The following is a 55,670-nucleotide window of genomic DNA, read 5'->3' as shown; positions in this document are numbered from 1 at the left end:
GTGACCACCCAGGTGCTGGATGTGTCCGACCGGCACGCCATGCAAGACTGGGCGGCGCGTTGCGCTGCCGAGCACGGCCAGGTCAACCTGATCTTCAACAACGCCGGAGTGGCGCTGTCGAGCACCGTCGAAGGCGTGGACTACAGCGATCTGGAATGGATCATCGGCATCAACTTCTGGGGCGTGGTGTACGGGACCAAGGCCTTCCTGCCGTATCTCAAGGCCAGCGGCGACGGCCATGTGGTCAACACGTCCAGCGTGTTCGGGCTGTTTGCCCAGCCCGGCATGAGCGGCTACAACGCCAGCAAATTCGCGGTGCGCGGCTTTACCGAAGCCCTGCGCCAGGAGTTGGACCTGCAACGTTGCGGCGTCTCGGCCAGTTGTGTCCACCCCGGCGGCATCCGCACCGATATCTGCCGTAGCAGCCGCATCGACGCCAACATGACCGGCTTTTTGATCCACAGCGAACAGCAGGCCCGCGCCGATTTCGAAAAGCTGTTCATCACCGACGCCGACCAGGCCGCCAAAGTGATCCTGCAGGGCGTGCGCAAGAATAAACGCCGCGTGCTCATCGGCCGCGATGCGTATGTTCTCGACCTGCTCACCCGCTGCCTGCCGGCGGCCTATCAAGCGCTGGTGGTGTTCGCCAGCAAGCGCATGGCCCCCAAACGCCCAACGCCGCTGTTTGACAGCAACGACGAGAGCCGTCTCTGAACAGGAGCAAGCCCCATGCTACCGATCCGTCGCGATATCCGCTTTGCCTTGCCGGCCGAACGCATCAAGGACTGGCACGAACAAGGTCCGTTCATCACGCATTTTTTCAATGCGTTGTCGCTGCTGTTTCCCCAGGGCGAGCTGTTTTTCATGGACAGCGTGCGCCACTACCGCCAACGCATCGATGACCCGGCGCTGAAACAGGAGATCCAGGGTTTTATCGGCCAGGAGGCCATGCACAGCCGCGAACACCTCGCCTATAACGACTTACTGCAAGCCGCAGGCCTGCCGGCACATCGCCTGGACCGGCGCCTGAAATTCTTCCTCGACCTGCAGAAAAAACACCTGCCGCCGGCGTTCAACCTGGCGGTGACCATCGCCCTGGAGCATTACACCGCGATGCTCGCGGAAATCCTCCTGAGCGACCCTTCGCGCTTCGGCGATTCACTCAAGGGTTACCAGCAGATGTGGTACTGGCATGCCCTCGAAGAAACCGAGCACAAGGCGGTGGCGTTTGACGTGTGGAGCCGCGTGATCAAGCCGGGCCCCCTGCGCTACCTGCTGCGCACCGGGAGCATGCTGACCACGACGCTGCTCTTCTGGCTGGTGGTGTTCGACTTCCACCTGCGCCTGCTGATTGCCGACCGCAAGGCCGGCGGGCATGTGCAAGGGTTCTGGCGCATGCTCAAGTTTTTGTATGGACCCAAGGGCGTGTTCCCGCGGATGCTGCGGCCGTGGCTGCACTACTTCAAGCCAGGCTTTCATCCGTGGGACCACGACAACCGTGCGCGCCTGGCGAGGATCGAGGGCTTGGTCGAAGAGATCGAACAGACCCAGCGCGAATACCGATCGGCCCAGGCCTAGACCCGCCGCGCACGCAACCTGGTACAGCGCCACGGCCATCGTGATCGCCGTGGGTGCTCGGGTCGGCGTCGAGGCGCACGCCGCCGACGCCGAATAACACACAGCGCGCCCTCGCGGCCGGCGCGCAGCCCCTCGAAGACAGGGCCGGGAACACACCGGCCAACGCCACACATGACCAGGCGCGGCACGAAAAGCCGTTGCGGTCGCCCAGTTGATTTTTCAGGTTTCTCAGCACGCTCATGTGCGCGCTTGCGCTTTAGCCACGGAACTTTCTGATAAGAAGCAGCCCCTAAGCCTGTTTCAAGATGTAATATCTGCGACTTTTTCAGGGTTCCCGGATCGCGCAGCAAGGGAAACACGCTGAAATCGCCAGCAGCAAGGAGCTTGGCTTGAGATGCAACACAAACGGTCTAATACTATGCACCCACTGATGTTTAACGCACTGCTGTGGTTATGTGGGGTTGCCTTGCTCTACCTGGCCAAGGCGGTTATGGAGCTGTTTTTAGGGCCGATCAGCGAAACCTGGATCGACCTGACGCTGGTGCTGACCGCATACCTGTTACTTTTCGTCCTCGACCCCATACGCACCCGGATAAACCGCCGCATGCGCAAACGCGCCCGGCGTAGACAGGCTTGCCAAGACACCGGCGCAGATGCCTGACTTTTTTTCGAGGAACCCACCTGTGTCCCAACCCGGCGATACCCATCAACTCGCGCTGGACCGATTTCTGCAGGCACACCCGGATGTCCTCACCCAACTGGACACTCTGAACCCGCTGGCCGCCCAGGCCAAAGGCGAAACCCTTGCGCAATACCGCGCCGAACGCCTGCATGAGGCGTTCGAAGCCGAAGCCGAGCGCCTGGGGCTATTTGCCTGGGAGCTGACCCTCAAGCTGACGGCCGAATCCGCCCAGGCATTCGAAGCGCAACGCCTCGAAGTGCATAAGGAAGTGGCGCAGATGGCGGGGATGAGTTGGGACGAATACTGCGAGTTGCATGGCGTGAGCGGCTGACGCGGCACGCCCCATGCTGGTTTTATCGCCTCACACCATCGCCAGCGGATGCTTGCGCTTGGGCGCTCCGAACACCCGGTCGATGGCGTCGAGGTCGTGTTCGTCCAGCACCAGTTGCGCGGCGGCGGCGTTGAGCCGCACATGCTCTAGCGTGACGGCCTTGGGGATGGCGATCATCCCGTCCTGACGCACTACCCAGGCCAGCGCGACCTGCGCGGGCGTCGCCTGATGCCGATGGGCGATCTGCTTGAGGGTCGGGCTGGACAGTAATTCGCCGCCTTGCGCGATCGGACAGTAAGCCATCAACGGCAAGTGATGTTGTTGCCACCACGGCAGCAGGTCGAATTCGATGCCGCGCTCCTGGATGTTGTAGAGCACCTGGTTGGTCGCGCAGGCCGGTGACGCAAGTTCCTGCAGGTCGGCCACATCGAAGTTGGAAACACCCCAGCGGCCGATCTTGCCGGCTTCGCGCAAGCGCTCGAACGCCTCGACGGTTTCTGCCAGCGGGTACTGACCGCGCCAGTGCAGCAGGTACAGGTCAATGTAATCGGTGCCCAGGCGCTGGAGGCTGGCATCGCACGCGCGCGGTACGCCCCGGCGGCTGGCGTTGCGGGGGTAGACCTTGCTCACCAGGAACACCTGCTCGCGCTTGCCGCGAATGGCCTCGCCGACCACGCTTTCGGCGCCGCCTTCGCCGTACATTTCGGCGGTGTCGATCAAGGTCATGCCCTCGTCGATACCGCACTGCAACGCCGCGACTTCGGCGCGGCGCCGGTCCGGGTCTTCGCCCATGCGCCAGGTACCCTGGCCGATGACAGGGACCGGAACACCGGCCAGATCGATGGTTCGCATGACAACCTCCTGATGCGTTCGCGGGTTAACAGTGTGGCATTCACCGGACAAAAGGGTTCAATCGAAGTATGGTTGCCTTTTGCCAAATCGCCGGAAGGGCCTGCAATGCTGTTTGTCGTGATGCTCGGGGGCAAGCACCCACGGGCCAGGATCGAAGTCCATGACGTGGTATTCGCCGTGGCGGATACGCTGGAAGCCACCTACCCACAGTTACGCGATGCCTGGTTTGGCAGCCCCAAGGGCGTGCATATCGATTCGTGGATGGCGGTCGATGGCGTCGACGGTTGGAAAGTCGAACTCAGCCACCTGGCGCCCCAGGCCGGCGCGCAGCGCCTGTACTTCATCAACCTGGGCGGCTATGAGACCAACCGCTTTGGCGAGGCGCATCACTACCTGCTGGTGGTTGCCCGCGACAAAAAGGAAGCGACGGGCAAAGGCAAGCAACAGCTGCTGCGTCACTGGTCACAGGCCCACACCGACGGCGTGCTGGACATCGACGACTGCCTGCCCATCGATCTGGCCGACGGCCGTTACCTTCACCTCGTCCAAGCCCCGCACCGGCCGGTGCTCCAGCAGAACGACTACATTGTGCTGGCGTGAACCGGCTTTACCCGCTCCGCCGACGCTCAACCGCCGGCACCGGATGAACCGCTGCCGGAACTCAATTTACCCTATGGGCACATAGACGATGCCTTGCATGATCGGCTCCACGCTCCCGGTCAACACCACGCCGCCCTGCCCGTCCCACTGCACGGTGACTGTGCCGCCGTCGCATTGCACCTCGACGCGGTCGTCGAGCAAGCCGCGGCGAATCCCATTCACCACCGCGCCGCAGCAGCACGAGCCGGACCCGAGCGGCACGCCGCCGCCGCGCTCCCAGATCCGCAGGCGAATATGCCCACGATCGATGACCTGGACAAAATGCACATTGGTCCTGGCGGGGAACAGCACGTGGGTTTCCAGGGCCGGGCCCAGGGTTGCCACGTCGACAGCGCCGAGGTCCGCGACAAAGAAGGTGCAATGGGGGTTGCCCATGCTGCACGCCGCCGGGTCGCCTTCGAGGGGCAAGTACAGTGTGTCCATCGACTCGGCCAGCGGCACCGCGGCCCAGCCCAGCGATGGCGCGCCCATATTCACCGACACCCGCCGCCCCGACTCACGCACACATGTCAGCAAACCGCGGTCGGTACGCAGCACGATGGAATCGGTGCCGGCTTCATGCATCAGCCGCTCGGCCACACCGCGCGTAGCGCTGCCGCAGGTTTGCAGGGGCGTGCCATTGGGGTTCCAGAATTTGATCCGTGCGGCAGCGTCTGCGCAATCGAGCACCACCGCCAACTGATTGAAGCCGATGCCGGTGTGGCGATTGCCGAGACGGCGAGCGACCTGCGCGCTGATCGGATCATCCAGACCACGGCGATCGATGATGAGGAAGTCGTCGCCGTGGGCGTGCATCTTCACGAAAGGCAGCGTCATGGCGTGTGCTGTGGGCGGTGACAAATCAGAGCACGCTCCCCATGGCTTTCATCAACACGGGGTCACGCCCGTAGATATCGGGCGCATACACCAACTCGCCCTGGCGATCCACTTCCACGGTCCAGTACCCGAGCAACACCGGCACCGGCGTCGCCAGGCGGAATTCATGGGTCACGCCGGTGGCCAGCAATTCATCGGTGCGAACGCGCTCCGCCGGGCTCACCAGCAGGTCGCGCAGCAGCAACGGTTGTTCGACCCGCACGCAACCCGAGCTGAACGCACGCGGGCCTTTGGTGAACAGCGGTTGGCTGGGCGTGTCGTGCAGGTACACCGAGTACGGGTTGGGGAAACGCAGCACGATCTTGCCCAGCGGGTTGCGCGGGCCGGCTTCCTGGCGCAGCAGGATGTTGCCGGGGCGGGCCCAGTCGATGTGTTCGGGGGCCAGCGGGCGCCCTTCGGGATCGAGCACTTGCAGGTTCTGCTGGCGCAGGTATTCGGGGTTGAGGCGGATGGCCGGGAGTTTGTCCTCGCGCATGATGGTGGGCGGCACGGTCCAGGTCGGGTTGAGGGTCAACCGGTTGATGCGTGATTTGAGCAGCGGTGTCTGGCGTTCGGCGCGGCCGACCTGCAAGCGGGTTTGCCACACCGGGATGCCACTCTGATAGACACTCAATTGCGCCGCGGCGACGTTGACCACCACGCCTTCGGGCTCCAGGTCCTGGCTCAGCCAGCGGAAGCGCTCCAGGTTGATGCGCAACTGTTCGCGGCGCACCGCCGGGCTGATGTTGAGTTCGGCCACGGTGCCGGCGCCGATCACGCCGTCGGATTGCAATGAGTGACCGACCTGGAAGGCCTTGACCGCCTTGACCAGTTCGTCGCGGTACAGCTTGCCGTTGTCCTTGGGTTCGCTGGCGAGATAACCACCACGGTAGAGGCGCCGCGCCAGTTCCGGCACGCGCGGGTCTTCCATGCCGGGGCGCAACAGCGGCCCGCCGGCGACCGCGTCCCAATGCGGTAATGGCTGCTTACGCAGCGTGGAATAGACGTTGCGCAGGCTGCGATATAAATCCGCGCTGGGCCGGGCCTGGTCGAAGGCTTGCGCCATGTCGTGCAGCCCGGTGGCGGCGAAGGCCAGCACCTCGGTATCCAGGTCGCGGGTGGGCGGCTGGAAATGCCACAGCGGTTCGAAGCGCGATTGCTGCAGGCGTCCGTAATGCAAATCCTGCAGGGCTTGCAGGTACTGTTCGCTGCTGCCGATATCGCTGCACAGCACGTTGTCCGTGGCGTTCGCCGGGGGCAGGCTATAGTGGGTGGGGTCCAGGCCGTCGTCGGCCAGCATCAGCAACTGCGCTTGCAGTGCCTGGCGGCGTTCGGCGACCCACAGCGGCACATCGCCCTGCTGCCGATAGAATGCCTGCAGACGCGCCAATGTCGCCGCGTCGATGCGCGACGCAAGGCTGGGGCACACGCTGGGCAACTGCGCGAGGGCCTGTTGGACCGGGCTGGCTGGAATCACCGGTAACGTGCCCATCGGTACTTCGTCGGCTGTAGCGACCAGCGGTGCAACGAGCAAGCAAATGCTCAAGTAACATGCGTGTTTTTTGAACAATAGCTTTGCTCCAATCCACAGTGGGGGGATGTACTGTAGATGCTGACTTTTATGTGCCGCCTCGGCCTGATGACCTTGACCGTGGCTACGCTGAGCACCGTTGTGCTCGCCGCCGACGGCAACCCTGTTTCCTTGTATAGCAGCCTGGCGCGCTCGGCTCCAGAACTCAATCCTACTGTACTCAAAAGCGCGCTGAACGCGGTGCAGTGCGCGGTCAATAATGGTGAAGAGCGTTCCGAGCGCCTGGCCGTGATTGACTATTCCCAGCCTTCGACCGCTCGTCGGCTATGGATTTTCGATTTACGCAAAAAGACCCTGGTGCTGCGCGACCTGGTGGCCCACGGTGCGAAGTCCGGGGAAAACTTCGCCACCCAGTTCTCCAATCGTGAAGGCAGCCACCAGTCCAGCCTGGGCCTGTTCCGTACCCAGGAAAGTTACCTGGGCACCCATGGCTATTCGTTACGCATGGACGGCCTGGAGCCGGGCTTCAATGATCAGGCGCGCGACCGTGCCCTGGTGATTCACGCCGCCGACTACGTCAACCCATTGTGGAGCAAGCGCGAAGGCCGTATCGGCCGCAGCCAGGGCTGCCCGGCAGTGCGCCCGCAGGTGGCGCGCCAGGTGGTGGACAAACTCAAGGATGGGCAGTTCATGTTCTCGTGGTACCCGGACCAGCGCTGGCTGAAGTCTTCGACCTACCTCAACTGCAAACCCCAACAGGTGGCGAGTAGTCGTACAATCCGTGGCGGTTAGCCTGTCCCCACCGATAAAGAGAGCGTCGCATGCTTCTACATAAGTCCACCTGGATCGAGATCGGGCAGTTTCTGGAGCGCAGCCGCACGGTGGTGATCCCGATCGGCTCGAATGAGCAACACGGCCCCACCGGCCTGCTGGGCACCGACTGGATGTGCCCGGAAATCATCGCCCACCAAGCGCAGCTACACGCAGACATCCTGATCGGCCCGACCTTCAATATCGGCATGGCCCAGCACCACCTGGGCTTTCCCGGCACCATTTCGCTGCGCCCTTCCACCTTTATTGCCGCGATTGGCGACTGGGTGCGTTCGCTGGCCGGGCATGGTTTCGAAAAGATCCTGTTTCTCAATGGCCATGGCGGCAACATCGCCACGATCGAAGCGGCGTTTTCCGAGCTGTATGCCGCCGCCAGCTTCGCCCGCCAACCGGCCGGGTTTGCGCTGAAACTGGTGAACTGGTGGGATCTGGAAGGCGTCAACGAGCTGGCTCACCGGCAGTTCCCGGTCGGCCACGGCAGCCATGCCACGCCGTCGGAAATTGCCGTGACGCAATGGGCTTATCCGGAGTCGATCAAGTCTGCCGATTATTCGCCGCAGATCGCCAACACCGGGCCGATCCGTGAAGCGTTGGACTTCCGTGCGCGCTTCCCCGACGGGCGCATGGGCTCGGACCCGGCCCTGGCGACCGTGGAGAAAGGCGCTGAGTTGGTGGCGTTGGCGGCTCAAGGGTTGGTCAAGGTTGTCGACAGCTTCAGCCACGAAGCAACCCCTTGAGCCAACCCTCGCGCCCACCGAGTTATGGGTGGCCTGCGGTTACTTGCACTCTTGCGCCGTCAATTCCAGGCGCGACGGCGTGATGGTCGACGCGAGCGGCTTGCGCTCATACAGGAACACCTTGGTGCCGTCCTGGCTCTTGTAGGCCTCCAGTACATCATCGGCGGCAACCTTGCTGGTCAACACCACCTTGGCGTGGCGCGAATTCTGCGTCACGGTCGAGGTGAGGTTGTGTTTTTCAAGCTTGGGCAACACGCATTGCATATAACCTTCGGGGGTCTTGGCGGTATGCAGGGTCAATGTCGGAGCATTCGGAGCGGAAACACAACCGGCCAGTAACAAAGAAGCGACAGCCAGGGCCGGGGCAAAAAAAGAGCGCATAGAAATCCTGAATATATAAAAGGAAAAGTTCACATCAACCCGCTCGGACTAATGCCTTGAGCGACGCATCAAATTGTTTCAAGGCATCGAGCTGTACATCGCGCTGCTGCTCGATCTGCGCGGCAATCTCCGGGGCCGCCTTGTCATGCGTCCACACCGACGGCACTTGCTTATGCACCGAGCCTTCGGCCTTGGCGATGTACTGCAGGTCCGCGTCATAGAAGCGCGCGATAAAATGCGCCTCGACCAGGTCGTTACGCGGGGTCAACAGTTGGTTATGGGTGTCGAGCATCACCACCACATCGGGGTGAGCCTGCACGAGCGCATCCAGCGTGTCGTAAACGGTCACCGACAAAAACGTGCCTTGCAACGAATTCATCAACCAGTCAATCGCCAACTCAGGGTCGGAACTGTTGACGAACGCTGCACGGATGCGCCCATCAAGGGCATCTCTGGCGCCATTCAAGGCTGTGGCGTGGTAGCGTTCAAGGTAGCTGAGGTTGTCGACCGTATTTTCGCTGTACAGCACCCCCACTGACTGCTCGTGCCGCAGCGAGTCTACGCTACCGCCGAGTGACAGCAAATGGCCTGTACGCAGTTCATCGGCGATTACCGGGTTGATCATGACCACAGTGCTCATCATCAGGGTCATTAAAGCCAGTTGAATAAACGTCCTCATCGCGCGATTTCCTTGAACTGCGTCTCGATGGGGAGATTTTCCGCCTTTGTGGAAAAAACAGAACTTGCAATCTTTGATGCTGACTATTATCTGAATCAATAGTGCTTACATAAAATCTATAAGGACCACGCTATGAAACCCCACCAGAAAACCTTCGACCGCATCCGCGAAGCCGTATTGCCGGATTTTCGCGATCGGGTCGCCGATTACCTGGTTGTCTATGAAGACGTGCTGCTGGACGAGGCCGCCGACCCGGACCAGGCCTACGCCATCGCCCAGCAATTGCTCGGTTACCTGCGCGGTTTGAACACCACCCGCGTGCTGGGCATGGCGGACTGGGAAGAGCTGGACCGACGCGTCGCGCAGGAATGGCCTAAAGCGCGGGCCTTGGCAGATTGACCCATTCCTGCACCGATGGCCGCTGCCATTGGCGCTGTGCATAGCTCACCAAGTCGGCCGGCACAGGGTCGCCGTTGAGGATCAGGCGGTTGAGCATCACCGCCAGGTCCACATCGGCAATTGACCACTCCCCGAACAAGTACGCCGGATTCCCCGCCAACAGCACCTGCGCCGCACTGATCAAGCGATGGGCGGCAGCTTCGGCCAATGGCGACAACGGCGGCATCTTCTGCCCATAGAACACCACCAACGTCGAACGCTCCTGGCGAATCGGCAGCAAATCGCTGCGCAACCACGCCTGGACCTGCCGCGCCCGCGCCCGCTGCTTCGGATCGGCCGGGTACACCGCCGTTCCGGGGTAGGCCTCGTCGAGGTATTCGCTGATCGCCGAGGACTCCGACAGGGAGAAATCACCGTCCACCAGCGTCGGCACGCGTTGGGTCATGGACAGTTGGGCAAAGCCCGCCGTCTGGTGTTGCGCGGCGTCGAGGTCGAGGGGCACGGTGTCGAACGCCAGGCCTTTTTCGCGCAGGGTGACGAACACCGACATCGCGTAGGGGCTGGTGAACAGCGAATCAACGTAGAGGCGCAGCGCAGCTTGGTTCATGGTGGATCTCCTTGAGTGAAACCCCACGCTACGAGATCGGCGGCGATAAAGACAATGCGCAGTTTTTATGGGGGCATTCCCCGGCGGAATAGCGCCTCAACCGGCAAACCCGCCCTGCTCCAGAAACGCCCGTTCCGCCTCCGTGGTCGTCCTGGCCAGCACCTCATTGCGGTGGGGAAAGCGCCCGAAACGTTCGATGATCCGCGCGTGTTCCTTGGCCCAACGGTAAGTGTTGGCATCCAGTTGCTGGTTGAGGACCAGGGAGCGTTGCTGGTCTTGCGCGTCTTCGGAATGTTCAAACGGCAGATAGCAAAACGCACGCAATGCCGGTTCGACCAATTGATCCAGCCCAGCATCCACCATGCGCCGCGCATACAGGCGCGCCAACGGGTCCGTGGCAAACATATGCGCCGTGCCGCGAAACGCGTTGCGCGGGTACTGATCGAGCAGGATCAGCAAGGCCAGCGCACCTTGCGCCGAGTCCAGCCAGCCCTCCAGCTCACGCCGCGCCGCTTGCAAATGGGTGGTGTGGAAGGTGTCGCGAAACGCCGCGTCGAACGCGGCGTCCTTGGCGAACCAACGCTTGGGGCCGGCCTGCGTCCAGAAATCGACGACGGTGTGCGGGGTGTCGTTGTGTGGCTTGCTCATGATCAGCCTCTCCCGATGCCAGGCGCGAACCTGTTCGCTCTCGATGACTTCGCGCAGCGGCGCGCGAATACGTTATAGGATAACATTCGTTTTCCATCCTGCCCTTGTGATCCACGCCCATGACCGACGCTGCTCCCCTGCGCCAACGCCTGCTTTCCATCGACGCCCTGCGCGGCCTGGTGATCCTGTTCATGCTGCTGGACCACGTGCGCGAAACCTTCCTGCTGCACCGTCAGGTCAGCGACCCGATGAGCCTCGACAGCACCGAGCCCGCGCTGTTTATCAGCCGTACCCTCGCCCACCTGTGTGCGCCGGTGTTTGTGTTGCTCACCGGGCTGTCCGCCTGGTTGTACGGGCAAAAATACCAGGGCCGTGGCGATGTGTCGGCCTTTCTGTTCAAGCGCGGGCTGTTCTTGATCGTGCTGGAGTTCAGCCTGGTCACCTTCGCCTGGACCTTCCAACTGCCGCCCAGCGTCATCTACCTGCAGGTGATCTGGGCGATTGGCCTGAGCATGATCGCCCTCGCCGCGCTGCTGTGGTTGCCGCGCCCGCTGCTGATCAGCTTGGCACTGGTGATCATGGCCGGGCATAACCTGCTGGACGCGCTGCACTTCGCTCCAGGGACAGCGCTGCAGACTGTGTGGGCGCTCCTGCATGAGCGTAGTTGGATCGAGGTGTCCGATCACCTGCGATTGCGCATCACGTACCCGGTGTTGCCATGGATCGGTGTGATCGCGCTGGGTTACGGCCTGGGCCCATGGTTTGCCACGGCCATGGCGCCGGCCCTGCGCCAGCGTTACCTGTTGCGGGCGGGATTTGGTGCGTTACTGGGGTTCGTGTTGTTGCGGGCGGCCAATGGCTATGGCGAGCAGCCGTGGCACGCGTATGACAGCGGCGTGCTGACGTTGATGAGCTTTTTCAATGTCACCAAGTATCCGCCGTCGCTGCTGTTCCTCGCGTTGACGCTGGGCATCGGCCTGTTATTGCTGCTGGCGCTTGAACGCGTGGGGCAGCGGCGCTGGATCGGCGTGCTCGCGGTATTCGGCGCAGCCCCGATGTTCTTTTATCTGTTGCACCTGTATGTGCTGAAGATGCTCTACGTCGCGTGCGTGGCGCTGTTGGGCCTCAACCATGGCGCCTACTTCGGCTTCGACGGTGTTGGCGCGGTATGGCTGGTCGCGCTGCTCTTGCCGATGGCGCTGTATTGGCCGGTGCGCTGGTTTGCCGGGCTGAAGGCGCGGCGGCGGGATGTGGCGTGGCTTAAATACCTGTGACCGGTCACTGCGCCTGCGGTGAAAGGGCGCAAGCGCCCTCCCACCTTGTCAGGCCGTGTTACGCCAGTTCGGCGCGCAGTTGCCGCGCCGCCGCGACCATATGAATCAGGGCCGCTTCCGTCTCCGGCCAGCCGCGCGTTTTCAAGCCGCAGTCGGGGTTCACCCACAAGCGTTCTGCCGGAATGCGTTTGGCGGCCTTGCGCAGCAGGTTGGCCATTTCCGAGGCGTCCGGCACCCGTGGCGAGTGGATGTCATAGACGCCCGGGCCGATGTCGTTCGGGTAGGCGAAAGCTTCGAACGCGTCCAGCAGTTCCATGTCCGAGCGCGAGGTTTCGATGGTGATCACGTCGGCATCCATCGCCGCGATGGACTCGATCACATCGTTGAACTCGCTGTAGCACATGTGCGTATGGATCTGGGTTTCGTCACGCACGCCGCAGGCGCACAGGCGGAACACTTCGGTGGCCCAGTCCAGGTAGTGCTGCCACTGCGCCTGGCGCAACGGCAAGCCTTCACGGAACGCGGCTTCATCGATCTGCACGATCTGGATGCCGGCGGCTTCCAGGTCGACCACTTCGTCACGGATCGCCAGGGCGAGTTGACGCGCCTGCACTTCACGGCTCACGTCTTCACGCGGGAAGGACCACATCAGCATGGTCACCGGGCCGGTCAGCATGCCTTTCATCACCTTGCGGGTGAGGCCTTGGGCGTAGCGGATCCACGCCACGGTCATCGCCTGCGGGCGGCTCAGGTCGCCGAAAATCACCGCCGGTTTCACACAGCGTGAACCGTAGCTCTGCACCCAGCCGAAGCGGGTGAAGGCGTAGCCGTCCAATTGCTCGGCGAAGTACTCGACCATGTCATTACGCTCGGCTTCACCATGCACCAACACGTCCAGGCCGAGGTTTTCCTGCACCTCAACGGCGTGACGAATCTCGCTGTGCATCGCCTCGACGTATTCGGCTTCGCTCAACTTGCCTTGTTTGTAGGACTGACGCGCCAGGCGGATCGACGCGGTTTGTGGGAACGAACCGATGGTGGTGGTCGGGAACAGCGGCAACTTGAGACCGGCGCGTTGTGTCTCGATGCGCTGGGCAAACGGCGACTGGCGCTGGCTGTCCTGAGCGGTGATCGCCGCCACGCGGGCTTGCACCGCCGGTTTATGAATGCGCGGCGACGCGGCACGGGCCGCCTGTACGGCGCGGCTTTCGGCGAGCGCGGCGAGCACGTTCGGCGCGTCGGGCTGGTCGACGGCCTGGGCCAGCACGGCCACTTCGGCGCACTTCTGGACGGCGAACGCCAGCCAGCTTTTCAACTCGTTATCGAGCTGGTCTTCACGGCCCAGGTCGACCGGGCTGTGCAACAACGAGCAGGACGGCGCCACCCACAGGCGATCGCCCAATTTTTCATGGGCGTGCCGCAAGGTGGCCAGGGCATTGTCCAGGTCGCAACGCCAGACGTTACGCCCGTTGACGACCCCAAGGGACAACACCTTATAGGCCGGCAGGCGGTCGAGAATGGTCGGGTACTGCTCCGGTGCGCGCACCAGGTCGATGTGCAGGCCATCCACCGGCAGGTTGGCGGCCAGGCCGAGGTTTTCTTCCAGGCCACCGAAGTAAGTCGCGACCAGCTTTTTCAGCGGGTCACGCTGGATCAGGTTGTAGGCACGCTCGAAGGCGTTTTTCCAGGCTTGCGGCAGGTCGAGTACCAGAATCGGCTCGTCGATCTGCACCCACTCCACGCCCAGGTCAGCCAAGCGCTGGAAGATCTGGCCGTACAGGGGCAGCAGGCGGTCGAGCAGCTCGAGTTTGTCGAAATCGCCGCCCTTGGCCTTGCCCAGCCACAGGTAGGTCAGCGGGCCGATCACCACAGGTTTGACGGTGTGCCCCAGGTCAAGCGCCTCCTTGACCTCGTCGAAGAGCTGGTCCCAGCCGAGGTGGAAGTGCTGGTCGACGCTGAACTCAGGCACCAGGTAGTGGTAGTTGGTGTCGAACCATTTGGTCATTTCCTGGGCGTGCGCCCCGCCGCAGCAATTGTCACTGACGCCACGCGCCATGCCGAACAGGGTCTGCAAGGTGGCTTTGCCATCGGCCGGGCGGAAACGCTCAGGGATCACACCGAACATCAGCGAATGGGTGAGTACCTGGTCGTACCAGGCAAAATCACCGACGGGCAACAGCTCGATGCCAGCCTGTTTTTGCAGGGCCCAATGTGCCTTGCGTAAATCGCGGCCGACAGCGTGCAGGCCGGCTTCGTCGAGTTCGCCCTTCCAAAACGCTTCCTGCGCTTTTTTCAGTTCACGATCGCGTCCAATGCGCGGAAATCCGAGGGAATGAGCGACTGCCATGACTTACAACTCCACTGTAGGTAGTAATGGCAGCCATTGTCGGCAGATGACGATAGTGAGACAAACTCATTTTATTCCTGATGATCACAAGATCTACTCATGTTAATACCGCGCTCACGGCGCCTGAACACCTGACCCTTGTAGGAGCGAGCTTGCCCGCGAAGAACCCAAGTGCGCCGCGTACCGTCAGGCAGCCCGCATGATCGTTGGCGTTCTTCGCGAGCAAACTCGCTCCTACAGGCTGTTACATCAATGGAATCGAATAGCTCACGAACAGCCGATTCTGATCCTGGTCCCGCGCGACCTCACTGCGCGACATACCGTTGCGCCAGCCGAACCCGACGTTCTTGAAGGTGCCGCTCTGCACCACATAATCCAACGAGATATCCCGTTCCCACTCGCTGGCGTTGTTCCCGCTGGCGGTGAGGATATGGTCGCCTTTCAAATACATCATCGACGCCTTCAAGCCCGGCACGCCCAACGCTGCGAAGTCATAGGCGTACTGCGCAAAGGCCGTGCGTTCGCCGGCCTGGATAAAGGTTTGCACCGTCCGGTCGGTGTAGAGGTACAGGCTGGAGCCGCCCTCCCCTTTGTTCACCAGGCCGCCCTGGTTGAGTTGGGCAAAGTTGCTGTCATCGGACACTTGCTGGTAACCGGCGGTAATCGCGTGAGACCCCAGGGAGTAGATGAAGGCCGCACTCCAGGTGTTGTTGTCGATTTCACCGCTGCCGTTTTTGGTATAGCCGCTGAACTTGTAGCCTTCGGCGCGCCCGGCGGCGCTGCTGTTTTTGCCGTCGGAGGTGGTCTTGAAGTAACGCAGGTCGGTTTTCAACGAACCGTAGTCGCCCAGCGGCAATACATGAATCAAGCCGGCAAAGTGTTGTTGGTAATAGTCTTCGAGGTTGGCGTAGTAGTACTGGACCATCAGGTCTTTGGTCAGTTGGTAGTCGGCACCGGCGTAGGTGAATTTATTGCTTTCCTGGGTGCCGCCCGCCGCCGCCAGGCCGCTGCGGTCGCTGGAGCCGCGCCCGGTAGTGTGTTGAAGCTGACCGCCGATCAGGGTCAGGTTGTCGATGTCTTTGCTGGTGACCTGCCCGCCTTCGAACGATTGCGGCAACAGGCGGCCATCGTTGCTCACCAGGATCGGCAGGTTCGGGCGCAGGTAGCCGTAGCGCGCTTCTGTCTTGGCGAAGCGTGCCTTGGCGGTGGCGCCGCCGCGAGCCCAGTTGTCCACGGCCTTGCCGTCGTCGGTAGGGATCATCGAGCTGCCCACATGGCGCCCAGCGCTGCTGTCGAGGGTCATGCCAAGCATGCCGACCGCGTCCAGGCCAAAGCCAACGGTGCCGTCGGTGAAGCCCGATTGGTAATTGAGTATGAACGCCTGGCCCCACTCTTCAGTCTTCGACGGTGCGGCGCTGCCGTCACGGTTGTCGTTGTTGAAGTAGAAGTTGCGCATGCTCAAGTTGGCTTTGCTGTCGCTCAAGAAATCGGCCGACGCCAGGGGGCTCAGGGCGATGCCCAGGCTGCCGGTCAATAGGCTTAATACATTCAAAGTAGCTTTCATCAGGACGAACTCCGGCGCGGAATCCAAGTTCCGGGCGCTAAAAATGGACAGCAGGAAGCACACGGCCACACGTGAGTTGGCCGTTGCGTTAACTAACGTTCAATTACTTGGTTGGGTGAAGTGAACCTCCGTAAAACCTCAGTCAATCAATCCATGAGCGTCATAAAACGGATATGGCCCCGGGTAGTCCCCGAATACGCCGTTGTGGCTGACCAACCCTTGTTGCGCATCCCAGCGATGCAACAAGTAACCCGCCGGTTCCAGGTTGAAATGCGCCGGCGCGGCGTCTTGCAGGTCCAGCACGATCTGATGGGACGTGCCAGGGCATACACAGCTCAAACTGCCGCCGAAACGCCGCTGCATCGACCGGTGCAAATGCCCGCACAGCAAGCGTTCCACCTGCGGGTGGCGCGCCACGACGGTTTCGAGGGCGGCGGCATTGATAAAGCGCTCGCGGTCCATATGGCCGATGCCGCTGATAAACGGCGGGTGATGCAGGATCAGCACGGTCGGCGCTTGCGGACGCAGTGCCAACTGCTGGTCGAGCCACTGCAACTGGCTGTCCAGCAGTTGGCCGCCATGGCCGCCGGGAATGGTGGAATCGAGGCCGATCAGGCGCAGGGGGTGGGCGTCGACCACCCAATCCAACGGGCCCGCCGCCGAACTCGGCAAGTAGGTGTGATCGCGGAACGCATCCAGCAATGGCCCGCGCGTGTCATGGTTGCCGGGCACCAGGTAGCAAGGCATGTGCAGGCGCGCCAGTTCAGGGTGCAGCACGGCGTATTCATCGGCGCGGCCGAAGTCCACCAGGTCGCCGCTGATCACCACGATATCGGGGCGCGGGTGACTGGCGTTCAGATGGTCGACGGCACGGCGCAGCGCGCCCAAGGTGTCGACCACGCCGTAAGTCAGGCGCTGGCCGGCTTTAAGGTGCAGATCGCTGATCTGTGCAACAAGAAACGGACGGTTCACAAGGCAACTCTCACGCATTCAGGGTGAACAACATGTGCGGCGCGATGGCCAAGGCAATCGGCGCGCCGACGGCGTACAGCTGGTTGTCGCTGCTGTCGACCAGCAACGGTTGCGGGCCGCCGACATCCACCAGCAGGCGGCTTTGCGCGCCCTGGAAAAACTGCGCCAGCAGATGGCCGTGCAGATGCCCTTCGTGTTCCATCACCCGCAAGTGTTCGGGGCGGCAGTACACGGTGCCGGGCAACTGCGCTGCATGCCACGGCAATTCGCCGCCGCAGACTTTCAAACCATGGGGCGACGACTCAATGACCTGGAATGCATTCAGGTTGCCGACAAAGCCTGCGACGAAGGCGTTGGCCGGCTTCTGGTAGATGTCCCGCGGGCTGGCCAGTTGCGCGACGCGGCCGTGTTCCATCACCAGGATGCGATCCCCCAGGGCCATGGCTTCGCCCTGATCGTGGGTGACAAACACCGAGGTGATACCGAGGCCACGCAACAGTTGATTCAACTCACTGCGCAGGCGCTCACGCAATTGCGCATCGAGGGCGGCCAGGGGTTCGTCCAGCAACAGCACCTTGGGGCGCGGCGCCAACGCACGGGCCAAGGCCACGCGCTGGCGTTGCCCACCCGACAGTTCATGAATGCTGCGCTTGCCGTGGTGTTGCAAACCGACCAGTTCCAGCAGTTCCTCGCAGCGCTTGTTGCGCTCCGCTGGCGACACGCCGCGAATCTTCAGGCCATAGACGATATTCCCGGCCACATCCAGGTTGGGAAACAGCGCATAGTTCTGGAACACCATGCCCACATCGCGACGCTCGATGGGCAGGCGCGTGACCTCCTGGTCGCCAAAGAACACCTGGCCCACATCCGGGCGTTCCAGGCCGGCGATCAAGCGCAACGTCGTGGTTTTGCCACAACCGGACGGGCCGAGGATGGCCAGGGTTTCGCCGCCTTCGACGGTCAGGTCCAAGTCATGCACGGCGACGGTGCCGTCGGCGAACGCCTTGCGGCAACCTTGCAGGCGGATAGTGATAGCGGTCATCGACGCTCTCCACGGGACAAACGGGCACTGATGGCCTGCAACGCAATCAGCAGCGGCACGATCATCAGCAAAAAGATAAGGGTGTAGGCGCTGGCGATTTCCAGGCGCGCCGAGGCGTAGCTGTCGGCCAGGCCCACCGGCAGGGTCTTGGTCATGGGCGTATGCAGCATCCAGGTCAGGTTGAATTCACCCAGCGACAAGGTGACCACCATCAGTACACCGGCGAGAATGCCTGCCCGGCAGTTGGGCACCACCACGCTGAAAAAGCGCTTGATGGGACCTGCCCCCAGGCTCGCCGCCGCTTCCTCCAGCACCGGCAGTTGCTGGCGTTGCATCACCGCCATCACCGGGCGCACCAGGAACGGCAAGGTGAACAGCACATGGCCGACCAAAATGAACAGCCAACTGCTGCGAAACGCGCCGAACTGGCCGTAGGTCAAGAGTAAGGCCAACGCGCTGGCCAGCCCCGGCATCGCCACCGGCAGCACCATCAGTTCCTCGAAGGCGCGACTGAAGCGATTGTTCATGCACACCAGGGCGTAGGCCGCCGGCACGCCGATCACGCAGACGCACACCGCGCAGGCCAGGGCCAGTTGCAGCGACAACCACACCGTCGGCGAATAGGCCTGCCAGACCTGAATCAACCAATCGAAGGTCAGGCCACTGGACAGGCCCACAAAGAAATTGCGCGTGAGCCCGGCCAGCAACGACATCAACACCGGCACCAACATGAAGGCGCACACCAGCAGGGTAAACAGCAGTTGCATCACGAACAGCGATGAGCGCTTCACAGGACAGTCCCCGCGTTTTTCACCCAGCGCCGGGTGAGCAGCAACACTGCCCAGGTCAGCGCGCCCAACACCACGGAAAGCGCCGCGGCGACGGCAAAGTTGGCGTAGTTGGTGAACACGTTGTAGATCGCCACCGGGGTCACGTTCAGCCGCGTGCCCAAGGTGAACGCCGTACCGAAGGCGCCCATGGACGTGGCAAAGCAGATCGCCCCGCAGGACGCCAACGCCGGTGCCAGGCCCGGCACGATCACATCGCACACCACGCGCCAATGCCCTGCGCCCAACGAGTGCGCGGCTTCTTCCAGGCTGCGGTCGAGGCTTTCGCAGGCGGCCATCACCGTGAGGATCACCCGCGGGATCGAGAAGTACAGATAGCCGATAAACAACCCGGCCAGCGAGTAAGCGAAGATCCAGCGCTCACCGGCCAACTGCAGGCCCAGGGACGCCAGCAGACCCTGGCGCCCGGCCAACAGGATCACCAAAAAGCCCACCACGACACCCGGGAATGCCAACGGAAACGTCAGCAACGCAACCAGCGCCGAACGCCCGAAAAACTGCTGGCGCGCCAGGAATACACCGCTGATGCCGCCGATCAGTAACGCCACGAGTGTGACGAACACCGCAAGCGCACAGGTTTGCGCCAGGCTGCCTAGATACTGCGCGCTGCTGAGGACCTGCCAGTAACCGCTGCCGTTGCTGTCGCGGCTCTCGGCGCCGAGCACCATCAGGTGCGCCAGCGGCAACAGCCAGAACGCGAGCAGCACCGCAAAGGCCGGGGCCAGGGCCCAGGCGGTATGTCTTGCCGATGCGGCCACTTACTTGACCTCGTTCAGGTAACGAGCGGCAAAGGCTTCCTGCACGGCGGCCATTTTCTGGTAGTCCACCACGCCGGCGCGGGCGTAATCGCTGTCGGGCAGGAACTGCGCGGCGACTTCGGCCGGCATCTGCACCGGGCGTATCGGGCGCAGGTAAGCCTTCGCCCACAGCGCCTGGCCGGCATCGGACAGCACGAAATCCAGCACTTTTTCGCCATTGGCGCGGTGCGGTGCGTTGGCCACCAGGCTCATCACGTAGGGCACGCTGATGCTGCCTTCCTGGGGAATCACGAACGCGACGTTGGCGTTGTCTTTGTAGCGTGCGCGGTAGGCGTTGAAGTCGTAGTCCACCAGGATCGGCAACTCACCGGACAACACCCGCGCATAGGCGGTTTGCTTGGGCACGATGGGGGCGTTTTTCGCCAGTTTCTGGAAGTAGTCGATGGCCGGGGCGAAGTTGTCCAGGTCGCCGCCCAGGGCGCGGTTGATTGCCACCGCCGACACGTAGCCGACAAAAGCGCTGGACGGGTCGAGGTAGCCGACCATGCCTTTGTATTCAGGCTTGAGCAGGTCGGCCCAGCTTTGCGGCACCGGCAAGCCACCCAGCGCATCGACGTTGACCATGATGCCCAAGGTGCCGGAGTGGATCGCGAACCAGTGGCCGGTCGGGTCTTTCAAGCCGGCGGGAATCTGCTCCCAGCCTTTGGGTTTGTAGCCATCGACCACCTCGGCCTTTTGCGCCTGCAGGCCGAAGGTCACGCCGTAATACACCACGTCGGCCACCGGAGCGGCTTTCTCCGCCACCAACTGCGCCAGGGACTGGCCGGAGTTCTTGTTGTCCAGCGGCACCTGCACGCCAGTGCTGGCGGCGATGGCCTTGAGCTGGGTGCCCCAGTCGGCCCAGTCCGGCGGGCAGTTGTAACAAATCGCCGTGTCGGCGGCCTGGGCCAGGCTGGCCATGCCGCACAGCAGCACGGCGGCCAGGGTTTTACTGAATACGCGCATCAAGGGTCTCCTCATGGGGTTGAGTGCTTTCACCCGGCCGGATATGGCAAGGCAGGCAATGGGAAATCGGGGCGTTGCCGGCGATCTGCGCCAGCAACTGGTCAATCACGGTGCTGGCAAGCAAGGCGATGGGCTGCACCACGCTGCACAGCGTCGGGTGCATCTGGGTGCCGAGGGCGATGCCGTCGAAACCCATCACTGACAGTTGCTCGGGTACGTTCCAGGCGTTGCGGCGCAGCTCGGCGATCAGGCTGATCGCCAGGAAGTCGTTGGAACACACCAGCGCGGTCGGGGCATCAGGGCCGTTGAGAAACGGAGCGATGGCGGCGAATTCGGCCTGGGTATGGGCCGGCATTTCGATCACTGGCCGGGGTTGGAGGCCACGTTCTTTCATCCCATCGCAATAACCGGCGTAACGCAGACGTGCGCGGTCGGACTGCAACGCGGGGCCGGCGACCATGCTGATGCGCCGGTGCCCCGCTTCGAGCAAATAGCGCGTTGCCTGGGCCATACCGGCGCGGTTGTCGACGGACACGGCGCTGTAGTCGGGGTTGCTGGGTTGGTGGTAGGCGAGCACGAACGGCGTCTGCTCGGTAGCCAGGCTGTGCAGCACGCTGTTGCTTTCGGCATCCGTCACCGTCAGCACCAGACCGTCGACGCGCTGGCGCAGCAACTCTTCCACCACAATGCTTTCGCGCTCGCTGCTGTAGTCGGTGGTTGCCAGCAACAGGCTGTAGCCGCGCAAACGGGCCGCTCGCTCCATGGCCTGCAATTGCTCGGCGAAGACCGGGTTGAGCAGATTGGGCACCACCACGCCGATCAGGTTGGTGGTTTGCAGGCGCAGTTGGCGGCCGAGCAAGTTGGGCCGAAAACCCAGTTCACGGGCAGCGGCGAACACCTGTTCGCGGGTCGCCGGGCGTACCTGGTCGGGAGAGGCAAAGGTGCGGGCAGCGGTCGCACGGGAGACCCCGGCCAGCCGTGCAACGTCTTTCAAATCAGTCATGGTCACTCGCTTGAGATCGATCTCATTGGCGAGGACATTAGCGGCGCAATGTGGCAGGAACGTGGTGGACAGATGACAGTTTGATGTCAGCGCCCCTGGACACACCGCGATCCGAATGTGGGAGGGGGCTTGCCCCCGATGGCGGTGGATCAGCTGGCCTATCGGGCGTCTGACACAACGCTATCGGGGGCAAGCCCCCTCCCACATTGGGTCGATGCATGCCGTTGGAGAGTCATATTCCGGGGCTATGCTTGGAAACCCGACGCGCAAAATCCGCCCGCTAACCTTTCGATCTGCTCCAAGTGCGGGCACAATGCGTGTCCTTTTTTGGCAGGCACCGCCGCAGGCTCTCAAAAATGATCAAAACGCCGTACTACCTCATCGATAAACAGAAACTTCTGGTCAACATGCAGAAGATTGCTTACGTGCGCGAACAGTCCGGCGCCAAAGCGTTGCTGGCGCTCAAGTGCTTTGCCACCTGGTCGGTGTTTGACCTGATGCAGCAATACATGGACGGCACCACGTCGTCGTCGCTGTATGAATTGAAGCTCGGTCGCCAGAAATTCCAAGGCGAGGCGCACGCCTACAGCGTGGCCTGGGCCGACGATGAAATCGAAGAGATGCTGGAAAACTGCGACAAGATCATCTTCAACTCCATCAGCCAACTGCAGCGTTTTGCCGAACGTAGCGAAGGCAAGACCCGCGGCCTGCGCGTCAACCCGCAGGTGAGCAGTTCGGATTACCTGCTGGCCGACCCGGCGCGTCCGTTCAGCCGCCTTGGCGAATGGGACCCGGTGAAGATCGAAGGCGTGATCGAGCAGATCTCCGGTTTCATGTTCCACAACAACTGCGAAAACGACGACTTCAGCCTGTTCGACAAGATGCTCGGCACCATCGAAGAACGCTTCGGCGCGCTGCTGCACAAGGTCGAGTGGGTCAGCCTCGGCGGCGGCATCCATTTCACCGGTGAAGACTATGCCGTGGACGCATTCTGTGCGCGCTTGAAGGCGTTCTCCGAGAAGTACGGCGTGCAGGTGTACCTGGAACCCGGCGAAGCGGCGATCACCAACAGCGCCTCGCTGGAAGTCACCGTGCTCGACACGCTGTACAACGGCAAACACCTGGCCGTGGTCGACAGTTCCATCGAAGCCCACCTGCTGGACCTGCTGATCTACCGCCTCAATGCCAAGCTGGCGCCGAGCACGGGTGAACACACCTACATGGTGTGCGGCAAATCCTGCCTGGCCGGGGACATTTTCGGCGAGTATCAATTTGATCGTCCGTTGGCCATCGGCGATCGGCTGTCGTTCATCGACACCGCGGGCTACACCATGGTCAAGAAAAACTGGTTCAACGGCCTGAAAATGCCGTCCATCGTAGTGAAACAACTCGACGGTACAGTCGAGGTGGTTCGTGAATTTGGTTACGACGACTACCTGTCCAGCCTTTCGTAAGCTGGCGGATAAAGGAGAGATAAAGCAATTGAAAAAGAACGTTCTTATCATTGGTGCAGGAGGTGTCGCCAAGGTGGTGGCCCACAAGTGTGCGCAGCACAACGACGAACTCGGTCGTATTGCTATTGCGTCGCGCAACATCTCCAAATGCCAGGCCATCATCGACAGCGTCAAGGCCAAGGGTAGCCTCAAAGTACCCGCCGACATCCAAGCCTTCGCGCTGAACGCCCTGGACGTGGAAGCGACCAAGGCCCTGATCCGCGAGACACAATCGCAGATCGTCATCAACGTCGGCTCCGCCTTCCTCAACATGTCGGTGCTGCGTGCCTGCATCGATACCGGCGTGGCTTACCTCGACACCGCCATCCACGAAGAGCCGGGCAAGATCTGCGAGACCCCGCCGTGGTACGGCAACTACGAATGGAACCACCTGGAAGAGTGCAAACAGAAGAACATCACCGCCATCCTTGGCGTGGGCTTCGACCCGGGTGTCGTCAACGCGTATGCCGCGCTGGCGCAGCAACAGCATTTCGACCGCATTGATTCGATCGACATTCTCGACGTCAATGCCGGCTCCCATGGCAAATACTTCGCCACCAATTTCGACCCGGAAATCAACTTCCGCGAATTCACCGGACAGGTGTGGAGCTGGCAGAACAGCCAGTGGACCAGCAACACCATGTTCGAAGTCAAACGTACCGACGACCTACCTGTGGTCGGTTCGCAGAACCTGTACCTGACCGGCCACGATGAAGTTCACTCGCTGTCGAAAAACCTCGACGTGCCCAACGTGCGTTTCTGGATGAGCTTCGGCGAGCATTACATCAACGTGTTCACCGTGCTGAACAGCCTCGGCCTGCTCTCCGAAAAGCCGGTCACCACCGCCGAAGGCCTGCAAGTGGTGCCGTTGAAAGTGGTCAAGGCCGTGCTGCCCGACCCGTCTTCGCTCGCCCCCGGCTACACCGGCAAGACCTGCATCGGCGACCTGGTCAAAGGCACCAAGGACGGCCAGCCGCGCGAGGTGTTCATCTACAACGTGGCCGATCATGAAGAAGCCTACGCCGAGACCGACAGCCAGGGCATCTCCTACACCGCCGGCGTGCCGCCGGTCGCCGCTGCGCTGCTGGTAGCGCGTGGTGAGTGGGATGTGAAGCGCATGGCCAACGTCGAGGAACTGCCGGCTGAGCCGTTCCTGAAAGCGCTGGACGTGATGGGCCTGCCGACTCGGATCAAAGACGAGCACGGCGATCGGGCCTGGGATGCGATAGCCTGACAGGCGATCGCTGACCGAACCAAAATGCGGGAGGGGGCTTGCCCCCGATAGCGGTAGATCAGCCACAGCTGTATTGACTGACACACTGTAATCGGGGGCAAGCCCCCTCCCACATTTGGATTCGTGATGCTTCCTGCACACACGGGAGCGGCCTCAAAACACCGACCACCCAATCCGCTCACTCAACAATTCCAACGCCTTGATCCCCGCCAGCGAATTCCCCGCCGCGTTCAACTCCGGCGACCACACGCACACCGTGAACTGCCCCGGCACCACCGCGACAATACCGCCGCCGACCCCGCTCTTGCCCGGCAAACCCACGCGATAGGCGAAGTTCCCCGCCTCGTCATATAGCCCGCTGGTGGCCATGATCGAGTTGACCTGCTTGGTCTGGCGCGCAGTCAGGATCTGCTCGCCGCTGTGGGCACTCACCCCCTCGTTGGCCAGGAAACTGAACGCCCTGGCCAGGTCCAGGCAGCTCATCTGCAACGCGCAGTAGTTGAAGTAGCTGTGGAGCACCGCGTCGACGTCGTTATGGAAGTTGCCGAACGATTTCATCAGGTAGGCCATGGCCGCGTTGCGCGCGCCGTGTTGTGCTTCCGATTCGGCGACGACGCTATTGACCAGGATCTGCGGGTTGCCCGACAGGCGCCGCACAAAGTCGCGCATCGACAGAATCGGCACGGCAAAGCGTGACTGGTTGATATCGCAGATCACCAGCGCGCCGGCATTGATAAAGGGGTTGCGCGGGCGGCCGCGTTCGAATTCCAGCTGCACCAGGGAGTTGAACGGTTGCCCCGAGGGCTCGTGGCCGAGGCGCTCCCAGATGGTTTCGCCGCCGTGGTCGATGGCTTGCACCAGGCTGAACACCTTGGAAATACTCTGCACCGAGAACAGGGTATCGGCATCTCCGGCGCAGTAGGCTGCGCCGTCGTTGCCGTACACGGCGATCCCCAGTTGATCGGCGGGCACGTCGGCCAGCGCGGGAATGTAGTCGGCGACGTTGCCGAGGCCGATCAGTGGACGAACTTCGTCGAGAATCGACTCCAACAGCGCCTGCATGTCTTGTCCTGTCATCGTTCTTTGAATCAGTGGTAAGCGGGGCGCGGAGGATACTTCAATGCGCTCGGCAGTCCCACTGGCGGGAGGCGGTGCATGGCTTAGAAATACGTTACATCCGACACCTGCTCATCCAGCACATCCCGCGCCAGCGCCCACGCCTGGTCATTGGACGCCACCATCAGCAGCGGATAACCCCAGGCATTGCCAAACGTCGTGGCGAACGGCTTGAGTGCCCGGCGCTTGGCCGCGCAGGGCTCCACCTGGATCATGCCTTTGACATACGCACGCAGGGCCTGCCGGTGTGTCTTCATCCAGTGCGAGGCGTGCTCGCGCTCTTCGTAGGAGTGCGCGTGATTCAGTTCGTCCAAGGCTTTTTCATACAGCAACACAAAAGATTGCTGACGTGCCAGCAGGCCTTCGAACATCACGAAGCTGTCCTGCGACCCGCCTTCATTCGGCGCATCAAAAACGATCTTCACCACGGGAAATGCTGAACTGTCGAGTCGCATGGCAGAGTTCCTTAATGAGAGAGAGTCTCACTATAAAGCTGACGAAGCTGGACGGCATTGCACAGAATAGCCAGAATGTTTCGCAATTCAGCCAAGCTGCGAGCTCACCATGAAACGCCATCGCCTGGACCTGCATGATCCGTTGTTAGCCAAGGATGCCGATCTGGTCCCGCGTGCGGTGGTGGCCGTGAGCGCGACCAGTACGTCCGAGCGTTGGGAGCACGTTCAGCACACCCACCGCAAAGGCCAGTTGATGTACACGCTGCGCGGGGTGATTCATTGCGAAATCGAGGCCGGCATCTGGATTGTGCCGCGCCAGTGTGCGCTGTGGATTCCCGGCGGCATGCCCCACGCCGCGCGTGGCGCCGGCGAAGCGGAGGTGTATTGCCTGCTGATCGACCCGGAGGCTGCCGGCGCCCTGCCCTCGCAATGCTGCACCCTGTCGGTATCCGGCCTGTTGCATGAGTTGATCAGCAAGGCGGTGAGCTTCCCGCAGTTGTACGACGTGAACAGTGCGCAGGGGCGTTTGATCGACACGCTTTTGGACGAACTGGCCCAGGCGCCCATCGAAGGCCTGCACCTGCCGATGCCCCAGGACCCGAGGCTGCGTCGCCTGGCCGACAGCCTGCTGGCCAACCCCGGCGACAAGGCCACGCTCGGCCAATGGGCGGCGCGCATCGGCATGAGCGAGCGCAGCATGACGCGCTTGTTGCTGGAGGAGTCAGGCCTGAGCTTCGGCCGCTGGCGTCGGCAGTTGCATGTGATCCTGTCGTTGCAACGACTGGCCAGGGGCGAAAGTGTGCAGCGGGTCGCCCTGGACTTGGGCTATGAAAATGCCAGCGGTTTTATCACCATGTTCCGCAAGGCCGTGGGCCAGCCGCCAGCGCGTTACCTGGCGGGTCGCGTCGGGGTGTCGACGTCAACCGAGGCCCCGGCGGCCATCGCATTGCACTCGCTCCAGGCGCCCGATCAGCGCTGAACCGGAATGCGGATATCACCGTCCCGGCACTGGGTTTTCACACTCTTGGGGCAGCCGGCAAAACGCAGTTCCTTGCTCAGACACACGCGCACTTCGGACAGCACCTTGCCCTTGCAGATCACCGCCACGCCATGGTTGCCCATGGCCGGGTTACTCTCGCGAAAGAGCGCCTCGATCTCCCGTGCCTCCAGGTAACCCGGCACGTTGAACGGCTGCAATTGCTGCGGGATCTGCACCGTGGCCAAGGCCGCATCGGTGGCTTGCAGGTAGCGCGTGGCTTCCAGGCCGCTGCAGGTGCCATGTTTGGACCATTCATGCTTGAGCAATGCCTGCGTCGGGAATATCAACGCGCCTTTGGCCAGCTCATCCGCCGACAGCCGCGACTGCGTATCGCACGACGCCGGCCAGCCACCCCGTGCGTATTGCGGCCATAGCCCATGCAATACAAACCCGTAGCCTTTGCCGCTGCATTGCTCGTTGTTCGGGTGCGCCAGGCAGAACGTCGGCGACCACGACAGCGACAGCACATAAAAATCAAAGTCCCCCGCCGGCCGTTGCTCGCGTGGCGCCGCCTGCGTCGCCATGCTTGCCAGTACCCACCCCACGGCCAGCCAGGCTGCCTTGTATTTCATCCGTCTGTTCCTTGAAAAAAATAAGCCCGCATTGTGAGTGCAGGCCAGGGTCCGGCGAAAGTGGTGAATGCAACGCCGGCGCCAGGAAAACTACTCAGGATGATAGGGATTGCGTTGCAGCACCTTGTCCAGAATCCGGTCGGTCTTCAATGCCTCGATCGCCAGCGAGGGGTGCTCGGCTTCGCCGCGAATATGGGCGTTCATGCCCAGCACATGGTGCCACTGGATATGCGTGTGGCAAGGCACCTCCAGCACTTCATCGACCGCCCCTTCAAGCCGCAACGGCTGGTCGTCGAACACCGCAAACGTGATCCGCCCCAGGGTGCCGATCAGCTCGACGCGATCTTCACGGCGGTCCGCGACAAAGTTCCAGCAGCCCATGCCCAGCGCGCCGGAGCTGAAAGTCCAGCAGGCGGTCACCGCGTCTTCCGCCGCATACTGTCCGGCCTGTCGCGCGCTAAACCCGGTAACCTCGACAATGTCGCCGGCCAGGTACTGGAACAGATCAAAGCCGTGGCTGGCCAGGTCGGCAAAGTAGCCGCCGCCGGCAATGGCCGGGTCGGTGCGCCAATTGGCGGCACTGGTGTCTTCGATGGCTGGCGGCTTGCACAGGGACCAGGTCAGGTGACGCAGTTGGCCGATGCGTCCATCGCGCAACCAGTCGCGCACTTGCTGGAAGCGCGGCAGCGAGCGGCGATAGTAGGACACAAACAAATGCAGCCCGGCACGTTCGAAAGTGCGCTGCATCAATGCGCCCTGCTCGGCATTCAGCGCCATGGGTTTTTCGACACAACAGTGCTTGCCGGCGGCCGCGACCATCAGGCTGTATTCGAGGTGGCTGTCGGGCGGTGTAGCGATGTACACCGCGTCCACCTCAGGGTCGTTGATCAGTGCCTGGGCGTCGGTATAGAAACGACCAATGCCGTGGCGTGCCGCATAATCGCGCACAGCCTCTTCGCGGCGCCCCATCACGGCCACCAGGGCCGAACCTGGCGCTTTGTAGAAAGCAGGTCCACTCTTTAACTCAGTGACGCTGCCACAGCCGATCATGCCCCAACGTACCGTCTTCATCTGCTCCCCTCGTGCGTTGTCGTCAATCGACCAGTATCTATATCCTCACGCAGATACGCCACCACCATCCAGCATGACATTTGCATTACACTTTTATGACAGACATCTCGCTGCGGGGCACAGACGATGAAAATACGCGCAACGGTGATTTGCGAACACGAGGGGCATATCCTCTTCGTGCGCAAAGCCAGATCGAAATGGGCGTTGCCGGGCGGTAAGGTCGAACGCGATGAGCGCCCGGTCGGCGCCGCCGAACGGGAGCTGGAAGAAGAAACCGGGTTGAACGTCGACGGACTTCTGTACCTGCAGGAATTGAAAGCGCGCGACACGCTGCACCATGTGTTCGAGGCGTCGGTGGTGAACATCGCGCAAGCACGGCCGTGCAACGAAATCATCGATTGCCGCTGGCACGCCTACAGTGCGATGGACGAGCTGGACACTACCGATACCACCCGGCACATCGTCAAATCCTTTCTGCGACGCCTGTAGTTCCGCGCTCTGTCCGGCGACCTGTGCAGATTCTGCGTCAGGGCGCTTCACTCGAATGTGCTCAGGCAGGTTATCGACTTGCTCGCCACCGAAATCGGTAATCTCATCCAGCGAGTTGGATGGAACAGTGTGATGCTCGAGTTTGTCGAGAACATCGACGAGTTGCTGTACCAAGCCAAGCACAATGGTCGGATGCGCGCGGAGCTTGTTGATGCCGACAACAAATCCCAGGCAAAAAAAATCCCAAGTAGCTGATGGAAACTTGGGATTTAAAAAATGCATAAACCGTGGGAGGTGAACGCCCGGCTATAGTACCGATTGCCTAATTCCGTAACAAGATGGTTTTAATCCTTTCGTCGGAATAAAACAATCGTAAGTCCTTCAATAACCACACATTTATCAAGGTAGCGAGGTATATAAGTGCCACTTTTTGGTGCAAATACCATCGCGACTTTTAAGTACTATTTCCCTTTATAAAGAAGGGTTATCAATCGATTTCGGCGTCAGACTTTTCGATGACTGTCCGCTCAACTGTTTGCACGTATCGCTAAGTTCAATCCTGTTTGCCGACGCGGCACTGGCCACGCGCTCCACTTGCCTGCAGAGAGCCAGGTACTCGACGGTCTGTTCACGCTGGCGGTCGACTTTGGCATTGAGTTGTACGAAATAGATCCCCAGCAACACCGCAACGCACAACACCGCGACTGCGAAGTAGCGCAAGCTGTCGGGCGACCGGGGCTCCGGAGGGGTCATCATTTTAATGCGCCCTGCTCTTCCGGCAGCGAACGTCGGCGATCAGGAACAGCGCGGCGACATCATCCGACGTCGCCCCGGGAAAAAGCGTTTGCATACCAACCTCCTCAATGACGGGGGCAATTGTATGCAAATAGAAACACTGAGATTGTCGTGGATTTGTAAACCGCGCTGCTCGACCAGCAAGAAGCGCCTTATTTGCGCGCCACTTTGTAGCGCACGCAATCCTGATAGAAACTCTGGCGAATCGCCTCGGGCTTGAGCCGTGAACGGCTGTCATAGGTCTGCTCGGTGATGCCCATGGCCATCATCCGCATCCATGACTTGTTGAACTTGATGGTCTGGATCTTCTGCCGCGCGGCATACAGTGAAACGCCCGACAGCTTGAGTTCCTGTGCCCTGGCGGCCGTACCCGCGCCCCAACTGCACATGTACTTGTCGCCCTCGCGCAACTCCCGCGCCTGTACGGCAGCCGCGCCGCCGGCCAGGGAACAGGCGATCAGCATGATTCCTACATTGCGCATTTGCTTCCTCACCTAACCAGCTGAAAATAAAAGCGATTCTGGCGAGAATTTTGTTACAAAGGGGCCACTAAATTGCCTTATCGCACGGATTGAAGGATCGCCACAACGCGGGCTCAACTCGCCGGCCGATATCTGGAAACCGGGCGGCAAGACAAGTGGTTTTATTTGCGCGAACAATGACGGGCGGTCTCGCAATCGGTCGGATCGACTTTTTGGGTAGCCCTTTCAATTGCTTTTTCGCGGGATTTTCCCTGGGCGTGTCAGCCCCTTCTGATTTTTCCAGCCGTTCGTCCAGCGTCTTTTTTCCGCGGCAGACTCCGACGTCTTACCCTTTGCCGAGACGTCACGGATGACTAACGCTTCCCACATTGCCTTTATCACACCTGAGCTGGATGGCGTGCATCAACGCCGGGCCGAGTATCCCCAGCAGGTCAACGCCGGGTATGGCGCACTGGATTCGCTGAGGCTGACCGATGCCGCACTGGACGGGCTCCTGCCGTTCGAATGGACGCGGTGCTACCACCCCCGTGCGGTGGATGTGGACTGCGGATTGGGGGTTGGCTGGAGCCACTCGCTGGCGCATCGGCTGACGCTGACAGACGCCTCGGCGGTGTGGATCGACCATGAGCACCGATCGACCGCCCTGCCCTTGCCGACCGAGGCGCGACCGACAACCGGCAATCGCCAGGCCGACGCCGCGATCTACCTGGGCGCGCGGTCGGATGAGCTGGTGCTGTGCCAGGCATCGCGCTTCTACCACTTCTGCCACGGTGTGCTGACCGCGATCAGCGATGCCTACGGCAACCGGCTGCGAATTGTCCGCGATGTGTTGGGGCACATTGAACGCCTGGATAACAGTGTCGGTCGCTCGCTGTTTTTCCGTTATGAGCGCGGCCACTTGGTGGCCCTCGATTACCAGGTTCAGCGGCCCGCGGGCGGTGCGGCAGGGGATTGGATGACCGAACAGACCGTGGTTTCCTACACCTATGACGACATTGGAAGACTGGTTTCGGCGACCAATGCCGTAGGGGAAAGCGAGACCTATCGGTACGACGAGCAACACTTGATCCTTGAACGCCAGTTAGCCGGCGGCGCGCGCTTCTTTTGGGCTTGGGAACGAGCTGGCAAGGCGGCGCGATGTGTCCGGCATTGGGCGAGTTTCTTGCAGATGGACACGCGGTATGCCTGGGGGGACGACGGTAGCGTGACCCTTCACAACGCCGATGGGAGCCAGGAAACCTATGTTCATGCCCCGCAGGCACGGCGGGTGCAGCGGGTGGGTCCGGATGGCGCCAAGCATTTCAGATCCTATGACGACAAAGGCCGTCTCACAGTCGAGCAAGACCCCCTCGGCGCGGTAACGGCGTATCAGTACGACGACGCTGGATGCTTGGTCGCGTTTTTTCCGGGGGAAGATGAGCCAACGTCCTACGAGTATGACAATGGACTCTTAAGAGTTGTACGTCGTGGCCAGGCAGTTTGGAACTACGCACATAACGACCAAGGCAATGTCATTCGTCAGACCGACCCCGATGGCAACGTTACCGACTATAGCTACAACCAGTATGGCCAACTGATCGGGGTTTGGTTTCCCGACCATAGCTGCCTGCGGCGGTGGTGGAATGAGCGTGGGCAGTTGCTTGAAGAACACTGGCCAAACGGCAGTGTGAAGCGCTATCGCTATGACGATCTCGGTCGGAGGGTGGCGCAGGAGGACAAGCATGGGGTGGCGACCCAGTACCAGTGGGACGGTGTCGGACGATTGGTTCGTGTGGTCATGCCCGGCGGTGGCACGCGCGAATACAGCTACAACTCCTACGGAAGAATCACCGCCGAACGCGATGAACTGGGGCACGTCACTCGCTACGAATACACCGACGGTCTGCCCCTGATCAGCCGCCGCATCAATGCGGACGGTAGCCAGGTCAACTACCGCTACGACCACATGCGATTGTTGCTCGCCGAGATCGAAAACGAAGTCGGCGAAATCTACCGCTTCGACTATCACCCCAACGGCCGGCTCCAGCAGGAAATCGACTTCGACGGCCGACGCACCGCCTATGCCTACGACCTCAACGGTCAGCTGCTGGAAAAAACCGCACACGGCACCGACGGCAGTCAGCTCGTCACCCGTTACCGGCGAGACCACGCCGGCCGGTTGGTCAGGAAAACCCTGCCCGATGGCGGCATTGTTGAATATACCTACGACCGCCAGGGCAACCTCCTCAGCGTCGACGACGGCTACCGCCCGCTTACCTACGAATACGACCCGCAAAACCGCCTGATCGCCGAACACCAGGGCTGGGGCACACTCCGTTATGGCTACGACGCCTGCGGCCGACTCAAATACCTGCGCCTGCCGGACAACAACCAGCTAGGGTTCAACCATGACAAGGGCGGCCACCTTGCGACCGTTGAACTCAATGGCGCGCTGTTGACGTCTCACCTGTTCGACGCCGGCCGAGAACACCAACGCGCCCAAGGCAAACTGCTCAGCAGTTACCAATACGATGAGCATGCACGCCTGTTCAACCATGGCATCTGCGATATCGAAGGCACTCGCTACCGCCGCCAGTACAGCTACGACAAAGCCGGCAACCTCAGGTACTTGCTCGACACCCGCAAAGGCGAGCACCGCTACCACTACGACACGCTAAACCGTCTGGTCCGCGCTGATCATTCCCAGGCCGCACAAGAACGCTTCGCCTACACACCGGCGGGTAGCCGTCTGACGCTCCAGGATGACCGCCACTACGACTACGACGCCTTTGGCAATCTCATCCGCGAACGGCGTGGCCAGGCCCACTCTGTCGTTACCGAATACCGCTACGACTGCCAGCAGCGTCTGATCGGCCTCACCCGCCCCAACGGCCAAACAGTCCACTACCGCTACGATCCGTTTGGTCGCCGCATCAGCAAAACCGTCGCCGGCACGACCACCGAGTTTTTCTGGCAAGGCGACAGACTGATCGCCGAGCACCACGCGCAACGGCATCGCAGCTACGTCTACGAACCCGACAGTGTCCGCCCACTGGCCCTGCTGGAAGGCTTCGGCCCACAGCACACCACGCCTTTCCACTACCAACTGGATCACCTTGGCACCGCGCAGGAACTCACCACGCCCGACGGCGAAATCGTGTGGTCCGCGCACTACCGCGCCGATGGCCGGATCACGCGATTGGACGTCGAAAAAATCGAAAACCCGCTGCGCGCCCAAGGTCAATACTTCGATCGGGAAAGCGGGCTGCACTACCATCGCCACCGCTACTACGATCCGGATAACGGTCGCTGCCTGACGGGTGGGCAGGATCAACGCCTATCGGTAAGCGCCCAACCCCACGGGGCGGGTCTGCAGGCGGGTGAACGCTCGCGGCGCGATCAGGCGATCAACTCCACGCCACCACCAACAACCCGGCGCCCAACAACAGGCACAACGGCGAATAAAAATACGTATCCCACCGTGCAAACCGCGAACCACCGACCTTTTTGAAAAAACCCACCAGCTCCGAATCGCCGATTGCCCTGGCAAACATGATCACGGCAATCGCGCTGATGCCCCATTGCAATGCGCCATGGGACACCGGCGAAAAATACAGCCCGGCCCGCAGGCAAACGAGCAAGGCAATTGCCACCAGGCCCATCGCCACCAGCAAGGTGCCCAATGCCGAAGGCTTGAACGCCAGGCGGGGGCCGCTGGCGAATTCGCCGGGAAGTTGAGGAATGGCGGCGAGGCTGCCGAGCTTGCCACCGGCGGCCCAGTACAAATGCACCATGCTGACAAAGGTGAAAATACCGACGATCCATCGTGCGACGATAAAGCTCATGGCGGCCTCTCCCGGAATTTGTGCGAAGTAGGATAGTCCCCCTGAGATTCTTTGCAGGCATTTCGTCGGCGGCCGATGGTAAAGTGCCACCCCATGAAAATCACCCGTGCCGACCGCTCGCTCATTGCCTGGATGCTCTACTGCAGCGTCCTGTTCAATGTGTTCGCGTGCAGCATTGGTCATGGGCAGATGGTGGGCATGCAGCTCAACGGCATCGGCGGGCAGTTCTGTACCGTCGACCCACGCACCCAGGCGCCCAAGCCGTCCACCCCCGCCGATGAAAGCCTGCCGACGCTGTCCAAGGCGTTTGGTTGCCCGCTGTGCTCGACCGGCGGCATGGGCCCGGCGCTGAACTCCAGCCTCAACGTCGCGGTGTTGCCGCAACCCCACGCACCGCCGCCGGCTATCGTACTGGCGGCTGACATTCCTGCCCGCTTCACCTGGCCCACGGCCCACCCACGGGCGCCTCCCGCCCTCGCCTGATCCTCGCGCTTTCTGATCTGCACTGACACCGTTTCCGTAAGGAAGTACGGGCGACTGTGCGTTGTTTTCAAGCAGGTTTTTCAGGATTCAAGCATGAAACATTTACCTCTGTTGGCAGGCCTGTTCGGCTGTCTGCCAGTCTGTGCCTGGGCGCTCGAACTGGCCCCGACCACCATCGATGGCGAACCCTCCCACGAACCCGGCCTGGCCCTGGACCAGTCCAGCGGCGTGGCGTCGCGGCTGGGGTTGAGCGTGCGCGAAACGCCCGCCTCGGTAGCGATCGCCAACCGCAATGACATCGAGCGCCATGGCGCCAAGACGTTCCGGGATGCAGCCAATACCTTGCCCGGTGTCAACGCCAGCGCACCGCCGGGGTTTGGGGGTTTTGTCTCGTATCGTGGGTTTACCAGCAGCCAGATCACCCAGATGTTCAACGGCATCAACGTCGCCACCGGCCTGGCCCGGCCGGTGGATGCGTGGATCTATGATCGGGTGGAACTGGTCGGCGGCCCCTCGTCCTTGATCAACGGCGCTGGCTCCGTGGGCGGTTCGCTGAACTACGTGACCAAGCTGGCCACCCGCGAAGAACAGGCCGCCGAAGGCCAACTGACCTACGGCAGCTACGACACCGCCGGCATGGCATTCGGCCTGAACCACGCGCTGACCGACCCCAGCGCCGACGTGCAGCATTACGCACGCCTGGACGTCAGCCGCAACACCAACCACAGCTACATCGACCGCGACCAGCGCGACGCCTGGAGCGTAGCGTTTTCCCTGCTCAGCGACCTTACCCCCAACCTGTCCCATACCCTGGCCCTGGAATACCAGGACGAACATGAAGACAGCCCGTACTGGGGCACGCCGGTGCTGAACCCCAAGGCCGGCGAGCTGAAGATCGATAAACACAACCGTTTCAACAATTACAACGTCGCCGACGGTCGTTACGAACAGCGCACGCTCTGGGCGCGTTCGATCATCGACTACCGGATCAACGACAGCACCACGCTGAAAAACACCCTGTATCACCTGGACAGCCAGCGCGATTACCGCAACCTCGAGACCTACCAGTACAACGCCGACAACAGCGCGGTGAACCGCTCGACCGCGTACCAGGTGCGTCATCAGGGTGAGCAGAATGGCAACCAGTTCGAGCTGCGCCACGACGACCGCATCTTCGGTCTCGCCACCACCTGGTCCGGCGGCTTCGAATACAAGGTCAACAGCACGACCAACAGCCCGCTGAGAGCCGCAGGCAACAGCACGGTCGATCCTGACCATTACGACCCGGGGTACTTTTACGACATCCCTGGCACCCGACCGGGCTTTATCAGCGACAAGACCAACGAGGTCACCACCAAAGCACTGTTCGTGGAAAATCGCCTGGGCCTGACCGATAAACTGACATTGCTGACGGGCCTGCGCTACGACGCCATCGACCTGGATGTCACCAACCACGGCGCGATAACCGCCAGCAGTCCACGGCACTTCACGCGCAGTTGGGAGCCGGTGACCGGGCGCGCGGGCCTGACCTACCAGTTCATCCCGACGGCCAACGTGTACGTGCAATACAGCACGGCCGCCGAACAGCCGAGTACCACCACCCAGGTATTCGACGTATCGACCGGCAAACAGTGGGAGGTGGGCAGTAAATTCGATTACCTGGACGGTCGCGGTTCGGCCACCGTCGCGGCTTACAAAATCGAGCGCAAGGACTTTGCCGTCACCGACCCGCTGGACCCCACCAACAGCATCCCGGTAGGCGCACAGTCGTCCAAGGGCATTGAGTTGGCCAGTTCGTTGCGCATCACGCCGCGGCTACTCGCCGAAGGCAACTTCGCCTGGGTGGACGCCGAGTACGACGAGTTCAACGAAAAAATCGCCAGCGGCGCGGTGGTCTCACGCAAGGGCAATACGCCGACCAATGTGCCCAAGCGCGTCGGCAACCTGTGGCTGACCTATGATTTTTCCGAGGATTGGCAAGGCGGCGTGGATGCGCGGTATGTGGCCCAGGTGTATGCGGATAACGCCAACACTCAGACAGTGCCGGCCTACCCCCTGTTCGGCACATTCCTGCGCTACAAGGTGGACGCCCACACCTCGGTGACCGGCCGCGTGCGCAACCTGACCAACGAGGTGTATGCCGAGTTTGCCCATGTGTCGCCAGCGTATTACCTGGGGTCGCCGCGCACGTTTGAAGTGGCGGTGCAAACCCGCTTCTGAGCCTGGAATGCTAGCCAATGTGAAAGCGGGCACACGCTGACAAGCCCGCTTGCACATTCTTGCCCCGCGTTCTGCCGCAGGATGGGACGCTATTTCAGGCTGGCTTCAACCTTCTGCGCCACATCCTCCGTCAACCAGGCCTTCCACACATCAGGATGCGCCTTGAGAAACGCCAGCGCGACGTCGCGTGGCGCGGTGTGATTCTCGCTCATGCTCGCCAAGGCTTTGTTCAGCGGCTCGATCGGGAACTCGACTTTCTCGAAGAACCCGACAATCTGCGGATGTTCTTTCTGGAACGGCGTGGACACGCCGATACTCAACTTGGACGCCAAAGACCGTGTCGGCTTCGGATCGGGATTGTCCGCATCCGTCAGCGTCTTCCACGCCTCGGCATCGAACGCCGGCTCTTCCAGCTGGATCAATTTGTAGCGCCCCATCAAGGGCGTCGGCGACCAGTAATAGAACAGCACTGGCTTACCGCGACGAATCGAGGAAGTTATCTCGGCATCCAACGCCGCCCCCGAGCCACTGCGAAAGTTCACATAGCTGTCGTCCAGGCCGTAGGCCTTGAGTTTCTGCTTGTTGACCACTTCCGAGGTCCAGCCAATGGGGCTGTTGAGAAAGCGCCCTTTGCCTGGGGATTCGGGGTCCTTGAACACGTCCTTGTAACGCGCCAGGTCCGCGACACTTTTGAGGTCTGGTGCCAGGGGCTTAAGGCCTTTGGCAGGGTCGCCCTTGACCACGTACTCCGGTACCCACCAGCCTTCGGTGGCGCCCTTGACCGTATCGCCCACCCCGGCCACCTTGCCTTCGGCCTCGGCCTTGACCCACACCGGACTGCGGCCTGCCCATTCTTCGCCGATCACCTGGATGTCATTCTTCGCCAGGGCGGTTTCCAGGGTGATGGTGGTGCCGGGCAAGGTGTCGGTGGGCAGGTCATAGCCCTTCTCGACGATATAGCGCAGCACTTCGGTGATCAGACTGCCACTTTCCCAGTTCAGGTCGGCAAAATGCACAGGCGCCTGTGCAGCCGAAACCGGCAACGAAGCCACCGACAGACTCAGGCTCGCCAGGGACGCCGCCAACAGGGATCTCAATCCTTTCATGCCTTTGCACCTCACGTGTTCGCTGCAATAACGGACGGCTTGGCCGCCACTGCGCGAAGCCTCTGAATAGTTAAGTCAACTCAACTGTAGTAGAGGTTCCGGGAGATAAAGGCTGTTTGCTGTACGAGCGGGTTATTCGCTGGCCTTGAAGGTCACCAGTTCACCCTTGCGCCACTTGGCGGCCTTGCCGGTCACGGCCTTGAGGGTTTTGGTCAAGCCTTCCTGCAATTGTTCGTTGGCGGCAAACACCAGCATCACGCTGTGACCTTCCTTGAACACAATGCCCTGGCCTTCGGCCGAGGAAACAAAGGCATAGTCGCCCAAGCCATACACCGTCAACTTGATATCGCGGAACTTCAATTCAAACTTGCCACCTTCTCGACTGGGCAATACCGCGGCACGAAAATGATCACCGACCTTGAGTTCAAGGCGTTGTTTGTCATCCACGACCAATGCCGATTCAGTATCGATCTCGGCGATATAGATGCCTTCCGGTGTCTGTTCAGTGATGTAAACAAAACGGGATTGAAACTGCTTGACCAACTTTGCGCGCAAATCACCCAGCACGAATAACGCGTGCATATCCAGATTACTGACTGCCAAGGAAACGCCCCCAGATCAAAAAAAGCACTGTCCGCCGGAACGGGCAGCACAAAAAAGCGGCCATACCGGCACGCTGACACAACGCATTGATTAAAAACCCTGAAAAAACGCCCCTGCGGTGCCATAAGACTAATACAGGCATACACGACGAGCCTTATGCAGGCCATCGATCTTCACAGCAAATCACAGGTTTAACAGCCCGAGAAGACGGGTCGACCAGCTTCAGAGAATAACCCAATTAAAAAGCGCAGTTTCCGACAACCTGCACAAAACAAAACACCTGGAATGGAACCGAGTACCGATTGCCGACGACAATATTAAAACAGCAACACGGGTCAAAACCACCCGTTCCGCTGCTGGCGGGCCAACCAGATCGATCGACAGGAGCTGACCATGCAACGACGTCAACACAACGCTACGTCTTCCAGCACTCACTCATCCTATCAAGACGAGCGCCAATACTACTGCTTGCACAGCCATGATGGGTACTCAAACTCCGTGCTTTATCAAGTTGTACCAGCCGGACGCAACTTCTTTCATATTCTGGAAGTCACCAGCGGCAGGATCAAAGGCTTTCGCAGCAACCATATCCGCGCCTGCGAACTGGCAAAAACCCTCGAGGCCGCCCTGCACGCCCCGCACGGCGGGATCGTTTCGTCACCTGGATGACTTTACCGCGCCGTCGCCCCTCAACAACTGCCATACTGGCCCGTCCATTGAAGTTTGCCCCGTGCGGGTCAGGTTTCATCAGTGCAGTTACCTTGAAGGGAAGGTTATACGTGACGGAATTTGATATTGGCGAATTTTTTATCCATGGCGAAGCCAAGGAAGTAGACGGAGAATTCCAAGCAGTTATCGTAATGCGTGCCAAGCCCCCCTTGACCACGATCACAATGCACCAAGTGGAAAAAGATCGTTGGTTCAAGACCGCGGACGCCGCCGCCGTCGCGGCAAAAGAAGCCGCCAGGGCCCTCAAGACAGCGGTGGACTCAGGGGCGTTGACCTCCTGAGAATCCGATAGAACTCTACTGCGCGACAAGCCTCCGATGCATACCCCCCCCAAAAAAACCGGCATGGAGAACGATATGGATGCGCCAGTACCAACCCTTGAAACCCTGTTTGATCAACTGGGCCTGGATTCCCCCCCGAAGGACATCGACGCGTTTATCGCTGCCCATCCTTTGGCCGACGACGTCAAGCTGATCGACGCGCCCTTCTGGACGTCCCAGCAGGCTCAGTTTCTCAAGGAAGAACTTCGGGAAGACGCTGAATGGGCGATGGCCGTGGATGAACTGAACCAGCGTCTGCACCAAGCGCAATAACGCCCCTCAATGCAGGCTGTCTGACTGTTCCATGCGCAACAGCGCTTGCCAGGCGGCCCTGCACTCCTCGGCTTCATCACGGCTGGCGAAGACGGTGCCACGCTGCTCACCGTTGAGCAGCACGACCCAACAAGCCTTCTGACCCAGCGCACGCAGGGTTTCGGGTACGCCACTGCCAATCATCACAGCGACATCGACTTTGTTTTGCATGGAGCTTCTCCGCAACAATCGTTAGCTAACTAACAACGGCGGCCATGCTACGTTTTTCCTACCCTCAGAAAAAGCTATCCCCTGGATAGCTCTATTGCGCAAACAGCAACAATCTCTAGTGCCTGGCCTTCGTGCCTTCGGGTTTATAGCCCAGGCGCAACCCGCCCCAATGCCGGCCCTTGACCATGATCGGCACCGACAAGTCGTGCATCAACTCACCGGTATCGCGGGTGTAGGTCTGCAACAGTACCGCTTGCTGATGGCTGCCACAGCGAATCCCGGTACGGTCGTCGAACTTGCGCTTGGTGCGATTCTGTAACGCATCCACCTGTACATCGCCGGTCAAGGGTTGGGAAAACGCCTTGTTGTGTGTCGGCACATACCCCTGTTGCGTACAGGCGATGGCAAATACCAAACCTTCGTGTCGCGGCAGCAGCGCCTCTTGAATCGCCGGCAAAACCTGATCGGTGTAGCTGTCAAAACGCGTGTGGTACTTGCTGGGGTGGGTGTTGGGGATCGCCGCGTAGTTGCGGTCGAACAGATCCTCCAGGCTGACGCGGTTTTGCAGTACATCAGCCTCGAACTGTTCGGCGATGCGGCTCGCGCCTTCGCGGGCGAGGTCGTAGACGCGCTGGTGATAGTCATCCAGCCCGACGGCGGCCAGGCGTTCGCTGATGGTTTCGGCCTGCCCTTCCATTTGCACGGCGGCATCGGCCAGTTGACGGGTTTGCTCGTCGCTCACCGTCAGGTCGCTGCGCATTTGCTCCACGGCATGGAACAGGCTGTCGAGTTGCGCCCGATTGGTCTCGGTGCCTTGGGCGATTTCGTTGACCTGCCCTTCGACATCCGCGGCCAGGCTGGCGATGTTCTGCAGTTGCTCACCGGCGTGCTCCACCTGCTCCACGCCGGTGTGCAGGTCCGCCGACAGTTGGCGAATCTGCTCCACCACCTGGCCGGTGCGTTGTTGGATATCGGCCACCATCACCCCGACTTCCTCGGTGGCGGTAGCGGTACGGCCGGCCAGCCCGCGGACTTCATCGGCCACCACGGCAAACCCGCGCCCATGCTCGCCGGCACGCGCGGCTTCGATGGCGGCGTTCAAGGCCAGCAGGTTGGTCTGGCTGGCGATGGACTGGATCACCAGGGTCACCCGCTGGATTTCCTCGCTGCGCTGGCTCAGGGCTTCAATCATCTCGCGGCTGGCATTCGCGCGCTGGCTGAGTTGGTGCATGCGGGTGATCGACTGGGCCAGCACTTCGCGGCCCTCGGTACTGCGCTGATGCGCCTGGCTGGCGGCGCCCAGCGCCTGGTGACTGAGTTGGGAGGTGACTTGTTCGGTGCCGATCATCACTTCGGCGCTGTTGACGATCTGCTGGGCAGCGCTCAACTGCGACTGCAGGCGCGCAGCCAGTTGCTTGACCGAATAGGCCACGCCGGCCGCCGACAATGCGTTATGGCTGGTGGTATAGGACAGGTCGCGGGTCAGGTCGCCAATCGCATCGACCGCTTCGGACGGCGCCGCGCTGGGCGTGCGCTTTTTCAGACGGGGCAGCCAGATCACCAGCAAGGCCAGTGTCAGGCAGAGATAAATCGGCAGGCTGGCAAACGCAAGGCCGAGCAGAACCAGCACCACGGCGGTGCTCTGCAAAAGCGGCGTCAGCCAGCCGGGCAACCCGCGCACCACCGCGTGCGGTGGCACTGCTGCGCCCATCAGAGATCCGTCTCCAGCCATCTTCGTCACCCCACTGCTTGTCATTATTGTCTCTGCATTAAACGCCACTATCAGGCCATTATCTATGGGCCTTTAGTGGGGGAGCTTGCAACAGATCAATATAGCGGGCGTAACGGGTATTTTCCCTGGGGAGCGCAGTACTCGCCCCCCAGCTTCAGCGCATCAGGCTTGACGCTGGTGCTTGTCGATCTGCTCGTGGCGCTCTTGCGCTTCGATGCAGTACTTGGTGGTCGGGCTGATCAGCAGGCGCTTGAGGCCGATAGGCTCGCCGCTGTCATCGCACCAGCCAAAGGAATCTTCCTTGATGCGCTCCAGTGCGCGCTCCAGTTGCGGCAGCATGCGCTGGTCGCGATCAATGGCATTCACCAACCAGGTGCGCTCTTCTTCCACGGAGGCGGCATCCGCCGGGTCGGCCGGGGTGTCCAGGCTCTCAATGGCGATGCGGTTCTGTTCAATGCGCTCGTGGTGTTCCACTTTCATGTCTTGCAGCAACTGCTCGAAAAAAGCGTGCTGTTCGGCATTCATGTAGTCATCCGCCGGCATGGCCAGCAACTTTTCCTTTGTCATTGATTTCTCTATAAAAAATACGTGCATTAAGGCGAATAAGGGAGCGTTCCGGTCAACCTCTGCAGGTCTCGGAAAGGCGCCATCCATTCCAAGCGCCACCCGGCACTCAATTTACGAGGGGCGGCAGTCTAAGGCCGACTTGAGGGCGCAGCAACTGAAAAGACAGGCATTTTTTCCAAGATAACCCCCAAAGGCACCAGGACGGGCTTGGCGAATGGTCATCGGAGTGCGTTTATAGCAAGAAATTCAGTGTTGTGGAGCTATATAGAAGACAAACGGTTGGATCTGACGAATACAGGCCTGAATGTGGGAGGGGGCAGGCCCCTCCCACATTTTGCACTGCGTCAGCGTTTTAGCTTGCGCTTGTTGCGATATTGGTCGATCACCACCGCCGCCACGATAATCAGGCCCTTGATGATGTCCTGGATATACGCGTCGACCCCGACAAAGGTAAACCCGCTGGCCATCACCCCAAGGATCAGCGCGCCGATCACGGTGCCGGTGATGCGCCCTACTCCGCCGGCCAGGCTGGTGCCGCCGATCACCGCGGCGGCAATCGCATCCAGTTCGTAGGACATGCCCATGCCGGCCTGGCCGGTGGCGGCACGCGCCGAGGCCACCACACCGGCCAGACCCGCCAGGAGCCCGGCGATGCTGTAGACGATGATCAGGTGGCGCTTGACGTTGATCCCCGAGGTGCGCGCCGCCTGCATATTGCCGCCGATGGCGTAGGTGTACTTACCGTACTTGGTGTAGCGCAGGGCGATATGGAAGATCACCGCCACCACCAGAAAGATGATCACCGGCATCGCGCCATGCCCGATGGCCGTGTAGGAATCCGAGAGCATGCTCACTGGCTGGCCTTCGGTGTAGTAACGCGCCAGGCCACGGGCCGACACCATCATCCCCAGCGTTGCGATAAACGGCGGGATACCGGTCACCGCGATAATGCTGCCGTTGATCGCGCCCGCCAGCAGCCCCACGCCGAGCCCCGCCACCACCGGAATCCACACCGGCAGGTCGGTCAGGGACGGAAACACCGCACGGGAAAAATCAGATGTTTGCGCAAGACTGGCAGCGATCATCGCCGATAATGCCAAGACCGAGCCGGAAGACAAGTCGATCCCGGTGGTGATGATCACCTGGGTCACACCGATGGCCAGCAGGCCGATGATCGACACTTGCAGGATCATCAGCACCAGGCGCTGGGAGTTCATCAGGAAGCTCTGGTCTCGCACGATCCAGCCAAACAGCTCAAACACCAGGCCGATGCCGATCAACACCAGGAAGATGCTCAGCTCGGTGGGCAAGCGCCGACGGTGCTTGACCGCTGCCGTGGCAGGCTTGTTGTCTGTTATTGCGTTCATAGCCAATCACCTTTTTATTCTATGGCGCAGGCCAACCGCAGGCCCGCGCGGCTGTTCGTCAGTGGACCGCGGTCATACCGGAGGCCAGCTGCATGACTTTTTCCTGGGTCGCGTCTGCACGGTCCAGGGTGCCCATCAGTTCGCCTTCAATGCATCACCATCACCCGGTCGCTCATACCCAGCACTTCAGGCAGCTCCGAGGAAATCATGATCACCGCCATGCCCTCGCTGGCGAGGAACGCAATCAAACGGTAGATCTCGGCCTTGGCGCCGACATCGATGCCACGGGTCGGCTCGTCGAGGATCAGCAGGCGCGGGTTGGTCATCAGCCAGCGCGCCAGCAGGGCTTTCTGCTGATTGCCGCCAGACAAGGTGTCGATGCATTGCTCCAGGGACGGGGTTTTCACCCGCAGCTTCTTGCACATGTCTTCGCACAGCGCACGCAGGGCTTTCTGCTGGATAAACCCGTTGCCCGAGTAATGCGGCAACACCGCCATTTCCATGTTTTCCAGGACCGACAGGCACGGGAACAGCCCGCTGAGCTTGCGGTCTTCGGTCAACAGCGCAAAGCCTTTGTCGATGGCCATGTGCGGGTCGGTGATACGCAGCGCCTTGCCATCGAGGGTTATCTGCCCACGAGTGCTTGGGCTGATGCCGAAAAGGGTTTCCGCCACGTTGGTGCGGCCCGAACCCATCAGCCCGGCGATGCCGAGGATCTCGCCGGCATGCAGGTCGAACGAGACGTTGTTGAACACGCCGTCCAGGCCCAGGTCGCGCACCGACAACAGCAACTCGCCGATGGGCGTTTCGCGCACCGGGAACAACTGGCTCAGTTCACGGCCGACCATCATCGAGATCAGGCTGTCGCTGTTCATGCTGTCGGCGCGCTGCAGGCCGATGTACTGGCCGTCGCGAAACACCGCCACTTCATCGGCGATGGCGAACACTTCATTCATCTTGTGCGTGATGTAGACGATGCCTTTGCCCTGGGCCTTGAGGTCGGCAATGATCGAAAACAGGTGGGCAACTTCCTTCTCGGTGATGGCGGACGTCGGCTCATCCATGATCAGGATGTCGGAATCGTAGGACACCGCCTTGGCAATCTCGACCATCTGCCGCTCGGCGATGCTCAGGTTGCCCACCTGCTCCTCGGGGTCGAGGTTGATGCGCAGGCGGGCGAGCAATTGGGCGGTGCAGCGGTGCATTTCGCGGTGGTTGACCATGCGCAGGCTGTTGAGCTGCTCGCGGCCGATCCAGATATTCTCGGCGATGCTCATGTGCGGCATCAGGTTGAGTTCCTGGTGGATCATCGCGATCCCGGCCTTTTGCGCGGCCAGCGGCGTCTCAAACACAATCGGCTTGCCGCGCAGGCGGATTTCCCCGGCGTCGGGCTGGTAGATGCCGGCGATGATTTTCATCAGGGTCGACTTGCCCGCGCCGTTCTCGCCCATCAGCGCCAGCACCGAGCCTGGGCGCACACGCAGTTGTACATCGGCCAGGGCCACCACACCGGGAAAGCCTTTGCTGATGTTGAGGATTTCCAGCAGATACGGTTCTTCCAGCAGCGACGGCTGGATACCGGGCGGCTGCGAGACAGTGGCTTGAGCAAGCATAGGGCGGTACTCCATCGACAGGGCGGGCACGACCGCCCTGCCGGCTTATTGTTGTGATGTAAGGGCTACTTGAAGTCTTTGACGTTGTCCGGGGTGATCAGCTTGAACGGGATGACAATGTTCTGCTCGATCGCTTCCTTCTTCGCCATCTTGCGCGCCGCCTCCACCGAGCCGACTGCCTGGCCCTTGGCATCCTGGAACACCGACACGGTCATTTCGCCCTTGGTGATCGCATTCAAGCCGTCCGGCGTGCCGTCGACCCCTGCAATCAAGACGCTGCCCGGCTTGGTGCCGGCCGACTTCAACGCCATGGCCGCGCCAATCGCCATTTCGTCGTTGTTGGCCAGCACGGCATTGAATTCGCGGCCCTGGGTCAACCAGTCGTTGACCAGGGTCATCCCGCGGTCACGCAGCCAGATGCCGGTCTGTTCCTGCTCGATCTTGATCTGCGGGTACTTGGCCAGGACTTCTTTGATGCCCTTGGTCCGGTTGGTGGTGGAGTTGTTTGCCAGGTCACCGAGCAGGATCACCACCTTGCCCTTGCCCCCCAGTTTTTCGGCGATGTACTGCATTTGCAGCCTGCCGGCCTCTTCATCATCGGAGGTCACGGCCGCCACGCCTTTGGGCAGGTCTTTCTGGTCAGGTCGGCGGTTGACATAGACCAGCGGAATACCCGCTTCGAGCGCCGACTTGCTGATCCGCGCCGTGGACGCCGTGTCCACCGGGTTGACGATGATCGCGTCGACCTTCTGGCTGATGAAGTTCTCGACCTGGCTCAATTGCTTGACCACGTCGGCGCGCGCGTCTTCGAACTGCAGTTGCACGCCATCGCCCTTGGGGTAGGCCTTGGCTTGCTTGTCCATGAATTCACGCACATTGGTCAGGTAGGTGTCATCGAACTGCGACATGCTCACGCCGATCTTCAGATCGGCAGCCATGGCAAAACCGCTGGCCAGCAGCAGGGACAACGCCAGCGCGGTAAAACGGATCGGGGTCTTCATGAACGGTCTGTCTCCACTTTCTTGTTGGTTTTTTGGACGTTGCGTTTTTCAGAGCGAGGATGACGGCAGGCGGACGAGCGGTGCTCCCGGAATGCAGCACACCAGGGCGCCTTGGTTTTCGACGCACAGCACGTTGAGGAAGGAGAAGTAAAACGGCCGGGTGCGGGGCAGACCGCGTGGCGCAAGGGCTGGGCGTAAAACTCGCAGTACAGCGTTGAAGATTTTCATCTGACGGTACCTGGTTGTTTTTGATCTTGTTTTTGTTGAGTCGTCGGGATCGAGTCCGGAACGTACTTTATGCAACCTGGAAAAGACTTTATTGGAAAATAATTTCTATATCAACCTGTTTTAGAATTTTATTCTATTTTTGTCGAAACCACCTGCTGGCGCTCGGCGCTCAGGCGTGCGGCGTCCAATATCCTTGTGGTTTCCAGCGCCTCGTAGGCGTCCACCGGCAGCGGCCCCTGCCCTTGCACGGCAGCCTGCCACTGGCGATAGAACTGGGTCCAGCAGCCTTTTTCCGACGGCACACGCTCGCGCTCGGGGCCTTGTTCGAACCAGCCCCAGCGGCGGTGCTCCTCGGCCCCCCAGTGCTCGCCCTCGGTTTTGGGCGACTTGCCGGCCATCAGTGCGTCTTCCTGGCCGTCCAACCCGTCGACGGTGTAGCAACCCAGGGTGCCGCTGACCCGCAAGCGCGGTGCCGGGCTGTTCTGCAAGGCGTTGCCCCACAGGTGGGAAATCACCCCGTTGGCGTGGGTCAGGGAGACAAAGAAGCCGTGGTCGATGCTGGGGTGTTCGGCGCTGTAGTGCAGTTGCGCGAAAACCCGATCCACCGGGCCGAACAGTTGCAGCGCCTGATCCACCAGATGGCTGCCCAGGTCGCGCAGCCAGCCGCCGCCGCTGGCATTGCCCACCGATTGCGGGCTGAAACGCTCGACGCGGGATTCAAACCGGGTGACAGCGCCGAGGGCGCCGGCGTCGATCAGTTTGCGCAAGGTCAGGAAATCCGAATCCCAGCGCCGGTTCTGGTAGACGCTGAGCAACACGCCCTGGCGTTCAGCCGCGGTGATCAGCACCCGGGCCTGCTCGGCGTTGGCGGCGAAAGGTTTATCGCTGACCACGGCGACGCCGTGCTCGATGGCCTCCAGCACCAGCGCAGGGCGACCTTTAAGCGTGGTGGAAATCACCAGGGCGTCAACGCCGGCCTCGACGATCTGGCCGATGCTGTCAAAGGCTTTAACCCCTGGAAGATCAGTGCTCAATTGCTGACGGCGCTCGGGTGAACGAGTCACCACACCAACAAAAGTAGCGCCGGGCAGGGTTGCAATCAGTGGCGCATGAAAGAAGCGCCCTCCGTGGCCATAGCCGACTAGTCCAATTCGCATACATTCACTCCTTTATTGAAGTGCACACCCAATCCAACTGTGGGAGGGGGCTTGCCCCCGATGGCGGTGGATCAGATCCAGATTCATTAGCTGACCCACCGCTATCGGGGGCAAGCCCTCTCCCACATTGACCGAGTGTTAGCCGTAGAAGGCAGGGTTGCAGTCAGTGGCGCATGAAAGAAGCGCCCTCCGTGGCCATAGCCGACTAGTCCAATTCGCATACATTCACTCCTTCATTGAAGTGCACACCCAATCCAACTGTGGGGGGGGGCAAGCCCTCTCCCACATTGACCGAGTGTTAGCCGCAGAAGGCAGGGTTGCAGTCAGTGGCGCATGAAAGAAGCGCCCTCCGTGGCCATAGCCGACCAGTCCGATTCGCATACATTCACTCCTTTATTGAAGTGCACACCCAATCCAACTGTGGGAGGGGGCTTGCCCCCGATGGCGGTGGATCAGATCCAGATTCATTAGCTGACCCACTGCTATCGGGGGCAAGCCCCCTCCCACATTGACCGAGTGTTAGCCGTAGAAGGCAGGGTTGCAGTCAGTGGCGCATGAAAGAAGCGCCCTCCGTGGCCATAGCCGACCAGTCCAATTCGCATACATTCACTCCTTCATTGAAGTGCACACCCAATCCAACTGTGGGGGGGGCAAGCCCTCTCCCACATTGACCGAGTGTTAGCCGTAGAAGGCAGGGTTGCAGTCAGTGGCGCATGAAAGAAGCGCCCTCCGTGGCCATAGCCGACTAGTCCAATTCGCATACATTCACTCCTTCATTGAAGTGCACACCCAATCCAACTGTGGGTGGGGGCTTGCCCCCGATGGCGGTGGATCAGATCCAGATTCATTAGCTGACCCACTGCTATCGGGGGCAAGCCCCCTACCACATTGACCGAGTGTCAGCCGTAGAAGCGCGGACGCTCAGGCAGGCTGACCTGGACAATTTGCCCACTGCCTTGGGCCTCGATACACGCATCCGCCGCGACCGCCGCCGCAAACCCATCCCACGCCGACGGCCCGCCCACTTGCCCGGCGCGCACGCTGTCGATGAACGCCTGCAACTCGACGTCATAGGCGCCGATAAAGCGGTCTTTCCAGTCCATCAGAATCGCATTGGACAGTTTGGCTTCGCTGCGCAATTGCACCTGCGACGGTTCCGGCAGCTTGGCGATACCGGTCTCCCCCACCACTTCGCACTGAATGTCGTAGCCGTACTGGCAGTTCACAAACACTTCCACATCGATGCGCGTGCCCTTGGCGGTTTCCAGCAGCACGATCTGCGGATCGCGCAGATGGGCCAGGGCCTTGCTGGTCTTGCGCGGGAACACCACTTGCACCGACACATAGTCGTCGTCGAGCAGCCAACGCAACACGTCCAGCTCGTGGATCAGGGAGTCGGTGATCGCCATGTCGGTCTTGTAGTTCTCGCCCACCCGCGGGTTGCGGTGCGCGCAGTGCAGCATCAGCGGCTCGCCGATCCGGCCGCTGTCGATCACCGCTTTGAGGGCGCGATAACCTTCGTCATAGGGGCGCATGAAGCCCACTTGCACCAGTCGCTTGCCGTGCGCCACTTCAGCCTCGACGATCCTGCGACAGCCTTCGGCGGTGACCGCCAGGGGTTTTTCGCAGAACACCGGTTTGCCCGCCTCGATGGCGGCGAGCACGAATGCCTCATGGCTCGGGCCCCAGGAAGTGACGAGAATGGCTTCGACCTGAGGCGAACGGATCAGCGCATGGCCGTCCGGATACACCTCGGCGTCCAGTTTCAGATCCGCCACCACCTTGGCGGCCTGCTCCAGGTCGATGTCGGTCACCGCCACCACCTGGCTGTTGAGCAAGGTCTGGCTGCAACGACGAATATGGTCCCGGCCGATAGCGCCCGTACCGATAACACCCAGCTTCAACGACATACATTCACTCCTCTTGTTATTAGTACTGCCGGGCCTTGGCCAGCTGTTCATTGAGTTTTTTCGCCGCCGCGTTGGTGCGTTCGCTGGTGGAGACCTGCGCCACACCCACCCGCCACCACGACAGGTAGCCGTGGATCATGGTCTTGGGCAGCACCTTGATATCGATCAGCGTCGACACCGTTTGCGTGCGCGCATCGGCCAGCGCCGCTTCGAGCTGTTCGACGCTGCTGACCTTGTAAGTCTTGCAACCGTAGGCCGCCGCACTCATGGCGAAATCCACCGGCACCAGGCCGCCGTCGAGCTTGCCGCTCTCGGGGTTGCGGTAGCGGAACTCGGTGCCGAAGCTGTCCATGCCGTTGCCGATCTGCAGGTTGTTGATGCAACCGAAAGCCATGTTGTCCAGCAGCACCACGTTGATCTTGCGGCGCTCCTGGATCGAGGTGGCCAGCTCCGAGTGCAGCATCATGTAGGAGCCATCACCGACCAGCGCATAGACCTCGCGCGTCGGCTCGGCGAGTTTCACGCCGAGGGCGGCGTTGATCTCGTAGCCCATGCACGAATAACCGTACTCGACGTGGTAAGTGTTGACGCCCTTGCTGCGCCAGCTGCGCTGCAGGTCGCCGGGCAGGCTGCCGGCGGCGGCGACGATGATCGCGTCGTCGGCCAGCGCCTGGTTGAGCACGCCGAGGACCCGGCTTTGGGTCAGGCACGAACCGGTCAGCTCGATAAATTCGCGCAGCACGCCGCGGTCGAGGTGGTCGTCGACCTCGGGGACGAAGTCGTCACCGGCGTATTCCAACTGATGCACCCGGTCGACTTCAGCATCCAGTTGCGCCCTGGCATCGCGCACCTGCTCGCCCCAACCGGCGCGATAATCGCCCAGCGCTGCGGCCAATGCCTCTAGGGCGACTCGTGCATCCGCCAGCACTTGCACGCCATCGAGTTTCAACGCATCGCCGGGGCTGATGTTGAGGTTGAGGAACCGCACCTCGGCGTGCTTGAACAACGACTTCGACGACGTGGTGAAATCGGTGTAGCGCGTGCCGATCCCGATGATCAGGTCGGCCTCGGCGGCCAACAGGTTCGCGGCCAGGCAGCCGGTTTCGCCGATCCCGCCGACGTTCAGCGGATGGCTGGACAGCACCGCGCTCTTGCCCGCCTGGGTTTCGGCGAAGGGCATCTCGAAGCGTTCGGCAAATGCCTGCAGGGCCGCATTCGCCCCGGAGTACTTGACCCCGCCGCCGCAGATGATCAACGGCTTGCGCTTGCCCTCGAAGGTCGCCACAGCATCGCCGATCATCGCCTCGGTGGGCGGGCGCCGGTCGAGGCGATGGACACGTTTTTGCAGGAAGTAATCCGGGTAATCCCAGGCCTCGGCTTGCACGTCCTGCGGCAGCGCCAGGGTGACGGCACCGGTTTCGGCCGGGTCGGTGAGCACGCGCATGGCGTGGATCGCCGCGCTCATCAATTGCTCGGGGCGGTTGATGCGGTCCCAGTATTTGCTCACCGAACGGAAGGCGTCGTTGGTGCTGATGCTCAGGTCATGGAACTGCTCGATCTGTTGCAGCACCGGGTCGGGCTGGCGGCTGGCGTAGACATCGCCAGGCAATAGCAGCAACGGAATGCGGTTGGCCGTGGCAGTCGCGGCAGCGGTCAGCATATTCGCCGCCCCCGGGCCGACCGATGCGGTACACGCGTAGATCTTGCGGCGCAGGTGCTGTTTGGCAAACCCGATGGCGGCGTGGGCCATGCCTTGCTCGTTGCGGCCCTGATGCACCACCAGGTCGCCGCTGTCCTGCTCCAGCGCCTGACCCAGGCCGAGCACGTTGCCGTGGCCGAAAATGGTGAACACCCCGGCCACGAACTTGCTCTGCACACCATCGACTTCGATGTATTGGTTATCCAGAAATTTCACCAGGGCCTGGGCCATGGTCAAACGAGTGGTGGTCATGTCGCGCCCCTTAAAGGTCCAGCAGCCAGCTGTGCTGCGGGTCGTTATGAAAATGCCAGGCGCGCTTGGGGCCGGCCATTACGTTGAGGTAGTAGGACTCGTAGCCATACGGCACGCTCACCGGGTGGTACCCCTTGGGCACCACCACCAGGTCGCTGTTTTCCACGGCCATGGCCTCATCGATGCTGCGGTCGTCGGTGTACACCCGCTGGAACACGAAGCCCTGGGGCGGGTTGACCTGGTGGTAATAGGTCTCTTCGAGAAAGCTCTGGTGCGGCAGGTCGTCGGTGTCGTGCTTGTGCGGCGGGTAGCTCGACGAATGCCCGGACGGCGTGCGGACTTCCACCACCAGCAGGGAGTGGGCGGGCTCGCTGTCGGGCAGGATGTCGCACACGTAACGGGTGTTGGCGCCTTTGCCGCGCACGCTGCGCTTGCACTGTTCGGGGCGGATCAAGCGCGGCGCGAAACCCGTCGCGCCAGGCGCGGCGCAGACCGCGAGCTGCACGTCGCTCAATGCCGTCACCTGGGCGTCGGTGCCCGGCGGCAGGTAAGCGGCAAAGGGCGATTTGTCTTCAAACACCGACTGACGATCGCCGAGGTTCTGCCAGTTGAACCCCTCGCCTTCGATCGTCACCCGGCCGCTGAGCAGCACCAGGCACAGCTCCTGGTCGCCGGCCGTGACTGGCAGGGTTTCGCCCAGGCTCAGGCGGTAGGCGGCAAAGCCGACGTAGGCCAGGCGGCCCGCTTCGAGGGCGACCATGGTTTGCCCGCGCTTATTGCTCTTGACCAGCAAGCTCATTGCCCCGTCCTCTCGTTCAGCAGCGCACGCAAGGTGTCATAACCTTTTTTCGCATAGATATAGCTCGGCGCGACAGCCGGGTCCTGCTCGGCTTCGACCACCAGCCAGCCTCGGTAATGCGCGGCCAGCAGCACGTCGAGCAACGCGGCAAAGTCGATATCGCCGTCACCCGGCACGGTGAAGGTGCCGTTGACGATGCAGTCGGGGAAGCTCCACATCTGGTTGCGCGCCAGTTGCACCACTGCTTTGCGCACGTCCTTGAAATGCACATGGCACACGCGGTCGATGTGCTTGCGCAGTACGTCGAGGGGTTCGCCGCCACCCATGTAGCAATGGCCCGAATCGAACAGCAGGCCGACTTCGGGGCCGGTGCGGCGCATCAGTTGATCGATGTCCTCCGGCGATTCGACATAGGCGCCCATATGGTGGTGGTAGGCCAGGCGCACGCCCTGGGACAGGGTAAAGCGCGCCAGTTCGGTGAGCTTGTCGGCGTAGTCCTGCCAGGCCTGCTCACTGTGGAAACGCGGGCGCTCGATCAGGCGGATGCGGGAGCCCTGGATCGAATCGGCCACTTCGCCGTAGACCAACACCGTGGCGCCATTGTGTTTGAGCAACTCGACGTGAGCGGCGATGGCTTCGATTTCCTCCGCCACCGACCGCTGGGCCAGACGGCTGGAGTACCAACCGGAGACCAGCGCCAGGTTGTAGGGGCGCAACACATCGGCGACGCCCTTGGCGTCCTTGGGGAATTTGCCGTTGAGTTCAAAACCCTCGTAGCCGATCTGCTTGCCTTCGCTCAACGCCGTGCTCAGGGGCGTTTCGCCGCCCAGGGCCGGCAGGTCGTCGTTGCTCCAGGAGATCGGGTTGATGCCAATTCGGATTGCGGGCATGGCTGCACCTTTATTATTTTCAGGTATCACTGAGATCTGCATTATGTGGGAGGGAGCTTGCTCCCGATGGCGGTGGTGCAGTTACAGAAGTGTTGCCTGACACACTGCCTTCGGGAGCAAGCTCCCTCCCACATTGGATTACATTTCAAATTAAGAACTTCGTTCAGCCTCTGGCACTGCACCAGGCACTGATCAATTGCTCGAAAGTGGCCCGGACTTGGCGGATCAGGGTCTCGTCATCAATCTCCCCCGCCATCCACGCGCGACTCGGCTCCTGGAAAATCGTGCGTCCCACGGCAAAACCACGGCAGGTGCGACTCTGGCTGGCTTGGCGGAAGCCCTCGGCCAGGCACTCGGCCGAGGCATTCAGGCCCAGCAGCACCACGCCGCGGCAGTACGGGTCGCGTTCCTCGATCAGTTCGTCGAGTTTTGTCCAGTCCTCGGCCGACTGTGCCTCGATTTTCCACCACGCCGGGTAGATACCCAGGTTGTACAGGCGCTTGAGGCTGCGGTAGAGCACATCGGGGTAGGTCGAGGGGTGATCCTTGGGCGGGATGACTTCCAGCAACAGTTCATGCCCGCTGACCAGCGAAGCCTCGTACACCGCCTTGAGTTGCGCTTCCTGTTCCAGGCGCAGCAGCGGTTCGTCATCGGGGTGGTATTGCACCAGGCATTTGATGATTTGCTCCTGGGGCCAGGCGATCAGGTTGCTGCCGATCGAGCGGCCGTGTTCGAACGCCAGGGGCCGCGAGTTCTGCACCTCCACCGGGCGTGCGATCCACCAGCCGCGACCGCTGGCGGCGTTGAGCGCATCCTGGCCGAAGCGCTGGTCGGCGAGCAAACCGACATCGGCCTCGACGCCCTGCCCGCGCAGCTTCTTCTCCACGCGTTCGACGGCCTGGATAAACAGCTGCTTGATCGTGCTGATGCGGCTCGGGTCCTGGCCGCCGCGTTGCGCCAGGTCGACCAATTGCCAGCGGTGGTCGAAGGCGAACACGAACAGTTGCTTCCAGGCCTTGCGTGGCACCGTGACCCGATGCAGGCGCTGCAGGGTCACGTCTTGATCGGGACGGGTGATCGGCACCGGGCTGTTGAACAGGTAATCCAGTTCGGCCGGCGTCGGCATGGCCGGTGCGCAGGCGTGGCGCGACACCACCAGGCCGCCGCAGGCATTGGCCAACTGGCTGCATCGCGCGTCGCTGGCATCGTTCAGCCAGCCGCTGAGAAAGCCCGCCATGAACGCATCGCCGGCGCCCAGCACGTTAAGCACTTCAACGCGCACGCCGGGGTAGATCGCACCCTCTTCCAAACGGGCCGGGATCGCGCCGTGGATCACCGTGCAGCCCTGCGGGCCGAGCTTGACCACCAGGGTCGCCGGGGTCAGTTCACGGACGGTGCGCAGGGCGCTGAGCAAATCTTCACTGCCGCCGGCGATCAGGAACTCTTCTTCAGTACCGACGATCAGATCGAAGCGCGGCAGGATGCTCTGCACGTGCTGGCTGACGCTCTGGTCGGCGACAAACCGGGTTTCGCCATCGGCCTTGCCCGCCAGGCCCCACAGCACCGGGCGGTAGTCGATGTCGAGCACGCGCTGGACATTGTGTTTGGCCGCGTAATCCAGGGCCTGGACGCTGGCCTTGTACACAGCGTCGGTGGAGAAATGCGTGCCGGTGATCAACAGGGCCTTGCTCGAGGCGATAAAGGCTTCGCTGATGTCTTCGGCGCGCAGGGCCATGTCGGCGCAGTTTTCGCGGTAGAACACCAGGGGGAAGGTTTCGCGGTCCTTGAGGCCCAGCAGCACCAGCGCGGTAAGGCGTTGCGGGTCGACCTTGATGCCGCTGACATCGCAGCCTTCACGGGCCAGGGATTCCGTCAGGAACCGGCCCATATGGTCGTCCCCTACCCGGCTCAACATCGCCGACTTGAGGCCCAGGCGCGCGGTGCCGAAGGCAATGTTGGCGGAAGAACCGCCGAGGTACTTGGCAAAGCTGGACACATCCTCAAGCCGCGCACCGACTTGCTGCGCATAGAGGTCGACGCCCAGGCGCCCGAGGCAAATCAGATCCAATTGACGCCCACTGGCAAAACGAGTCTGGCCCATGCTGGCTCCTGTTATTTTTATCAGCCTGCGTTGTGCCGCCGTGGCGACGGCACACGCTCTTGGTGGGAGCAGACTAGAACGTTCAGCGAGCCCAATCAATATTTATTCCATAATTATTTTTGGTAGAATATTTTTTCCAATACGTCAGCATAGGGGCACGCCAGCGACAGTGCATCGTTTCAGCCGCCCACTCGCTGGCGCATGCCGGGGTATTTTTTTGCGCCTACCCTGTAGACTTGCGCCCACTATCAGCGCA

At 61.4% G+C, this 55,670-nt stretch carries 56 protein-coding genes and 1 pseudogene (1 of these 57 cut by a window edge); 20 read left to right on the top strand and 37 right to left on the bottom strand.

Features of this window, described 5'->3' with window-relative positions:
• The 4 genes from ACVWZP_RS03705 to ACVWZP_RS03690 form a co-directional block, all read left to right on the top strand.
• A protein-coding gene (locus ACVWZP_RS03705) for an SDR family NAD(P)-dependent oxidoreductase (RefSeq protein ID WP_457369379.1) crosses the window boundary here: on the top strand, positions 1 to 714 show its 3' portion. 177 nt of this gene lie to the left of the window's left edge; only the last 714 of its 891 coding nucleotides appear in the window; its start codon lies off the left edge, out of view; the stop codon is at positions 712 to 714.
• A gap of 15 nt (positions 715 to 729) precedes the next feature.
• Complete coding sequence (locus tag ACVWZP_RS03700) at positions 730 to 1,578, top strand: metal-dependent hydrolase (protein ID WP_301556117.1); 849 nt, start codon at positions 730 to 732, stop codon at positions 1,576 to 1,578.
• Between the two features lie 430 nt (positions 1,579 to 2,008).
• A complete protein-coding gene (locus ACVWZP_RS03695; RefSeq protein WP_226927611.1) occupies positions 2,009 to 2,239 on the top strand; it encodes a hypothetical protein in 231 nt (76 codons plus the stop codon).
• Between the two features lie 22 nt (positions 2,240 to 2,261).
• On the top strand, positions 2,262 to 2,591 hold the full coding sequence (locus tag ACVWZP_RS03690; protein ID WP_046383675.1) for a DUF6388 family protein: 330 nt from the start codon (positions 2,262 to 2,264) through the stop codon (positions 2,589 to 2,591).
• Between the two features lie 30 nt (positions 2,592 to 2,621).
• Here ACVWZP_RS03690 and ACVWZP_RS03685 read toward each other — a convergent pair whose 3' ends face one another.
• Positions 2,622 to 3,443, bottom strand: coding sequence for an aldo/keto reductase (locus ACVWZP_RS03685; protein ID WP_126588564.1), 822 nt, complete (start codon positions 3,441 to 3,443; stop codon positions 2,622 to 2,624).
• Positions 3,444 to 3,548: 105 nt separating this feature from the next.
• On the opposite strand from ACVWZP_RS03685, the gene ACVWZP_RS03680 reads away from it, so the two are divergent.
• Positions 3,549 to 4,043, top strand: a complete 495-nt coding sequence (locus tag ACVWZP_RS03680; protein ID WP_057004674.1) for a DUF1543 domain-containing protein — start codon at positions 3,549 to 3,551, stop codon at positions 4,041 to 4,043.
• Positions 4,044 to 4,109: 66 nt separating this feature from the next.
• On the opposite strand, the gene dapF is transcribed toward ACVWZP_RS03680, so the two are convergent.
• Both dapF and ACVWZP_RS03670 read right to left on the bottom strand, forming a co-directional pair.
• Positions 4,110 to 4,919: a diaminopimelate epimerase gene (gene dapF / locus ACVWZP_RS03675; RefSeq protein ID WP_057004675.1), complete on the bottom strand. Its 810-nt coding sequence runs from the start codon at positions 4,917 to 4,919 to the stop codon at positions 4,110 to 4,112.
• Positions 4,920 to 4,944: 25 nt separating this feature from the next.
• On the bottom strand, positions 4,945 to 6,528 hold the full coding sequence (locus ACVWZP_RS03670; RefSeq protein WP_108526546.1) for a L,D-transpeptidase family protein: 1,584 nt from the start codon (positions 6,526 to 6,528) through the stop codon (positions 4,945 to 4,947).
• 39 nt (positions 6,529 to 6,567) lie between these two features.
• On the opposite strand from ACVWZP_RS03670, the gene ACVWZP_RS03665 reads away from it, so the two are divergent.
• Together ACVWZP_RS03665 and ACVWZP_RS03660 are read left to right on the top strand one after the other, a co-directional pair.
• Positions 6,568 to 7,281 carry a murein L,D-transpeptidase catalytic domain family protein gene (locus ACVWZP_RS03665; RefSeq protein ID WP_017846517.1) on the top strand — a complete coding sequence of 238 codons (714 nt, stop codon included), beginning with the start codon at positions 6,568 to 6,570 and terminating at the stop codon, positions 7,279 to 7,281.
• A gap of 29 nt (positions 7,282 to 7,310) precedes the next feature.
• Positions 7,311 to 8,057, top strand: coding sequence for a creatininase family protein (locus tag ACVWZP_RS03660; RefSeq protein WP_017846518.1), 747 nt, complete (start codon positions 7,311 to 7,313; stop codon positions 8,055 to 8,057).
• Positions 8,058 to 8,096: 39 nt separating this feature from the next.
• Here the strand turns inward: ACVWZP_RS03660 and ACVWZP_RS03655 are convergent, their stop codons facing one another.
• Both ACVWZP_RS03655 and ACVWZP_RS03650 read right to left on the bottom strand, forming a co-directional pair.
• Positions 8,097 to 8,438, bottom strand: coding sequence for a hypothetical protein (locus ACVWZP_RS03655; RefSeq protein WP_046383680.1), 342 nt, complete (start codon positions 8,436 to 8,438; stop codon positions 8,097 to 8,099).
• Positions 8,439 to 8,472: 34 nt separating this feature from the next.
• Complete coding sequence (locus tag ACVWZP_RS03650; RefSeq protein ID WP_046383681.1) at positions 8,473 to 9,117, bottom strand: hypothetical protein; 645 nt, start codon at positions 9,115 to 9,117, stop codon at positions 8,473 to 8,475.
• A 132-nt stretch (positions 9,118 to 9,249) separates the two neighbouring features.
• On the opposite strand from ACVWZP_RS03650, the gene ACVWZP_RS03645 reads away from it, so the two are divergent.
• Positions 9,250 to 9,516 (top strand): hypothetical protein, encoded by a 267-nt coding sequence (locus ACVWZP_RS03645; protein ID WP_017846521.1) that lies wholly within the window; start codon positions 9,250 to 9,252, stop codon positions 9,514 to 9,516.
• Here ACVWZP_RS03645 and yfcF read toward each other — a convergent pair.
• Together yfcF and ACVWZP_RS03635 are read right to left on the bottom strand one after the other, a co-directional pair.
• The gene (gene yfcF / locus ACVWZP_RS03640; RefSeq protein ID WP_046383682.1) at positions 9,491 to 10,123 is read right to left on the bottom strand and encodes a glutathione transferase; all 633 of its coding nucleotides are present in this window, start codon (positions 10,121 to 10,123) and stop codon (positions 9,491 to 9,493) included. The genes ACVWZP_RS03645 and yfcF overlap by 26 nt on opposite strands.
• Positions 10,124 to 10,219: 96 nt before the next feature.
• On the bottom strand, positions 10,220 to 10,771 hold the full coding sequence (locus ACVWZP_RS03635) for a DUF924 family protein (RefSeq protein ID WP_457369378.1): 552 nt from the start codon (positions 10,769 to 10,771) through the stop codon (positions 10,220 to 10,222).
• Positions 10,772 to 10,890: 119 nt separating this feature from the next.
• Between ACVWZP_RS03635 and ACVWZP_RS03630 the strand changes: the two genes are divergently transcribed.
• Entirely contained in the window at positions 10,891 to 12,045 is a 1,155-nt protein-coding gene (locus tag ACVWZP_RS03630; RefSeq protein WP_457369377.1) for a DUF1624 domain-containing protein, read from the top strand.
• A 58-nt stretch (positions 12,046 to 12,103) separates the two neighbouring features.
• Here ACVWZP_RS03630 and metE read toward each other — a convergent pair whose 3' ends face one another.
• The 8 genes from metE to ACVWZP_RS03590 form a co-directional block, all read right to left on the bottom strand.
• Positions 12,104 to 14,392, bottom strand: coding sequence for a 5-methyltetrahydropteroyltriglutamate--homocysteine S-methyltransferase (gene metE, locus ACVWZP_RS03625; RefSeq protein WP_108526542.1), 2,289 nt, complete (start codon positions 14,390 to 14,392; stop codon positions 12,104 to 12,106).
• Positions 14,393 to 14,636: 244 nt separating this feature from the next.
• The gene (locus tag ACVWZP_RS03620) at positions 14,637 to 15,956 is read right to left on the bottom strand and encodes an OprD family porin (protein WP_046383684.1); all 1,320 of its coding nucleotides are present in this window, start codon (positions 15,954 to 15,956) and stop codon (positions 14,637 to 14,639) included.
• A gap of 138 nt (positions 15,957 to 16,094) precedes the next feature.
• On the bottom strand, positions 16,095 to 16,928 hold the full coding sequence (locus tag ACVWZP_RS03615; RefSeq protein ID WP_046383685.1) for a phosphodiesterase: 834 nt from the start codon (positions 16,926 to 16,928) through the stop codon (positions 16,095 to 16,097).
• A gap of 10 nt (positions 16,929 to 16,938) precedes the next feature.
• Complete coding sequence (locus tag ACVWZP_RS03610) at positions 16,939 to 17,970, bottom strand: ABC transporter ATP-binding protein (RefSeq protein WP_046383686.1); 1,032 nt, start codon at positions 17,968 to 17,970, stop codon at positions 16,939 to 16,941.
• Positions 17,967 to 18,761 (bottom strand): ABC transporter permease, encoded by a 795-nt coding sequence (locus tag ACVWZP_RS03605; RefSeq protein ID WP_017846529.1) that lies wholly within the window; start codon positions 18,759 to 18,761, stop codon positions 17,967 to 17,969. Before ACVWZP_RS03605 ends, ACVWZP_RS03610 begins: the two co-directional genes overlap by 4 nt.
• A complete protein-coding gene (locus tag ACVWZP_RS03600; protein WP_017846530.1) occupies positions 18,758 to 19,576 on the bottom strand; it encodes an ABC transporter permease in 819 nt (272 codons plus the stop codon). The genes ACVWZP_RS03605 and ACVWZP_RS03600 overlap by 4 nt, the downstream gene beginning before the upstream one ends.
• Positions 19,577 to 20,581: an ABC transporter substrate-binding protein gene (locus ACVWZP_RS03595; protein ID WP_017846531.1), complete on the bottom strand. Its 1,005-nt coding sequence runs from the start codon at positions 20,579 to 20,581 to the stop codon at positions 19,577 to 19,579. It lies immediately after the preceding gene.
• Complete coding sequence (locus ACVWZP_RS03590) at positions 20,565 to 21,584, bottom strand: LacI family DNA-binding transcriptional regulator (RefSeq protein WP_126588571.1); 1,020 nt, start codon at positions 21,582 to 21,584, stop codon at positions 20,565 to 20,567. The genes ACVWZP_RS03595 and ACVWZP_RS03590 overlap by 17 nt, the downstream gene beginning before the upstream one ends.
• Before the next feature lie 356 nt (positions 21,585 to 21,940).
• Between ACVWZP_RS03590 and ACVWZP_RS03585 the strand changes: the two genes are divergently transcribed.
• Together ACVWZP_RS03585 and ACVWZP_RS03580 are read left to right on the top strand one after the other, a co-directional pair.
• On the top strand, positions 21,941 to 23,038 hold the full coding sequence (locus ACVWZP_RS03585) for a carboxynorspermidine decarboxylase (protein ID WP_017846533.1): 1,098 nt from the start codon (positions 21,941 to 21,943) through the stop codon (positions 23,036 to 23,038).
• 28 nt (positions 23,039 to 23,066) lie between these two features.
• The gene (locus ACVWZP_RS03580; protein ID WP_017846534.1) at positions 23,067 to 24,311 is read left to right on the top strand and encodes a saccharopine dehydrogenase family protein; all 1,245 of its coding nucleotides are present in this window, start codon (positions 23,067 to 23,069) and stop codon (positions 24,309 to 24,311) included.
• 153 nt (positions 24,312 to 24,464) lie between these two features.
• Here the strand turns inward: ACVWZP_RS03580 and glsB are convergent, their stop codons facing one another.
• A complete protein-coding gene (gene glsB / locus ACVWZP_RS03575) occupies positions 24,465 to 25,373 on the bottom strand; it encodes a glutaminase B (RefSeq protein WP_017846535.1) in 909 nt (302 codons plus the stop codon).
• A gap of 98 nt (positions 25,374 to 25,471) precedes the next feature.
• A complete protein-coding gene (locus ACVWZP_RS03570) occupies positions 25,472 to 25,882 on the bottom strand; it encodes a hypothetical protein (protein WP_126588573.1) in 411 nt (136 codons plus the stop codon).
• Positions 25,883 to 25,991: 109 nt separating this feature from the next.
• On the opposite strand from ACVWZP_RS03570, the gene ACVWZP_RS03565 reads away from it, so the two are divergent.
• Positions 25,992 to 26,861, top strand: a complete 870-nt coding sequence (locus ACVWZP_RS03565; RefSeq protein ID WP_448125153.1) for an AraC family transcriptional regulator — start codon at positions 25,992 to 25,994, stop codon at positions 26,859 to 26,861.
• On the opposite strand, the gene ACVWZP_RS03560 is transcribed toward ACVWZP_RS03565, so the two are convergent.
• Positions 26,852 to 27,493 (bottom strand): ribonuclease T2 family protein, encoded by a 642-nt coding sequence (locus ACVWZP_RS03560; protein ID WP_046383691.1) that lies wholly within the window; start codon positions 27,491 to 27,493, stop codon positions 26,852 to 26,854. The two genes, ACVWZP_RS03565 and ACVWZP_RS03560, sit on opposite strands and share 10 nt — an antisense overlap.
• A gap of 90 nt (positions 27,494 to 27,583) precedes the next feature.
• Entirely contained in the window at positions 27,584 to 28,564 is a 981-nt protein-coding gene (locus ACVWZP_RS03555) for a Gfo/Idh/MocA family protein (RefSeq protein ID WP_424801708.1), read from the bottom strand.
• A gap of 126 nt (positions 28,565 to 28,690) precedes the next feature.
• On the opposite strand from ACVWZP_RS03555, the gene ACVWZP_RS03550 reads away from it, so the two are divergent.
• Together ACVWZP_RS03550 and ACVWZP_RS03545 are read left to right on the top strand one after the other, a co-directional pair.
• Positions 28,691 to 29,053 (top strand): NUDIX hydrolase, encoded by a 363-nt coding sequence (locus ACVWZP_RS03550; protein ID WP_046383693.1) that lies wholly within the window; start codon positions 28,691 to 28,693, stop codon positions 29,051 to 29,053.
• A gap of 78 nt (positions 29,054 to 29,131) precedes the next feature.
• Entirely contained in the window at positions 29,132 to 29,308 is a 177-nt protein-coding gene (locus ACVWZP_RS03545; RefSeq protein ID WP_156179961.1) for a hypothetical protein, read from the top strand.
• A 216-nt stretch (positions 29,309 to 29,524) separates the two neighbouring features.
• On the opposite strand, the gene ACVWZP_RS03540 is transcribed toward ACVWZP_RS03545, so the two are convergent.
• Both ACVWZP_RS03540 and ACVWZP_RS03535 read right to left on the bottom strand, forming a co-directional pair.
• The gene (locus ACVWZP_RS03540; RefSeq protein WP_102617591.1) at positions 29,525 to 29,809 is read right to left on the bottom strand and encodes a hypothetical protein; all 285 of its coding nucleotides are present in this window, start codon (positions 29,807 to 29,809) and stop codon (positions 29,525 to 29,527) included.
• A 191-nt stretch (positions 29,810 to 30,000) separates the two neighbouring features.
• A complete protein-coding gene (locus tag ACVWZP_RS03535; protein ID WP_026139966.1) occupies positions 30,001 to 30,330 on the bottom strand; it encodes a hypothetical protein in 330 nt (109 codons plus the stop codon).
• 349 nt (positions 30,331 to 30,679) lie between these two features.
• On the opposite strand from ACVWZP_RS03535, the gene ACVWZP_RS03530 reads away from it, so the two are divergent.
• The gene (locus ACVWZP_RS03530) at positions 30,680 to 33,820 is read left to right on the top strand and encodes a DUF6531 domain-containing protein (RefSeq protein WP_457369376.1); all 3,141 of its coding nucleotides are present in this window, start codon (positions 30,680 to 30,682) and stop codon (positions 33,818 to 33,820) included.
• On the opposite strand, the gene ACVWZP_RS03525 is transcribed toward ACVWZP_RS03530, so the two are convergent.
• Positions 33,717 to 34,154, bottom strand: coding sequence for a DUF3995 domain-containing protein (locus ACVWZP_RS03525; protein WP_046383694.1), 438 nt, complete (start codon positions 34,152 to 34,154; stop codon positions 33,717 to 33,719). The genes ACVWZP_RS03530 and ACVWZP_RS03525 overlap by 104 nt on opposite strands.
• A 93-nt stretch (positions 34,155 to 34,247) precedes the next feature.
• On the opposite strand from ACVWZP_RS03525, the gene ACVWZP_RS03520 reads away from it, so the two are divergent.
• Positions 34,248 to 34,637, top strand: coding sequence for a DUF2946 domain-containing protein (locus tag ACVWZP_RS03520; protein ID WP_046383695.1), 390 nt, complete (start codon positions 34,248 to 34,250; stop codon positions 34,635 to 34,637).
• 93 nt (positions 34,638 to 34,730) lie between these two features.
• A complete protein-coding gene (locus ACVWZP_RS03515) occupies positions 34,731 to 36,857 on the top strand; it encodes a TonB-dependent receptor (protein WP_457369375.1) in 2,127 nt (708 codons plus the stop codon).
• An 89-nt stretch (positions 36,858 to 36,946) separates the two neighbouring features.
• Here the strand turns inward: ACVWZP_RS03515 and ACVWZP_RS03510 are convergent, their stop codons facing one another.
• Positions 36,947 to 37,963, bottom strand: a complete 1,017-nt coding sequence (locus ACVWZP_RS03510; protein WP_026139967.1) for an ABC transporter substrate-binding protein — start codon at positions 37,961 to 37,963, stop codon at positions 36,947 to 36,949.
• Positions 37,964 to 38,095: 132 nt separating this feature from the next.
• A complete protein-coding gene (locus ACVWZP_RS03505; protein ID WP_017846547.1) occupies positions 38,096 to 38,545 on the bottom strand; it encodes a hypothetical protein in 450 nt (149 codons plus the stop codon).
• A 414-nt stretch (positions 38,546 to 38,959) separates the two neighbouring features.
• Between ACVWZP_RS03505 and ACVWZP_RS03500 the strand changes: the two genes are divergently transcribed.
• From ACVWZP_RS03500 to ACVWZP_RS03490, 3 genes are all read left to right on the top strand, one after another.
• On the top strand, positions 38,960 to 39,235 hold the full coding sequence (locus ACVWZP_RS03500) for a hypothetical protein (RefSeq protein WP_081610137.1): 276 nt from the start codon (positions 38,960 to 38,962) through the stop codon (positions 39,233 to 39,235).
• A gap of 110 nt (positions 39,236 to 39,345) precedes the next feature.
• Entirely contained in the window at positions 39,346 to 39,576 is a 231-nt protein-coding gene (locus ACVWZP_RS03495; protein WP_017846549.1) for a hypothetical protein, read from the top strand.
• A 75-nt stretch (positions 39,577 to 39,651) separates the two neighbouring features.
• Entirely contained in the window at positions 39,652 to 39,888 is a 237-nt protein-coding gene (locus ACVWZP_RS03490) for a DUF2789 domain-containing protein (RefSeq protein ID WP_457369374.1), read from the top strand.
• Between the two features lie 6 nt (positions 39,889 to 39,894).
• Here ACVWZP_RS03490 and ACVWZP_RS03485 read toward each other — a convergent pair whose 3' ends face one another.
• The 13 genes and pseudogenes from ACVWZP_RS03485 to ACVWZP_RS03425 all read right to left on the bottom strand — a co-directional run bounded on the left by ACVWZP_RS03485 (position 39,895) and on the right by ACVWZP_RS03425 (position 55,414).
• On the bottom strand, positions 39,895 to 40,098 hold the full coding sequence (locus tag ACVWZP_RS03485) for a hypothetical protein (protein ID WP_017846551.1): 204 nt from the start codon (positions 40,096 to 40,098) through the stop codon (positions 39,895 to 39,897).
• A 115-nt stretch (positions 40,099 to 40,213) separates the two neighbouring features.
• The gene (locus tag ACVWZP_RS03480) at positions 40,214 to 41,446 is read right to left on the bottom strand and encodes a methyl-accepting chemotaxis protein (RefSeq protein ID WP_371928173.1); all 1,233 of its coding nucleotides are present in this window, start codon (positions 41,444 to 41,446) and stop codon (positions 40,214 to 40,216) included.
• Positions 41,447 to 41,992: 546 nt separating this feature from the next.
• The gene (locus tag ACVWZP_RS03475; RefSeq protein WP_010564800.1) at positions 41,993 to 42,397 is read right to left on the bottom strand and encodes a TraR/DksA family transcriptional regulator; all 405 of its coding nucleotides are present in this window, start codon (positions 42,395 to 42,397) and stop codon (positions 41,993 to 41,995) included.
• Positions 42,398 to 42,741: 344 nt separating this feature from the next.
• Positions 42,742 to 43,764 (bottom strand): ABC transporter permease, encoded by a 1,023-nt coding sequence (locus ACVWZP_RS03470; RefSeq protein WP_017846553.1) that lies wholly within the window; start codon positions 43,762 to 43,764, stop codon positions 42,742 to 42,744.
• Positions 43,765 to 43,822: 58 nt separating this feature from the next.
• Positions 43,823 to 45,377, bottom strand: a pseudogene (locus tag ACVWZP_RS03465) (sugar ABC transporter ATP-binding protein).
• 65 nt (positions 45,378 to 45,442) lie between these two features.
• On the bottom strand, positions 45,443 to 46,378 hold the full coding sequence (locus ACVWZP_RS03460; RefSeq protein ID WP_057004687.1) for a sugar ABC transporter substrate-binding protein: 936 nt from the start codon (positions 46,376 to 46,378) through the stop codon (positions 45,443 to 45,445).
• Between the two features lie 48 nt (positions 46,379 to 46,426).
• Positions 46,427 to 46,606 carry a hypothetical protein gene (locus tag ACVWZP_RS03455; protein ID WP_079444050.1) on the bottom strand — a complete coding sequence of 60 codons (180 nt, stop codon included), beginning with the start codon at positions 46,604 to 46,606 and terminating at the stop codon, positions 46,427 to 46,429.
• A 128-nt stretch (positions 46,607 to 46,734) separates the two neighbouring features.
• Positions 46,735 to 47,763: a Gfo/Idh/MocA family protein gene (locus ACVWZP_RS03450; RefSeq protein WP_057004688.1), complete on the bottom strand. Its 1,029-nt coding sequence runs from the start codon at positions 47,761 to 47,763 to the stop codon at positions 46,735 to 46,737.
• A gap of 899 nt (positions 47,764 to 48,662) precedes the next feature.
• On the bottom strand, positions 48,663 to 49,673 hold the full coding sequence (locus tag ACVWZP_RS03445) for a Gfo/Idh/MocA family protein (RefSeq protein ID WP_457369373.1): 1,011 nt from the start codon (positions 49,671 to 49,673) through the stop codon (positions 48,663 to 48,665).
• Positions 49,674 to 49,692: 19 nt separating this feature from the next.
• On the bottom strand, positions 49,693 to 51,624 hold the full coding sequence (gene iolD, locus ACVWZP_RS03440) for a 3D-(3,5/4)-trihydroxycyclohexane-1,2-dione acylhydrolase (decyclizing) (RefSeq protein ID WP_288082150.1): 1,932 nt from the start codon (positions 51,622 to 51,624) through the stop codon (positions 49,693 to 49,695).
• 10 nt (positions 51,625 to 51,634) lie between these two features.
• Complete coding sequence (iolB, locus tag ACVWZP_RS03435) at positions 51,635 to 52,423, bottom strand: 5-deoxy-glucuronate isomerase (protein WP_017846559.1); 789 nt, start codon at positions 52,421 to 52,423, stop codon at positions 51,635 to 51,637.
• On the bottom strand, positions 52,420 to 53,313 hold the full coding sequence (gene iolE, locus ACVWZP_RS03430) for a myo-inosose-2 dehydratase (protein WP_457369372.1): 894 nt from the start codon (positions 53,311 to 53,313) through the stop codon (positions 52,420 to 52,422). The genes iolB and iolE overlap by 4 nt, the downstream gene beginning before the upstream one ends.
• A gap of 163 nt (positions 53,314 to 53,476) precedes the next feature.
• Complete coding sequence (locus ACVWZP_RS03425) at positions 53,477 to 55,414, bottom strand: bifunctional 5-dehydro-2-deoxygluconokinase/5-dehydro-2-deoxyphosphogluconate aldolase (RefSeq protein ID WP_457369371.1); 1,938 nt, start codon at positions 55,412 to 55,414, stop codon at positions 53,477 to 53,479.
• Positions 55,415 to 55,670: the final 256 nt, after the last annotated feature.

It is taken from the genome of Pseudomonas sp. TE36184, assembly GCF_054060055.1.
Note: the sequence above shows the minus strand (reverse complement) of the source record. Positions and strands in the feature narration are given on the sequence as shown.

Excerpts from the sequence above, each read along its gene's own strand:
- iolB (WP_017846559.1), bottom strand. The coding sequence starts at position 52,423 with ATGAGCTTGCTGGTCAAGAGCAATAAGCGCGGGCAAACCATGGTCGCC.
- ACVWZP_RS03500 (WP_081610137.1), top strand. The coding sequence starts at position 38,960 with ATGCAACGACGTCAACACAACGCTACGTCTTCCAGCACTCACTCATCC.
- ACVWZP_RS03535 (WP_026139966.1), bottom strand. The coding sequence starts at position 30,330 with ATGCGCAATGTAGGAATCATGCTGATCGCCTGTTCCCTGGCCGGCGGC.
- ACVWZP_RS03505 (WP_017846547.1), bottom strand. The coding sequence starts at position 38,545 with ATGCACGCGTTATTCGTGCTGGGTGATTTGCGCGCAAAGTTGGTCAAG.
- ACVWZP_RS03570 (WP_126588573.1), bottom strand. The coding sequence starts at position 25,882 with ATGCGACTCGACAGTTCAGCATTTCCCGTGGTGAAGATCGTTTTTGAT.
- ACVWZP_RS03450 (WP_057004688.1), bottom strand. The coding sequence starts at position 47,763 with ATGCGAATTGGACTAGTCGGCTATGGCCACGGAGGGCGCTTCTTTCAT.
- iolD (WP_288082150.1), bottom strand. The coding sequence starts at position 51,624 with ATGACCACCACTCGTTTGACCATGGCCCAGGCCCTGGTGAAATTTCTG.
- ACVWZP_RS03585 (WP_017846533.1), top strand. The coding sequence starts at position 21,941 with ATGATCAAAACGCCGTACTACCTCATCGATAAACAGAAACTTCTGGTC.
- ACVWZP_RS03665 (WP_017846517.1), top strand. The coding sequence starts at position 6,568 with ATGCTGACTTTTATGTGCCGCCTCGGCCTGATGACCTTGACCGTGGCT.
- ACVWZP_RS03445 (WP_457369373.1), bottom strand. The coding sequence starts at position 49,673 with ATGTCGTTGAAGCTGGGTGTTATCGGTACGGGCGCTATCGGCCGGGAC.
- ACVWZP_RS03470 (WP_017846553.1), bottom strand. The coding sequence starts at position 43,764 with ATGAACGCAATAACAGACAACAAGCCTGCCACGGCAGCGGTCAAGCAC.
- ACVWZP_RS03680 (WP_057004674.1), top strand. The coding sequence starts at position 3,549 with ATGCTGTTTGTCGTGATGCTCGGGGGCAAGCACCCACGGGCCAGGATC.
- ACVWZP_RS03485 (WP_017846551.1), bottom strand. The coding sequence starts at position 40,098 with ATGCAAAACAAAGTCGATGTCGCTGTGATGATTGGCAGTGGCGTACCC.
- ACVWZP_RS03590 (WP_126588571.1), bottom strand. The coding sequence starts at position 21,584 with ATGACTGATTTGAAAGACGTTGCACGGCTGGCCGGGGTCTCCCGTGCG.
- ACVWZP_RS03655 (WP_046383680.1), bottom strand. The coding sequence starts at position 8,438 with ATGCGCTCTTTTTTTGCCCCGGCCCTGGCTGTCGCTTCTTTGTTACTG.
- ACVWZP_RS03525 (WP_046383694.1), bottom strand. The coding sequence starts at position 34,154 with ATGAGCTTTATCGTCGCACGATGGATCGTCGGTATTTTCACCTTTGTC.
- ACVWZP_RS03530 (WP_457369376.1), top strand. The coding sequence starts at position 30,680 with ATGACTAACGCTTCCCACATTGCCTTTATCACACCTGAGCTGGATGGC.
- ACVWZP_RS03560 (WP_046383691.1), bottom strand. The coding sequence starts at position 27,493 with ATGAAATACAAGGCAGCCTGGCTGGCCGTGGGGTGGGTACTGGCAAGC.
- ACVWZP_RS03635 (WP_457369378.1), bottom strand. The coding sequence starts at position 10,771 with ATGAGCAAGCCACACAACGACACCCCGCACACCGTCGTCGATTTCTGG.
- ACVWZP_RS03460 (WP_057004687.1), bottom strand. The coding sequence starts at position 46,378 with ATGAAGACCCCGATCCGTTTTACCGCGCTGGCGTTGTCCCTGCTGCTG.
- ACVWZP_RS03550 (WP_046383693.1), top strand. The coding sequence starts at position 28,691 with ATGAAAATACGCGCAACGGTGATTTGCGAACACGAGGGGCATATCCTC.
- ACVWZP_RS03480 (WP_371928173.1), bottom strand. The coding sequence starts at position 41,446 with ATGATCGGCACCGAACAAGTCACCTCCCAACTCAGTCACCAGGCGCTG.
- ACVWZP_RS03660 (WP_017846518.1), top strand. The coding sequence starts at position 7,311 with ATGCTTCTACATAAGTCCACCTGGATCGAGATCGGGCAGTTTCTGGAG.
- ACVWZP_RS03645 (WP_017846521.1), top strand. The coding sequence starts at position 9,250 with ATGAAACCCCACCAGAAAACCTTCGACCGCATCCGCGAAGCCGTATTG.
- ACVWZP_RS03475 (WP_010564800.1), bottom strand. The coding sequence starts at position 42,397 with ATGACAAAGGAAAAGTTGCTGGCCATGCCGGCGGATGACTACATGAAT.
- iolE (WP_457369372.1), bottom strand. The coding sequence starts at position 53,313 with ATGCCCGCAATCCGAATTGGCATCAACCCGATCTCCTGGAGCAACGAC.
- metE (WP_108526542.1), bottom strand. The coding sequence starts at position 14,392 with ATGGCAGTCGCTCATTCCCTCGGATTTCCGCGCATTGGACGCGATCGT.
- ACVWZP_RS03595 (WP_017846531.1), bottom strand. The coding sequence starts at position 20,581 with ATGCGCGTATTCAGTAAAACCCTGGCCGCCGTGCTGCTGTGCGGCATG.
- ACVWZP_RS03565 (WP_448125153.1), top strand. The coding sequence starts at position 25,992 with ATGAAACGCCATCGCCTGGACCTGCATGATCCGTTGTTAGCCAAGGAT.
- ACVWZP_RS03650 (WP_046383681.1), bottom strand. The coding sequence starts at position 9,117 with ATGAGGACGTTTATTCAACTGGCTTTAATGACCCTGATGATGAGCACT.
- ACVWZP_RS03425 (WP_457369371.1), bottom strand. The coding sequence starts at position 55,414 with ATGGGCCAGACTCGTTTTGCCAGTGGGCGTCAATTGGATCTGATTTGC.
- ACVWZP_RS03695 (WP_226927611.1), top strand. The coding sequence starts at position 2,009 with ATGTTTAACGCACTGCTGTGGTTATGTGGGGTTGCCTTGCTCTACCTG.
- ACVWZP_RS03490 (WP_457369374.1), top strand. The coding sequence starts at position 39,652 with ATGGATGCGCCAGTACCAACCCTTGAAACCCTGTTTGATCAACTGGGC.
- ACVWZP_RS03685 (WP_126588564.1), bottom strand. The coding sequence starts at position 3,443 with ATGCGAACCATCGATCTGGCCGGTGTTCCGGTCCCTGTCATCGGCCAG.
- ACVWZP_RS03555 (WP_424801708.1), bottom strand. The coding sequence starts at position 28,564 with ATGAAGACGGTACGTTGGGGCATGATCGGCTGTGGCAGCGTCACTGAG.
- ACVWZP_RS03515 (WP_457369375.1), top strand. The coding sequence starts at position 34,731 with ATGAAACATTTACCTCTGTTGGCAGGCCTGTTCGGCTGTCTGCCAGTC.
- ACVWZP_RS03455 (WP_079444050.1), bottom strand. The coding sequence starts at position 46,606 with ATGAAAATCTTCAACGCTGTACTGCGAGTTTTACGCCCAGCCCTTGCG.
- ACVWZP_RS03700 (WP_301556117.1), top strand. The coding sequence starts at position 730 with ATGCTACCGATCCGTCGCGATATCCGCTTTGCCTTGCCGGCCGAACGC.
- ACVWZP_RS03510 (WP_026139967.1), bottom strand. The coding sequence starts at position 37,963 with ATGAAAGGATTGAGATCCCTGTTGGCGGCGTCCCTGGCGAGCCTGAGT.
- ACVWZP_RS03630 (WP_457369377.1), top strand. The coding sequence starts at position 10,891 with ATGACCGACGCTGCTCCCCTGCGCCAACGCCTGCTTTCCATCGACGCC.
- ACVWZP_RS03540 (WP_102617591.1), bottom strand. The coding sequence starts at position 29,809 with ATGATGACCCCTCCGGAGCCCCGGTCGCCCGACAGCTTGCGCTACTTC.
- ACVWZP_RS03620 (WP_046383684.1), bottom strand. The coding sequence starts at position 15,956 with ATGAAAGCTACTTTGAATGTATTAAGCCTATTGACCGGCAGCCTGGGC.
- yfcF (WP_046383682.1), bottom strand. The coding sequence starts at position 10,123 with ATGAACCAAGCTGCGCTGCGCCTCTACGTTGATTCGCTGTTCACCAGC.
- glsB (WP_017846535.1), bottom strand. The coding sequence starts at position 25,373 with ATGCAGGCGCTGTTGGAGTCGATTCTCGACGAAGTTCGTCCACTGATC.
- ACVWZP_RS03610 (WP_046383686.1), bottom strand. The coding sequence starts at position 17,970 with ATGACCGCTATCACTATCCGCCTGCAAGGTTGCCGCAAGGCGTTCGCC.
- ACVWZP_RS03520 (WP_046383695.1), top strand. The coding sequence starts at position 34,248 with ATGAAAATCACCCGTGCCGACCGCTCGCTCATTGCCTGGATGCTCTAC.
- dapF (WP_057004675.1), bottom strand. The coding sequence starts at position 4,919 with ATGACGCTGCCTTTCGTGAAGATGCACGCCCACGGCGACGACTTCCTC.